The organism is Serratia sp. JSRIV002, from assembly GCF_019968725.1.
Taxonomy (GTDB): domain Bacteria; phylum Pseudomonadota; class Gammaproteobacteria; order Enterobacterales; family Enterobacteriaceae; genus Chania; species Chania fonticola_B.
Genome location: NZ_CP074143.1, coordinates 4770358 through 4828028, shown reverse-complemented (window position 1 = coordinate 4828028; position 57671 = coordinate 4770358). Strand labels below are relative to the sequence as shown.

54 protein-coding genes and 1 tRNA gene (1 of these 55 running past the window's edge) are annotated in these 57671 nt (G+C 54.0%); 39 read left to right on the top strand and 16 right to left on the bottom strand.

What is annotated here, in order from left to right; genetic code table 11:
- Positions 1 to 62: 62 nt before the first annotated feature.
- The 5 genes from sdhE (at position 63) to creD (ending at position 4334) form a co-directional block, all read left to right on the top strand.
- Complete coding sequence (sdhE, locus tag KGP26_RS22680; protein ID WP_021179805.1) at positions 63 to 329, top strand: FAD assembly factor SdhE; 267 nt, start codon at positions 63 to 65, stop codon at positions 327 to 329.
- Positions 310 to 732: a protein YgfX gene (locus tag KGP26_RS22675; RefSeq protein WP_021179806.1), complete on the top strand. Its 423-nt coding sequence runs from the start codon at positions 310 to 312 to the stop codon at positions 730 to 732. Before sdhE ends, KGP26_RS22675 begins: the two co-directional genes overlap by 20 nt.
- Complete coding sequence (gene creB / locus KGP26_RS22670; RefSeq protein ID WP_021806195.1) at positions 732 to 1427, top strand: two-component system response regulator CreB; 696 nt, start codon at positions 732 to 734, stop codon at positions 1425 to 1427. The genes KGP26_RS22675 and creB overlap by 1 nt, the downstream gene beginning before the upstream one ends.
- The gene (creC, locus tag KGP26_RS22665) at positions 1424 to 2842 is read left to right on the top strand and encodes a two-component system sensor histidine kinase CreC (RefSeq protein WP_021806194.1); all 1419 of its coding nucleotides are present in this window, start codon (positions 1424 to 1426) and stop codon (positions 2840 to 2842) included. The genes creB and creC overlap by 4 nt, the downstream gene beginning before the upstream one ends.
- Positions 2843 to 2945: 103 nt before the next feature.
- Entirely contained in the window at positions 2946 to 4334 is a 1389-nt protein-coding gene (creD, locus tag KGP26_RS22660) for a cell envelope integrity protein CreD (RefSeq protein WP_059201689.1), read from the top strand.
- A gap of 35 nt (positions 4335 to 4369) precedes the next feature.
- Here the strand turns inward: creD and fldB are convergent, their stop codons facing one another.
- Entirely contained in the window at positions 4370 to 4888 is a 519-nt protein-coding gene (gene fldB / locus KGP26_RS22655) for a flavodoxin FldB (protein WP_021179810.1), read from the bottom strand.
- A 93-nt stretch (positions 4889 to 4981) separates the two neighbouring features.
- On the opposite strand from fldB, the gene xerD reads away from it, so the two are divergent.
- The 7 genes from xerD (at position 4982) to KGP26_RS22620 (ending at position 13033) form a co-directional block, all read left to right on the top strand.
- Positions 4982 to 5881, top strand: a complete 900-nt coding sequence (gene xerD, locus KGP26_RS22650) for a site-specific tyrosine recombinase XerD (RefSeq protein ID WP_021179811.1) — start codon at positions 4982 to 4984, stop codon at positions 5879 to 5881.
- A 27-nt stretch (positions 5882 to 5908) separates the two neighbouring features.
- Positions 5909 to 6622 carry a bifunctional protein-disulfide isomerase/oxidoreductase DsbC gene (dsbC, locus tag KGP26_RS22645; RefSeq protein WP_021806191.1) on the top strand — a complete coding sequence of 238 codons (714 nt, stop codon included), beginning with the start codon at positions 5909 to 5911 and terminating at the stop codon, positions 6620 to 6622.
- 6 nt (positions 6623 to 6628) lie between these two features.
- Positions 6629 to 8362 (top strand): single-stranded-DNA-specific exonuclease RecJ, encoded by a 1734-nt coding sequence (gene recJ / locus KGP26_RS22640; RefSeq protein WP_115159279.1) that lies wholly within the window; start codon positions 6629 to 6631, stop codon positions 8360 to 8362.
- A 184-nt stretch (positions 8363 to 8546) separates the two neighbouring features.
- A protein-coding gene (gene prfB, locus KGP26_RS22635; RefSeq protein WP_098929871.1) for a peptide chain release factor 2 occupies positions 8547 to 9645 on the top strand; the annotation gives its coding sequence in 2 pieces (ribosomal slippage) (positions 8547 to 8621 and positions 8623 to 9645; 1098 coding nt in all).
- A 9-nt stretch (positions 9646 to 9654) separates the two neighbouring features.
- Positions 9655 to 11172, top strand: a complete 1518-nt coding sequence (gene lysS, locus KGP26_RS22630; protein WP_021806189.1) for a lysine--tRNA ligase — start codon at positions 9655 to 9657, stop codon at positions 11170 to 11172.
- A 157-nt stretch (positions 11173 to 11329) separates the two neighbouring features.
- Positions 11330 to 11403, top strand: a tRNA-Gly gene (locus KGP26_RS22625).
- Between the two features lie 229 nt (positions 11404 to 11632).
- Complete coding sequence (locus KGP26_RS22620; RefSeq protein ID WP_223664644.1) at positions 11633 to 13033, top strand: HdeD family acid-resistance protein; 1401 nt, start codon at positions 11633 to 11635, stop codon at positions 13031 to 13033.
- Between the two features lie 3 nt (positions 13034 to 13036).
- On the opposite strand, the gene KGP26_RS22615 is transcribed toward KGP26_RS22620, so the two are convergent.
- The 5 genes from KGP26_RS22615 to KGP26_RS22595 form a co-directional block, all read right to left on the bottom strand.
- Positions 13037 to 13549 carry a DUF3828 domain-containing protein gene (locus KGP26_RS22615; RefSeq protein ID WP_223498302.1) on the bottom strand — a complete coding sequence of 171 codons (513 nt, stop codon included), beginning with the start codon at positions 13547 to 13549 and terminating at the stop codon, positions 13037 to 13039.
- Between the two features lie 48 nt (positions 13550 to 13597).
- Positions 13598 to 14266 (bottom strand): hypothetical protein, encoded by a 669-nt coding sequence (locus tag KGP26_RS22610; RefSeq protein ID WP_223664643.1) that lies wholly within the window; start codon positions 14264 to 14266, stop codon positions 13598 to 13600.
- A gap of 53 nt (positions 14267 to 14319) precedes the next feature.
- The gene (locus tag KGP26_RS22605) at positions 14320 to 14538 is read right to left on the bottom strand and encodes a hypothetical protein (RefSeq protein ID WP_223664642.1); all 219 of its coding nucleotides are present in this window, start codon (positions 14536 to 14538) and stop codon (positions 14320 to 14322) included.
- Positions 14539 to 14731: 193 nt separating this feature from the next.
- Positions 14732 to 15067 carry a low molecular weight protein tyrosine phosphatase family protein gene (locus KGP26_RS22600; protein WP_021806177.1) on the bottom strand — a complete coding sequence of 112 codons (336 nt, stop codon included), beginning with the start codon at positions 15065 to 15067 and terminating at the stop codon, positions 14732 to 14734.
- 2 nt (positions 15068 to 15069) lie between these two features.
- Positions 15070 to 15288, bottom strand: coding sequence for a hypothetical protein (locus KGP26_RS22595; protein WP_021806176.1), 219 nt, complete (start codon positions 15286 to 15288; stop codon positions 15070 to 15072).
- A gap of 465 nt (positions 15289 to 15753) precedes the next feature.
- Between KGP26_RS22595 and KGP26_RS22585 the strand changes: the two genes are divergently transcribed.
- Positions 15754 to 15975, top strand: a complete 222-nt coding sequence (locus tag KGP26_RS22585; protein WP_021179822.1) for a hypothetical protein — start codon at positions 15754 to 15756, stop codon at positions 15973 to 15975.
- 41 nt (positions 15976 to 16016) lie between these two features.
- On the opposite strand, the gene KGP26_RS22580 is transcribed toward KGP26_RS22585, so the two are convergent.
- The 3 genes from KGP26_RS22580 to KGP26_RS22570 form a co-directional block, all read right to left on the bottom strand.
- Entirely contained in the window at positions 16017 to 16391 is a 375-nt protein-coding gene (locus KGP26_RS22580) for a lysozyme inhibitor LprI family protein (protein ID WP_024484999.1), read from the bottom strand.
- 119 nt (positions 16392 to 16510) lie between these two features.
- Positions 16511 to 19591, bottom strand: coding sequence for an efflux RND transporter permease subunit (locus tag KGP26_RS22575; protein ID WP_021806173.1), 3081 nt, complete (start codon positions 19589 to 19591; stop codon positions 16511 to 16513).
- Positions 19591 to 20676 carry an efflux RND transporter periplasmic adaptor subunit gene (locus KGP26_RS22570; RefSeq protein WP_059201682.1) on the bottom strand — a complete coding sequence of 362 codons (1086 nt, stop codon included), beginning with the start codon at positions 20674 to 20676 and terminating at the stop codon, positions 19591 to 19593. Before KGP26_RS22570 ends, KGP26_RS22575 begins: the two co-directional genes overlap by 1 nt.
- Positions 20677 to 22037: 1361 nt before the next feature.
- Between KGP26_RS22570 and KGP26_RS22560 the strand changes: the two genes are divergently transcribed.
- The 10 genes from KGP26_RS22560 to KGP26_RS22515 are packed head-to-tail and all read left to right on the top strand — an operon-like array spanning position 22038 to position 33403.
- Entirely contained in the window at positions 22038 to 22706 is a 669-nt protein-coding gene (locus KGP26_RS22560; protein ID WP_179248339.1) for a DsbA family protein, read from the top strand.
- Positions 22706 to 23653: an ABC transporter gene (locus KGP26_RS22555; RefSeq protein WP_223664641.1), complete on the top strand. Its 948-nt coding sequence runs from the start codon at positions 22706 to 22708 to the stop codon at positions 23651 to 23653. Before KGP26_RS22560 ends, KGP26_RS22555 begins: the two co-directional genes overlap by 1 nt.
- Positions 23654 to 23677: 24 nt before the next feature.
- A complete protein-coding gene (locus tag KGP26_RS22550) occupies positions 23678 to 25825 on the top strand; it encodes a peptidase domain-containing ABC transporter (RefSeq protein ID WP_223664640.1) in 2148 nt (715 codons plus the stop codon).
- The gene (locus KGP26_RS22545) at positions 25825 to 27000 is read left to right on the top strand and encodes an efflux RND transporter periplasmic adaptor subunit (RefSeq protein ID WP_223664639.1); all 1176 of its coding nucleotides are present in this window, start codon (positions 25825 to 25827) and stop codon (positions 26998 to 27000) included. Before KGP26_RS22550 ends, KGP26_RS22545 begins: the two co-directional genes overlap by 1 nt.
- Entirely contained in the window at positions 26993 to 28948 is a 1956-nt protein-coding gene (locus tag KGP26_RS22540; RefSeq protein ID WP_223664638.1) for an ABC transporter permease, read from the top strand. Before KGP26_RS22545 ends, KGP26_RS22540 begins: the two co-directional genes overlap by 8 nt.
- Positions 28945 to 30339, top strand: coding sequence for an efflux transporter outer membrane subunit (locus tag KGP26_RS22535; RefSeq protein WP_223664637.1), 1395 nt, complete (start codon positions 28945 to 28947; stop codon positions 30337 to 30339). The genes KGP26_RS22540 and KGP26_RS22535 overlap by 4 nt, the downstream gene beginning before the upstream one ends.
- Positions 30340 to 30343: 4 nt before the next feature.
- Positions 30344 to 31594, top strand: a complete 1251-nt coding sequence (locus KGP26_RS22530; protein WP_223664636.1) for a beta-ketoacyl synthase — start codon at positions 30344 to 30346, stop codon at positions 31592 to 31594.
- Positions 31591 to 32400, top strand: coding sequence for a MaoC/PaaZ C-terminal domain-containing protein (locus KGP26_RS22525; RefSeq protein ID WP_037375695.1), 810 nt, complete (start codon positions 31591 to 31593; stop codon positions 32398 to 32400). The genes KGP26_RS22530 and KGP26_RS22525 overlap by 4 nt, the downstream gene beginning before the upstream one ends.
- Before the next feature lie 15 nt (positions 32401 to 32415).
- Positions 32416 to 32664 (top strand): acyl carrier protein, encoded by a 249-nt coding sequence (locus KGP26_RS22520; RefSeq protein ID WP_021806163.1) that lies wholly within the window; start codon positions 32416 to 32418, stop codon positions 32662 to 32664.
- A 4-nt stretch (positions 32665 to 32668) separates the two neighbouring features.
- Positions 32669 to 33403, top strand: coding sequence for an SDR family NAD(P)-dependent oxidoreductase (locus KGP26_RS22515; protein WP_037375693.1), 735 nt, complete (start codon positions 32669 to 32671; stop codon positions 33401 to 33403).
- Positions 33404 to 33440: 37 nt separating this feature from the next.
- Here the strand turns inward: KGP26_RS22515 and KGP26_RS22510 are convergent, their stop codons facing one another.
- Positions 33441 to 33683: a hypothetical protein gene (locus KGP26_RS22510; protein ID WP_223664635.1), complete on the bottom strand. Its 243-nt coding sequence runs from the start codon at positions 33681 to 33683 to the stop codon at positions 33441 to 33443.
- Positions 33684 to 33995: 312 nt separating this feature from the next.
- Here KGP26_RS22510 and KGP26_RS22505 point away from each other — a divergent pair, with 312 nt between their 5' ends.
- From KGP26_RS22505 to KGP26_RS22470, 8 genes are all read left to right on the top strand, one after another.
- The gene (locus tag KGP26_RS22505; protein ID WP_021179836.1) at positions 33996 to 34544 is read left to right on the top strand and encodes a tyrosine-type DNA invertase; all 549 of its coding nucleotides are present in this window, start codon (positions 33996 to 33998) and stop codon (positions 34542 to 34544) included.
- A gap of 499 nt (positions 34545 to 35043) precedes the next feature.
- Complete coding sequence (locus KGP26_RS22500) at positions 35044 to 35568, top strand: fimbrial protein (protein WP_021806160.1); 525 nt, start codon at positions 35044 to 35046, stop codon at positions 35566 to 35568.
- A 99-nt stretch (positions 35569 to 35667) separates the two neighbouring features.
- Positions 35668 to 36342 (top strand): molecular chaperone, encoded by a 675-nt coding sequence (locus KGP26_RS22495; RefSeq protein WP_021806159.1) that lies wholly within the window; start codon positions 35668 to 35670, stop codon positions 36340 to 36342.
- A gap of 104 nt (positions 36343 to 36446) precedes the next feature.
- Positions 36447 to 38999: a fimbria/pilus outer membrane usher protein gene (locus KGP26_RS22490; RefSeq protein WP_209522717.1), complete on the top strand. Its 2553-nt coding sequence runs from the start codon at positions 36447 to 36449 to the stop codon at positions 38997 to 38999.
- Positions 38990 to 40135, top strand: coding sequence for a fimbrial protein (locus tag KGP26_RS22485; RefSeq protein ID WP_037375677.1), 1146 nt, complete (start codon positions 38990 to 38992; stop codon positions 40133 to 40135). The genes KGP26_RS22490 and KGP26_RS22485 overlap by 10 nt, the downstream gene beginning before the upstream one ends.
- A gap of 71 nt (positions 40136 to 40206) precedes the next feature.
- Positions 40207 to 40746 (top strand): fimbrial protein, encoded by a 540-nt coding sequence (locus tag KGP26_RS22480; RefSeq protein WP_021806156.1) that lies wholly within the window; start codon positions 40207 to 40209, stop codon positions 40744 to 40746.
- A gap of 359 nt (positions 40747 to 41105) precedes the next feature.
- Positions 41106 to 41699, top strand: coding sequence for a response regulator transcription factor (locus tag KGP26_RS22475; RefSeq protein WP_021179842.1), 594 nt, complete (start codon positions 41106 to 41108; stop codon positions 41697 to 41699).
- Between the two features lie 66 nt (positions 41700 to 41765).
- Positions 41766 to 42431, top strand: a complete 666-nt coding sequence (locus tag KGP26_RS22470) for a response regulator transcription factor (protein ID WP_021806155.1) — start codon at positions 41766 to 41768, stop codon at positions 42429 to 42431.
- A gap of 165 nt (positions 42432 to 42596) precedes the next feature.
- On the opposite strand, the gene KGP26_RS22465 is transcribed toward KGP26_RS22470, so the two are convergent.
- Complete coding sequence (locus tag KGP26_RS22465) at positions 42597 to 43148, bottom strand: tyrosine-type DNA invertase (RefSeq protein ID WP_024485021.1); 552 nt, start codon at positions 43146 to 43148, stop codon at positions 42597 to 42599.
- Between the two features lie 506 nt (positions 43149 to 43654).
- On the opposite strand from KGP26_RS22465, the gene KGP26_RS22460 reads away from it, so the two are divergent.
- Entirely contained in the window at positions 43655 to 45307 is a 1653-nt protein-coding gene (locus KGP26_RS22460) for a multidrug ABC transporter permease/ATP-binding protein (protein WP_115159702.1), read from the top strand.
- A gap of 366 nt (positions 45308 to 45673) precedes the next feature.
- Here KGP26_RS22460 and KGP26_RS22455 read toward each other — a convergent pair whose 3' ends face one another.
- Positions 45674 to 46888, bottom strand: coding sequence for an MFS transporter (locus tag KGP26_RS22455; protein WP_223664634.1), 1215 nt, complete (start codon positions 46886 to 46888; stop codon positions 45674 to 45676).
- Positions 46889 to 47584: 696 nt separating this feature from the next.
- Here KGP26_RS22455 and agaR point away from each other — a divergent pair.
- Genes agaR through agaF form a run of 6 tightly spaced genes read left to right on the top strand, consistent with a single transcriptional unit; the run spans position 47585 to position 52265 of the window.
- Positions 47585 to 48361, top strand: coding sequence for a transcriptional repressor AgaR (gene agaR / locus KGP26_RS22450; RefSeq protein ID WP_037375671.1), 777 nt, complete (start codon positions 47585 to 47587; stop codon positions 48359 to 48361).
- 20 nt (positions 48362 to 48381) lie between these two features.
- The gene (locus KGP26_RS22445; protein WP_094981496.1) at positions 48382 to 49665 is read left to right on the top strand and encodes a D-tagatose-bisphosphate aldolase, class II, non-catalytic subunit; all 1284 of its coding nucleotides are present in this window, start codon (positions 48382 to 48384) and stop codon (positions 49663 to 49665) included.
- Between the two features lies 1 nt (position 49666).
- Positions 49667 to 50143, top strand: coding sequence for a PTS N-acetylgalactosamine transporter subunit IIB (gene agaV / locus KGP26_RS22440; RefSeq protein ID WP_021806150.1), 477 nt, complete (start codon positions 49667 to 49669; stop codon positions 50141 to 50143).
- Positions 50144 to 50157: 14 nt separating this feature from the next.
- Positions 50158 to 50937, top strand: coding sequence for a PTS N-acetylgalactosamine transporter subunit IIC (gene agaW / locus KGP26_RS22435; protein WP_021179850.1), 780 nt, complete (start codon positions 50158 to 50160; stop codon positions 50935 to 50937).
- Positions 50927 to 51820 (top strand): PTS system mannose/fructose/sorbose family transporter subunit IID, encoded by an 894-nt coding sequence (locus KGP26_RS22430; RefSeq protein ID WP_021179851.1) that lies wholly within the window; start codon positions 50927 to 50929, stop codon positions 51818 to 51820. The genes agaW and KGP26_RS22430 overlap by 11 nt, the downstream gene beginning before the upstream one ends.
- 10 nt (positions 51821 to 51830) lie before the next feature.
- On the top strand, positions 51831 to 52265 hold the full coding sequence (gene agaF, locus KGP26_RS22425; protein WP_094981498.1) for a PTS galactosamine/N-acetylgalactosamine transporter subunit IIA: 435 nt from the start codon (positions 51831 to 51833) through the stop codon (positions 52263 to 52265).
- A 148-nt stretch (positions 52266 to 52413) separates the two neighbouring features.
- Here the strand turns inward: agaF and KGP26_RS22420 are convergent, their stop codons facing one another.
- From KGP26_RS22420 to KGP26_RS22410, 3 genes are all read right to left on the bottom strand, one after another.
- Entirely contained in the window at positions 52414 to 54147 is a 1734-nt protein-coding gene (locus KGP26_RS22420; RefSeq protein ID WP_021806147.1) for an ABC transporter ATP-binding protein/permease, read from the bottom strand.
- Positions 54148 to 54384: 237 nt separating this feature from the next.
- Positions 54385 to 55023 carry a DsbA family protein gene (locus KGP26_RS22415; RefSeq protein ID WP_094981678.1) on the bottom strand — a complete coding sequence of 213 codons (639 nt, stop codon included), beginning with the start codon at positions 55021 to 55023 and terminating at the stop codon, positions 54385 to 54387.
- Positions 55024 to 55041: 18 nt separating this feature from the next.
- A complete protein-coding gene (locus KGP26_RS22410) occupies positions 55042 to 55926 on the bottom strand; it encodes an MBL fold metallo-hydrolase (protein ID WP_094981679.1) in 885 nt (294 codons plus the stop codon).
- Positions 55927 to 56035: 109 nt separating this feature from the next.
- Here KGP26_RS22410 and KGP26_RS22405 point away from each other — a divergent pair, with 109 nt between their 5' ends.
- A complete protein-coding gene (locus tag KGP26_RS22405; RefSeq protein ID WP_021179856.1) occupies positions 56036 to 56944 on the top strand; it encodes a LysR family transcriptional regulator in 909 nt (302 codons plus the stop codon).
- Here the strand turns inward: KGP26_RS22405 and KGP26_RS22400 are convergent.
- Positions 56941 to 57671 carry the 3' portion of a LysR family transcriptional regulator gene (locus tag KGP26_RS22400; RefSeq protein ID WP_223664633.1) on the bottom strand. Its footprint extends 193 nt past the window's final position, so the window shows 731 of its 924 coding nt (coding positions 194–924); its start codon lies off the right edge, out of view; it ends in the stop codon at positions 56941 to 56943. The two genes, KGP26_RS22405 and KGP26_RS22400, sit on opposite strands and share 4 nt — an antisense overlap.

The following is a 57671-nucleotide window of genomic DNA, read 5'->3' as shown; positions in this document are numbered from 1 at the left end:
ACCAAGTGTCGGTTGCCCAAGAGCATGGCAAGCCATGCCGAAAAGAGGTTAGTCATAACAACATGGATATTAATAATAAAGCACGTATTCACTGGGCCTGCCGCCGCGGCATGCGCGAGTTGGATATCTCGATCATGCCGTTTTTCGAACATGAATACGATACGCTGAGTGATGCAGACAAGGCCGTATTCATCCGCTTGCTCGAATGTGACGACCCCGATTTGTTCAACTGGCTGATGAATCATGGCGCTCCGCAGGATCAAGATCTGCAGAGAATGGTGTCCCTGATCCAAATGCGAAATAAAGCCCGTGGCCCTGTGGCGATGTGATGTCCGCGTTTCCTGGCGTACCCAGTTAGTCTCGTTGCTGACTCACGGCCTGCTGATTTTGCTGATCCTGATCGCCCCTTGGCCGGAAGGCTATGGCCCGATCTGGTTGGTGCTGTTGACGTTGGTGGTGTTTGAGTGCATTCGCAGCCAAAAGCGCATTGCATCCAGGCAGGGAGAACTGCGGTTGCTGGCTGAACGCCGGATTGAGTGGCATGGCCGAGAATGGCTGATGGTGAACAAGCCCTGGATGCCTGGGTTCGGTATTTTGCTGTCGCTTCAGCAGATCGACGGCAAGAAACGCCATCGGCTGTGGTTGGCTTCGGATTCCATGAGCAAAGCGGATTGGCGCCAACTGCGTCAACGGTTGTCGTTTGAACCATCCGCTACCGACGAGGACGTATAATGAAACCGCTGCTTTGGCTGGTAGAAGACGAGCCCAGCATTGCGGATACGCTGATTTATACCCTGGAGAGCGAAGGCTTTCAGGTGCGTTGGTTTGAACGTGGCGAGCCTGCTTTGCAGGCTCTGCAACAGGGCTTACCGGCGTTGGTGATCCTCGACGTCGGCCTGCCCGATATCAACGGTTTTGAGCTTTGCCGTCGGCTGCTGGCGCAGGCGGCGGATTTACCGGTCCTGTTTCTTACCGCTCGCAGCGGCGAACTCGATCGCCTGATCGGGCTGGAAATCGGTGCCGATGACTATGTAGCAAAACCCTTTTCCCCGCGTGAGGTCAGCGCCCGCGTGCGCACGATCCTGCGGCGTTTACACAAGCAGCAGCGCTTGCAACAGCCTGCCCTTTATCATTTTGGTGCCTTTAGCCTGGATGAAGAGGGAGCCACGATCTGCTACCACCAACAGCCGCTGCCGCTGACCCGCTATGAATTCTTGTTGCTGAAAACCCTGTTGCAAGCGCCTGGCCGGGTGTTCTCCCGCCAGCAGTTGATGGACATCGTTTGGGCCCAGGCGGAAGAGAGCCTGGATCGTACCGTCGATACCCATATCAAAACGCTGCGTGCCAAACTGCGGGCGATCGATGCCGCAGAACCCCCTATCCATACCCATCGTGGTTTAGGCTATAGCGTGAGCCGCCAGCCATGAGGATTGGCCTGCGCCTGCTGTTGGGCTATTTCCTGATTGTGGCGGTGGCGGGCTATTTCGTGCTGAGCATTTTCGTGCAGGAGGTCAAGCCTGGCGTACGGCGTGCCACCGAAGGCACGCTGGTGGATACCGCCAACCTGCTGGCACAGGTGGCGCGGCTGGATATGAGACATGGGGATGCGGCAAAAGGTCAGTTGGCACAGGCTATCGCCCAGCTAAATCAGCGGCCGATCGGGGCCAATATCGCCGGGATCCGCAAAGATAGGAACGAATATCGTGTCTATCTTACCGATGGGCGCGGCAAGGTGATTTTCGATTCCTCAGGCCAGGCGTTGGGGCAGGATTACTCCCGCTGGAACGATGTTTATCTGACATTACGTGGTCAATACGGTGCGCGCAGCACCCGGACGATTGCCGATGACGAGAGCAGTTCGGTGATGTACGTGGCCGCACCGGTGGTGGAGCAAGGGCAGATTATCGGCGTGTTGAGTGTCGGCAAACCCAACAGCACCATGGCACCGGTGATCCGCCGCAGCGAGCGGCGTATTTTGCTGGCGGGCGCAGTGCTGCTAGGGATTGCGCTAGCGATCGGGCTGGGTTTCGTCTGGTGGATTAACCGTTCGATCAACCGCCTGGTGCGTTATGCCGACGGAGTGGCGCACGGCGAGGCGGTGCCATTACCACGCATGGGCAGCGTTGAGCTGACCCAACTGGCGCAAGCGCTCGAAAGCATGCGCATGAAGTTGGAAGGCAAGGCTTATATTGAACAATATGTGCATACCCTGACACACGAGTTGAAAAGCCCGCTGGCGGCGATCCGTGGCGCGGCGGAACTCTTGCAGGAATCACCGCCTCCCGCGACGGCGAAACGCTTTTTGACCAACATCGAACAGCAGAGTGCCCGCATTCAGCAATTGGTCGATAAGTTGCTGGTGCAGGCGCAGTTAGAAAGCCGGCCCGGTTTGGAACTGGCTGCGGTAGCGATGGTGCCGTTAGTCCGGCAGATTGTCGCGGGTAAAGAAGCACAGGCGGCGCAGCGTGGCGTCACGATTGAATTGGGGGCGTTAGCGGAAGCATCGCTGACTGGAGATGCCTTTTTGCTGGGGCAGGCGCTGAGCAATCTGTTGGATAATGCCCTGGATTTCACCCCTGCCGGTGGCTCGGTCAGTATCAATGGCGAGCGGTTGGAGCATCATTACCAGCTCACCCTTTGCGATACTGGCAGCGGCATACCCGACTATGCGCTGGATAAGGTATTTGAACGCTTCTATTCGCTGGCGCGGGAAGATAAACCCAAGAGCAGCGGCCTGGGCCTGAACTTCGTGCAGGAAGTGGCGCGCCTGCATCGTGGCACCATCCGTTTGCAAAACCTGCAACCCACAGGCGCGAAGGCCATCCTCACTTTACCACTCTGAATACAACTTATTGCCCGCACTTCACCTTCCCTTCACATAACCACATTCTGATTTCACTTGCCGACTTTATCGTAGCGACATTACCTACAAGGAGTCTGCCACGATGTTTAAATCGGTACTGTTTTGGAAAATAACCACTCTGCTGGGATTGATGATCCTGATGATGATCCCGGTGGGTATGCTCATGGATGTGGTACAGGAACGTAGTGGCTATCGCCAGAGCGTAGTGGGGCAAGTGAGTGAAAGCACCAGCCGGGCGCAGCGTATTCTTGGGCCAGTGATCGTGATCCCGTACACCTTCCGGGAAGAGAAGAAGAACGAAAAAGGCGAAATCAAGATAGAGACCACTCGCTATCAACGCTTTGTTTTGCCCGAATCTTTGGTGGTCAATGGCAAGCCCAACGTTGAGATCCGTAAGCTGGGTATCTACCAGACTCAGGTGTATCAGGGGCCACTGGATTTCCAGGTGAAATTCGGCCAACCCGATCTGGAGGATTTGCAGCATAGCAACATTACGATCGGCCAACCCTTCCTGATGCTGTCATTGAGCGATTCTCGTGGTATCAAAAGCATCTCTGCCCTCAACGGCATTCAACAGCAGGCCAAGTTTGAGCCGGGTACTTTGGTCAGTGGGCTTTCTCAGGGGATCCATGCACCGCTGGCCCTGGCCTCGTTGCAGAAAGAAGGGCTGACGGCGGATTTCACCCTCAACCTGGCGGGGACCAGCAGCTTGTCATTGGTCCCGGTGGGGCGTAGTTCCGAGCTGCTATTACAAAGTAACTGGCCGCATCCGAACTTCCTCGGCAACTTCCTGCCGGATGAGCGCAAGGTGACCGATAGAGGCTTCTCTGCCCGCTGGCGCAGCACCTGGTTTGCCAACAATATCAATAGCTCATTCATGTATGATAACGGCATCATGGAAGAGGAAAAGCTGCCGACCTTCACGACGAGCCTGATCGAACCGGTCGATCACTATCAACTGACCGAGCGGGCGGTGAAGTATGCGGTGCTGTTCCTGGGGCTGACGTTTATGGCGTTCTTCCTGTTCGAAACCCTGACCGGGCTGCGGGTGCACCCGATCCAGTATCTGTTGGTGGGGGCGGCGCTGGTGCTGTTCTATCTGATCCTGCTGGCTTTCTCGGAACATCTGGGGTTCGACGTGGCGTACCTGCTGGCAAGCGTGGCCTGTAGTGGACTGATTGCCTTCTACCTCAGCGCCGTGCTGCGCGGGATGCGTCGTGGCATGCTATTCGCCGCCAGTCTGCTCCTGCTGTATGGCATTCTGTATATGCTGTTGCAGTCGGAAGATAACGCACTGGTATTGGGTTCGGTGCTGCTGTTCGGGGTTCTGGCAGGCATTATGCTGCTGACGCGTAAACTGGACTGGTATCAGGTGGCCGACCCGGCTCGCTTGAAGGGTAATGCTGCCGAGCCAGAAGCCGCTGAGACTCCGGCCAGCAATGGCGAGAGCCGCTTCAGGTTGTGGAAATAAAGACGTTGTTGGGCGCGATATCGCGCCCAATTTCGTTACAGCAGCGGTTCCATCTCCAGCAGGATCTGTTCACACCACTGTTGCAGACGCTCTTCGCTCAGGTCGTATTGGTTCACCTCATCCAGCGCCAGGCCAACAAAGTGTTTACCGTCGGCGCTGAGCGGTTTGGGGCTGGTAAATTCAAACCCGTCGATCGGCCAGAAACCGATAAACTGCACGCCCTGTGGGGCAAGCTGGTCGTGCAACATCCCCAGCGCATCCAGGAACCATTCGCCATAACCCAACTGATCGCCCATTCCGTACATGGCGACGATCTTGCCTTTCAGGTCTAGTTCAGTCAGTTGCGGCCAGATCGCTTCCCAATCCTCTTGCAGCTCACCAAAATCCCAGGTTGGAATACCCAGGATCAGGATGGAATAGTCTTCCATCAGCTTGGGGGAAACGTCTTTCAGGTTGTGCAGGTCGACCAGGTCTTCACCCAGAATCTCACGGATTTTTTCTGCTGCCATCTCGGTGTAGCAGGTGCTGGAGCCGTAAAACAGACCAATCTTCATAGTTAAACCGTTTATAATGCCGTGTGTAGAATTGCAACGAGTATACCTTAAGGCATAATGCCTGTGGCAGAAACGTAACCAAGAGAGGACCGCGTGCAACAGCAAGACAGTGCGCTGATTGAGCAATTCCTGGATGCGTTGTGGATCGAACGCAATCTGGCAGAGAATACGCTGGCCTCTTATCGGCTCGATTTACAGGCGCTGGCCGGTTGGCTGGCTCTCAACAACCGCAGCCTGTTACAGGCCGAAGCGTTGGACTTACAGGCCTTCCTCGCCGAACGGGTGGAGGGAGGATACAAAGCGACCAGTTCAGCCCGGTTGTTAAGCGCGATGCGCCGCCTGTTCCAATATCTCAACCGTGAAAAAATGCGGGCAGATGACCCCACCGCGTTGCTGGCCTCGCCCAAATTACCGCAGCGGTTACCCAAGGATCTGAGCGAAGCGCAGGTTGAGGCCTTGCTACAGGCACCTTGCGTCGATCAACCGTTGGAGCTGCGTGACAAGGCTATGCTCGAAGTGTTGTATGCCACCGGGTTGCGTGTGTCGGAACTGGTGGGGTTGACCATCAGCGATGTCAGCCTGCGCCAGGGCGTGGTGCGGGTGATCGGTAAAGGCAACAAAGAGCGCCTGGTGCCGTTGGGTGAAGAAGCGGTGTACTGGATTGAAAATTATCTGGAACACGGCAGGCCCTGGATGCTGAACGGCCAGACGCTGGATGTGCTGTTCCCCAGCAACCGCAGCCAACAAATGACTCGCCAGACGTTCTGGCATCGGATTAAACACTATGCGATCCTAGCGGGTATCGACAGCGAACGGCTGTCTCCGCATGTGCTGCGCCACGCTTTCGCCACCCATTTACTGAACCATGGGGCCGATCTTCGTGTCGTACAGATGTTATTGGGGCATAGCGACCTCTCAACCACACAAATTTATACTCATGTAGCCACTGAAAGATTGAAACAGCTACATCAACAGCATCACCCGCGCGCCTGACGCGCAGGGATCGAAAGGATTGGAAGAATGAAAAAAGGTTTAATGCTGCTCTCCCTGCTGGTGGCTTCGGTTACCGGCGCGGCCCATGCTGACGATGCAGCCATTCAGAAAGCACTAGGTAGCCTGGGCATTAAGCAGGCAGACGTGCAACCCTCGCCGGTCGCCGGTTTGAAAACCGTATTGACCGAAGGCGGCACGCTGTATGTGACGGAAGATGGCAAACACGTGTTGCAAGGGCCGCTGTTTGACGTCAGCGGCGGCGAGCCGGTTAACGTGACTAACCAACTGTTGATGACCCGTCTGGAAGCGCTGAAAGATCAGATGATCGTCTACAAAGCGCCGAAAGAGAAACACGTGATCACCGTGTTCACCGATATCACCTGTGGCTATTGCCACAAGCTGCACGAGCAGATGAAAGAGTACAACGATCTGGGGATCACCGTGCGCTATCTGGCGTTCCCGCGTCAGGGGCTGGAATCTCAGGCAGAGAAAGATATGCGTTCCATCTGGTGTACCGCAGACCGGGCTAAGGCCTTCGATGCTGCCATGAAGGGCGACGCGGTGTCTCCGGCAACCTGCAAAACCGATATCAGCCAGCATTATGCGCTGGGCGTTCAGTTTGGTATCAACGGCACCCCGGCTATCGTGCTGAAAAACGGCATGGTTGTCCCTGGCTACCAAGGGCCGAAAGAGATGGCCGCGATGTTGGATGCGCATGCAGCCTCTGCAGCCACGAAATAAGTCACGGTGAGTATTAAAACCCAATTACGCCGCCGCGAGGCGGCAGATGCCAGCCATTTACCCGCCAGCCTGCCTCCCCTGTTACGTCGCTTATACGCGTTGCGCGGAGTTAAGGGCGAGCAGGAGCTGGAGCGTAGCGTCAAGGGCATGTTGCCTTGGCAACAGTTGAGCGGTATCGATGCTGCGGTAGCGATATTGCAGCAGGCACTGGCCGACGGTCGCCGCATCATGGTGGTGGGCGACTTTGACGCCGACGGCGCCACCAGTACCGCACTGACGGTGCTGGCCTTGCGTAGCATGGGCTGTAGCTCTATCGAATATCTGGTGCCCAACCGTTTTGAAGATGGCTATGGCCTTAGCCCCGAAGTCGTGGAGCAGGCGGCGGCTCGGGGTGCTGAGCTGATCGTCACGGTCGATAACGGTATCTCCTCGCATGCGGGCGTTGACGTTGCGCATGGCTTGGGAATACAGGTGCTGGTCACCGATCACCATCTGCCGGGGGATACTTTGCCTGCGGCAGAGGCGATCGTTAACCCGAACCTGCGTGACTGTGATTTTCCCTCCAAATCTTTGGCTGGTGTAGGCGTTGCCTTCTATCTGATGTTGGCTTTGCGGGCCAAGCTGCGTGACAGCGGCTGGTTCGAACAGCGTGCGCTGGCTATGCCTAATCTGGCCGAATTGCTGGATCTGGTGGCGTTAGGCACCGTGGCGGACGTGGTGCCGCTGGATGCCAACAACCGTATTCTGGTGTATCAGGGGCTGAACCGCATCCGGGCTGGCAAGTGTCGGCCAGGTATTCGCGCTCTGCTGGAAGTGGCCAACCGCGATGCGCGGCAATTGGCGGCCAGCGATCTCGGCTTTGCTCTTGGGCCACGGCTGAACGCGGCAGGGCGGCTGGACGATATGTCGATCGGCGTCGCCATGCTGTTGAGCGACGATATTGCCCAGGCGCGTATGCTGGCCAACGATCTCGACGCGCTCAACCAGACCCGGCGTGAGATAGAGCAGGGGATGCAGGTGGAAGCGCTGGAGCTGTGCGATCAGTTGGAACGCACCACCACCGCATTGCCTTACGGGTTGGCGATGTATCACCCAGAGTGGCATCAGGGCGTGGTGGGCATTCTGGCTTCACGCATCAAAGAGCGTTTCCATCGCCCGGTGATCGCTTTTGCCCCTGCGGGCGACGGCATTCTGAAAGGTTCTGGCCGCTCGGTGGCCGGGTTGCATATGCGTGATGCGCTGGAGCGGCTCGATACCCTGAATCCTGGGCTGATGATGAAGTTCGGCGGCCATGCGATGGCGGCGGGCTTGTCGCTGGAAGAGGCCAAGTTTGACGAGTTCCGCCAGCGTTTTGGCGAGCTGGTCGGCGAATGGCTCGATCCAGCCATGCTGGAAGGCGTGATCTGGTCGGACGGCGAGTTGATGATGCAAGAACTGACCCTGACCACCGCGGAGCTTCTGCGTGAGGGCGGGCCTTGGGGGCAGGCGTTTCCTGAGCCAACCTTTGACGGCAAGTTCCGTATTCTGCAACAGCGGCTGGTGGGCGAGAAACACCTGAAGCTGATGATCGAACCGCTTGGTGGCGGCCCATTGTTGGACGGCATCGCCTTCAATATCGACACCACACAGTGGCCGGACAGCAGCATCAAAGAAGTGGAACTGGCGTACAAACTGGACGTAAACGAGTTCCGTGGCAACCGTAACGTGCAGTTGCTCATTCAACACCTCTGGCCGCGTTAACCGGCTAGCCCCTCACCCAAAGGGAGAGGGGACTTGACGTGCCACATGTTGATTCTTGCATCTGAACGTTGATCCCCCACAAAAACTGACCAACTCGCTATAAACTGGCCGCTGGATCCGCTAGAATTACCGGTTCCAATGGCATTTCGCCATCGACGACATCAACGTAAGAACACAAAAAATCATGTTTGAAATTAATCCGGTAAAAAACCGCATTCAGGATGTGTCCGAGCGGACAGCCGTTCTCAGGGGGTATCTTTGACTATGATGCCAAGAAAGAACGCCTAGAAGAAGTTAACGCCGAGCTGGAACAGCCGGACGTTTGGAACGAACCTGAACGCGCACAGGCATTAGGCAAAGAGCGCTCGTCGCTGGAAGCCATTGTCGAAACCATCGATCAGTTGGAACAGGGCTGTGAAGACGTCACTGGCCTGCTGGAACTGGCGGTTGAGGCGGAAGACGAAGACACCTTCAACGAGACCGTGGTTGAGCTCGATCAACTGAGCGCCAAGCTGGAACAATTAGAATTCCGTCGTATGTTCTCTGGTGAATACGACAGCGCGGACTGCTATCTGGATATCCAGGCAGGCTCCGGCGGCACCGAAGCGCAGGACTGGGCTAGCATGCTGCTGCGCATGTACCTGCGTTGGGCGGAATCCAAAGGCTTTAAAACGGAAGTGATTGAAGAGTCCGACGGCGACGTCGCGGGCCTGAAGTCGGCAACCATCAAGATTATCGGCGACTACGCGTTTGGCTGGTTACGTACTGAAACCGGCGTGCATCGCCTGGTACGCAAGAGCCCATTCGATTCCGGTGGCCGTCGCCATACCTCCTTCAGTTCCGTATTTATCTATCCGGAAGTGGATGACGATATCGATATCGAAATCAACCCGGCCGATCTGCGCATTGACGTTTACCGCGCCTCCGGTGCTGGTGGTCAGCACGTTAACAAAACCGAGTCGGCGGTGCGTATTACCCACTTGCCAACCAATATTGTGGTGCAGTGCCAGAACGATCGCTCTCAGCATAAGAACAAGGATCAGGCATTCAAACAGCTGCGCGCCAAGCTGTATGAATACGAGATGCAAAAGAAAAATGCTGACAAGCAAATGCTGGAAGACAACAAGTCCGATATCGGCTGGGGCAGCCAAATCCGTTCTTACGTGCTGGATGACTCCCGCATCAAGGATTTGCGCACCAACGTCGAAACACGTAATACGCAGGCCGTACTGGATGGCGACCTGGATAAATTCATTGAGGCAAGTTTGAAAGCCGGGTTATGAGGAACAGAAATGTCTGAGCAACAAGCACAAGGCGCCGAACAGGCGTTGGATCTCAACAACGAGCTGCAGTCACGCCGTGAAAAATTGGCCGCGCTGCGCGAGAACGGCATTGCGTTCCCGAACGACTTCCGTCGTGATACCACCTCCGACAAGCTGCATGCCGAATACGGCAGCAAAGAAAACGAAGAGCTGGAATCACTGGGTATCGAAGTGACCGTAGCTGGCCGTATGATGACCCGCCGTATCATGGGTAAAGCCTCCTTCGTGACGCTGCAGGACGTGGGTGGCCGCATTCAGCTCTACGTCGCACGCGACGATCTGCCTGAAGGTGTTTACAACGAGCAGTTCAAGAAATGGGACCTGGGCGATATCCTCGGCGCACGCGGTAAGCTGTTCAAGACCAAAACTGGCGAACTGTCTATCCACTGTACCGAGCTGCGTCTGCTGACCAAAGCACTGCGTCCACTGCCAGACAAGTTCCACGGCCTGGCCGATCAGGAAACCCGTTATCGCCAGCGTTATCTGGATCTGATCGCCAACGAAGAATCCCGCAACACCTTCAAGATCCGTTCGCAGGTGATGGCGGCGATCCGTAACTTCATGGTGGGTCGAGGCTTTATGGAAGTCGAAACCCCGATGATGCAGGTGATCCCTGGCGGCGCGTCTGCTCGTCCGTTCGTCACGCACCACAACGCGTTGGACATCGACATGTACCTGCGTATCGCGCCAGAGCTGTATCTGAAGCGCCTGGTGGTAGGTGGCTTCGAGCGCGTGTTCGAGATCAACCGTAACTTCCGTAACGAAGGCGTTTCCCCGCGTCATAACCCAGAGTTCACCATGATGGAACTCTATATGGCGTATGCGGATTACAAAGACCTGATTGAGCTGACCGAGTCGCTGTTCCGTACGCTGGCGCAGGACGTGTTGGGTGACGTCAAGGTGCCTTATGGTGATGAGGTGTTCGACTTCGGCAAGCCGTTTGAAAAGCTGACCATGCGTGAAGCGATCAAGAAATACCGCCCGGAAACCAACCTCGACGATCTGAACGAGATGGCTAGCGCGGTAGCGATTGCCGAATCCATCGGCATCAAGGTAGAGAAGAGCTGGGGTCTGGGTCGCGTAGTTACCGAGATCTTCGAAGAGACCGCAGAAAGCCATCTGATCCAGCCAACCTTCATCACCGAGTACCCGGCAGAGGTTTCTCCGCTGGCACGCCGTAACGACGAGAACCCGGAAATCACCGATCGTTTCGAATTCTTTATCGGCGGGCGTGAAATCGGTAACGGCTTCTCAGAGCTGAACGACGCAGAAGATCAGGCGCAGCGTTTTGCCGATCAGGTTAGCGCGAAAGATGCTGGTGACGACGAAGCGATGTTCTACGACGAAGACTACGTCACCGCGCTGGAACATGGCCTGCCGCCAACCGCGGGTCTGGGCATCGGTATCGACCGTATGGTGATGCTGTTGACCAACAGCCACACCATCCGCGACGTGATCCTGTTCCCGGCCATGCGCCCGAGCAAGTAACGTTAGCTGAGTGATTAAGCCGGTGCAGGCGACTGTGCCGGTTTTTTTTCGCCTGAAGAGAGCGGGGTGTTGCTAACCGCTTAAAACATCGGCAGTTATGCGTTATCTTCTCTTGCCCGGCGCGCATAACCGGTTATAATGCCAGTCGCACACCTAAGCGGGTGTAGTTCAATGGTAGAACGGCAGCTTCCCAAGCTGCATACGAGGGTTCGATTCCCTTCACCCGCTCCAATCTCAAGTCTCCCTGAACACCACTAAAATCAACTATTCTCTGATTTAATAACGTTTTATCATTTCCCATATCAACTTGGTTCAACCCGTGTTTCCCCAATCAAACCACTATCTTCTATAGAAATGTGTTTAGTTACACCTATGCAGTTTGAAACTATACTCATGCCATCTTGGAAAACCACTTCTGCGTAGATCTGACAAACCGCCTTACAATGAGAGGGGATAAGGCATGGTTCGGTTGGTAATGATTTTACTTGGGGTAGATTATTTACGTAACCGCTGGCGAGGGTTGATGATTGCCGGTTGGTTAGGCGTGTTAGCGGGCTTAATCGTTTTCATCGATGCGTTGGATAACGCGATTTATTTCCCTTTGCATCCCTTTGCTTTCCTGTTGCTGATCGAGGGACTGGCAACGCTGATGGTCGCGCATACCGGCATCGGCGGACAACGTACCTTGCGTTATGTGAAAGGAGGCGCATTTTCCCTGGCCGCGATATTGATCTTGAGTGGACAACACCATGGCCATTTTATTTTATCGATGATTTTTGGCACGTTGTTTTTGGCCGATGGGTTATTGCAAATTGTCTCCGCTGGGGTCGTGCGCTATAAAAACTGGAAGTTGGTAGTGGCTGGCGGTGTATTGGAAGTGATGTTAGCTATTTTCTTCTTTCAGCCCTACCCGACCCATTATGTCGGCACCGTGCCTTATTGTTTAGGTCTTGGGTTGATGTTTGGTGGGTGGAATATGGTTATGCTGGCGATGCGCGTCAAAAAGCTGGAGGTCAACCCCGCGGTTTTGGGTAATAAGGCCGCTGAGGAAGCCAGTAGCGCAGTAACCACGCCTTTGGTGACTGAATGGGAAGGCCCTCCGGCCGATGATGAACCTGCACTGACCATACATGTCTGGACTCCTGTGGGATCCTCGAAGAGTAAAACGGTGCCTCATCCTGTGATTGATCGTTATATTGCTGCGGTGGATAAAAATGGGGTGATTTCCACCGGCCATGCTGCACTTGAATCTCCGGAAGGTATATATATCAGTTTGTATCCAGCGGTCGATATTGACCGGTCGCCAGATCAATTTACCCGCTTGCTGCGGGCAACCGCAGACAATAATGTTGAAGGGAAATTCCAACCGGATTATGTGACAGAGTCAGGGGCATGGTGTCCTTCAACCCAGCGTGTGCGGATCAGGAACTACGATGCTGAACGTCTGAAACGGTTCTGGGAAGTTTATCGTGAAGACAATACGTATAATCTCACGCATCGTAACTGCTCAAGCAGTGTGGCGCGGGGTCTTGAAGCAGCGCTGGAAGGCGTAGTGAGTAAGATATGGGGACAACGTGGCCACTGGTGGGTGTTGAGTAAAATTCTCACGACGCCGGAATTATGGGTGGCGGTACAAATACGTAAACGCGCAAAAACGATGGCCTGGACACCAGGGCTGGTGCTTGACTATGCACGTGCATTAAGCATGTTGGCTGATCCACGGCCAGCCGGCTGGATAGCCACCATACGACGAGCCCTGGAGAAAATGTTATCTTTGCGCAAGCAATGGCGTGATGAAAAAGCGCAGGGCACGATAGCGTCAAATGTTCGCAGTGAGCCCTCAAATGACAAAGGCAAGTAGCGATTATGGTAATGTTTCCCCTTTTATACGCAGGGCTTTATTATTTGCATCAATAGCATTACGAACACTGTGCTGATTGGCATCAAAAATATCGTCAATAAACCACTGCTCATTCTCAGCCACTAAATCAAACGTGGTGGTAGTCGTGAGACTGTTATCACTAAAAGCGCGAAAAGTGACTGCGGCATGCGATTGTTTATTATCGTTCGAGAGAATATTGATATCCGTCACCACCAGGTTCTGATAATCCTGACACTGGCAGATCGGGTCGGCGTCAAGATAGCCTATATCGCCCGGTAAGGTTAGCGCCTGATCCTCTTCCAACACCGCGAGGAATTGCTTTGACGCAATCCGTTTCGGGCCCGTTTCGCCGATGAATGCGTTTGAAACATCATCATGGCCATAGGTGGCATAGATCCGTGCTATAAAGTTACTGGGATTTTCAATGGCCGATGCGGGCTGCGTAAGTGCAGCAAACGAAAGCAGAGAGAAACAGAGCAAAGCAAAAATGCGCATGGTTACAATTCCTTAATCGTTCTCTATCCCTTAAATCAACGGCCCATACTACGGTGTGCTCACCTTGATGGCAACGCTTGGTCGTTCTTGTTCAGCCCTGTACGAAACCAAGGTATACGCTGGAAAACTATTCCTAAAGAAAGGGATGCGCTCAAAGATCACCACGGTGAACGCGATGATTAATATCATAACCAAGAACAAAACCACCAGAGACAACACAAACCAGAAGCCACTCACTTCAATCGTTGTAAGCCCTATAGATGCACTATACAAAGCCCCGAAAATGAGGATAAGTGATATAGTGATCCCAACGAAATTTGCCAGCCTTCTTCGTCGGCTTTTCTTCTGAAACTCAAACGTCGAGGGGTTAATATTGAAGTCATAGAAAACCTCCTCAGAAATCACCAGTTCGGGCCGTTGTAGAGAGGCAATCTGCATCAGTATTGCACGTGTAATCTCCCAGTGATGCTTGAATTTCTTTATTTCATGCACCGGGATTAAATTTTCTTTCGTTTCACCGGATTGGGTTTGGGTGTAGATAATCAGGTTTTTAGTATTATTTTTATAGCCCGTATTACGAAAGCCAATCGTGGCCTTGGTGCCGTCTTCTAACGAACCTGTGACTTCTGGCCATAGTAGCTGATAATGACTTACACCGCCTGAAAGATCGTTGTATCGTGTATAGAAAACACCTTGAGAGGTGACGTTAAAGTACACCTCTCCATGCTTTAATTTTAAGTTGTCGCTAATTCTTTTAAAGAATAAATAATTCAGGGGAGAAGGATCAATAAAAATAAAACACCAAGTAGAAAGGTGTCACCCTCGATAAAAAATAGGGTTGGCGTAGCCAGAGATGCAATGAAAACAAGTGTGAAAACGGGAGAAAGCAATAAGTAGAGCGTCTTTGTCGCTATTCTACGCTCGATGGCAGACACATCATCACATCGCTTGGAGGGGCTGGCGAAAAACGCGGTATGTTCGGTAATCATACTTTTATATCCCTATAATCAATCACATAATCCTGAATTAGTGTCTTACTGTACCCTAGCTAGTTAGCCGGAAGGCTTAAAACCCAAGAACTCAAGCCTGGTAGATTACCAGACTCAGGGACTATTTTCTGCTTAAGATACACGGCTCACTGCGAGGGAAATCTTCGCTTCTGGGGATATATGCCCGACAAGATTATTTCAGGATGAAAGGCGATAGGAACGGCTCGGCAGATTGTTCGAGCAGGGTGATAAGCTCAGGATCCATATATTGATAGTCATCGGGGATATCGAGAACGTGCAGCGGTTTGTGTTCCAACAGGCGCTGATACTCGGCAACCAACCGGCTCTTGTGCTTTTGCTCCATGACAAAAATCATATCTGCCCAGCGCAATAACTCCGGCGTTACTGTTTTTTTGGCATTACGGCTGGTCCCGGCCGACCTGGTGGTCAGGCCGGGAGTCCGTTGCCATATGCGTTCTGCGGTAGGGCTGCGCCATTGGTTACGGCTACAGACAAACAGCACATTCATGGTTAATCAATCTCATCAAGTGAGTTACGCCGGGCTACGGCGCGGGATACTTGTGGGTATTCAATGCCTAGTTGCCTCGCCCGGGTCACTTTATGTGAGCGGGTATAGAGCATTTTCCACTTTTTCTCTTTGGTGAACTTGGGTTGAAAATCCCCCATCTCACGGTGTTTGTTGCGTTTGTTATTTACCAGGCGCCAGGCCCGGCCACGTATGTCAGTCATGTTAATGCCTCATCGGTGTTATCGGGGTTCAGCAGCCGCGATAATACGAGAGGTGGTGCAGCAGCATCTTATGCCGCCCGGTAATGCTAACATTTCGGCTATAAACAATAAATCGTCTTTATTCTGTGGCCACTGCTCTGACGAGGTCGCAACCTCTCTACGGGAAATAAAAGGAATGCATGATGTCAGTAAAGGATAAGTTGTTGGCACTGTTTGTGGTGGTGGCCTGGGGGCTGAACTTTGTGCTCATCAAAGTTGGCTCTTATCATGCAGTGTCCGTCATCCATTGAAGGCAGCGTGATAAACCATGAGCCACTCTGCTATTGCAGGCCCTAATCTAATTGCTTCACTCCCCCACACATTTTGCGACTATTCCGGATCCATCGCGATAGGCATCGGTGGTACAGTGGCGCGATTTTCATTCATTTTGATGTTTTTTGGGCTGTTGAACGCCGAGGTGTGAGTATGAGTAAGTTTATTGCAGCGGGCCTGCTGGCCGTTTTACTGTCCGGGTGTGCTACCGAGTCGCCTTGCGTACCGGTCTATGACGACCAAGGCCGTCTGGTTCATACTAATACCTGTATGAAAGGCACCACCCAGGATAACTGGGAAACCGCCGGGGCGATTGCAGGCGGGGCGGCAGCGGTCGCTGGCCTGACATTGGGTATTATCGCGTTAACCAAATAGTGATTTTTTAGTCGGGGCGCAGCATAGGCGCCCCGACCCTGTTACTGCTGTTGAGCCAGTTTTTTGCTGTCACAGCCGGTACTTTTACATTCCCGCTCTACGCTTTTCAGAAAATCGATACGGCTTTGCATGGTCTTGTTTGAGCAGGCGACATTGATCATGGAATCGTCGCTACATTGACTGTCCCGATTTTTAAGCCATTCGATCTGCGACTGCTTCAGCGTCTGCTTTTGCGGTTGGGTCAGCAACCCCATCACCTTCTTGTATTGCACATTGATCTCTTGATCCAGTTGCACCATCTCCAATGCCGCACAGTAGGTCACGTCATAAGGGGTGCGTGGGCTGTCACAACCACCGGCCAACGCAGTGGCAGAGACCAACAGCAGCGAACATCCCAAGATTGTTTCTTTAATCACTTTGCACTTCTCCGTGTTTGGTTTTGAACTGGCTACACAGTAAACCAATGCCGCATTTTGCAATAGCCCGATTGAAGACAAATATTCAACCGGGCGTATGCGGTGCCCTTACTTAAGTCTCAAGCCTCGGTTTGCGGTGTGACCTTTTGCTTATCGGAGTTCATACAGCTGTAGATCACCGGCAGCACCAACAGCGTCAGCACGGTAGCAAAGCCCAGGCCGAACATGATCACCACCGCCATGCTCTGGAAGAAGGCATCGCTAAGCAGCGGGGCCAGACCGAGTACGGTGGTAAAGGCAGTCAGCAGGATAGGGCGCAAGCGTGAGGTAGAGGCATCGATGATGGCCTCCAGGATTGGTTTTTCCTGCCGCTGTAATCCGATCTCCTCTACCAGCACAATGCCGTTACGTATCAACATCCCGCTTAAACTCAACAGGCCAATCAGCGCCATAAAGCCAAACGGAATACCGGTTAGCAGGAAGCCCACGGTTACCCCAATCAACGCTAGCGGAATGGTCAGCCAGATGGCGACGGCATTTTTTAGTGAGCTGAACATCAGCACGGTGATGATGAACATGATCACAAAGGCTACCGGCAGGCTGGTGAACAACCCTGCCTGAGCTTCCTTGGTACTTTCATAGTCGCCGCCCCAATTCAGTTCATAGCCGCGCGGTAATGGGATGGCATCAATATCCGGTTTGATGCGTTGCAACAGTTCGGCAGAGGTTTCACCGCTCTGGGAGCTCGGATCGGCCTGAACCGTCAGGGTGCGTTTGCGATCCCGGCGCATGATCAGCGGATCTTCCCACTCGGTTGTAAAGCCGTTAACCACGTTGTCGATAGGAATAAACGCCTGCCGTGCCTGGCTCCAGATCATCACGTCGTTCAACCGTTCGGCATTCAACCGCTCCGAGTCCGGCGTTCTTAACACAATCGGCATTAACCGTGTGCCATCACGATATAGGCCAACGGCGATCCCGCCAAAACTCATGCGCAGTGCACTGTCGATTTCGCGTTTATCCACCCCTAATTCACGGCCAAGATAATCCGAGAACTGTGGGCGAATGACCTTGCTGCGTTGTTGCCAGTCGTGCATCACGCCGTCGGCATTGGGGTCGGCGCTGGCGATAGTTTCTGCCTTGGCCGCCAGCGTTCGCAGCACGTTAGGATCCGGGCCGATAAAGCGTGCTTCGATGGAACTGTTATTCGAAGGCCCGAACATGATGCGCTTGGCCTGGGCGTTCACCTGAGGGAAATTGTTGCGTACGTAGCCCTCTATTTGGCCGATCATACCGGGGATCTGGTTGAGCTGTTTGGCTCGTACCATGATCTGTGCATAGTTGGAATATTGCCGCTGTGCGTTGTAGGTGAGCATAAAGCGCATCGCACCCTGGCCGATGGTGACCATGGTATCGCTGACGCCTTCTTGCGCCTGGATATGCTGCTCGATCTCGGCGGCTATCTTTTCGGTGTAGGCGATATCGGTGCCATAGGGCAGCCAGAGATCGACGAAGAAGATCGGCGTATTGGACGGTGGGAAGAAGCTTTGGCGCACGTTACCAAAACCGATCACCGAGACAACCATCAACGCGGCCAGCACCCCCAGCGTAATGGTGCGCTGGCGCAGCAGTTTGCCCAACAGATTGCGATAGACGCGGAACAGCCAACCGTCATAAGGCGACTTGACCGGCTCATCGGGTTTTGGCTCGGCCATTTTCTGTTTTTCAAACGCCCATTTGGTGAATACCGGCGTCAGGGTCAAGGCGGTGAACCAGCTCAGCATCAGGGAGATCAGCAGCACCTGGAACAGTGACTTACAGTATTCCCCGGTGGCATCGTTGGATAAGCCGATCGGTGCAAACGCCAGAATGGCAATCACCGTCGCCCCCAGTAGCGGGAACATGGTACGTTTGACCACGTTATTAATGGCCTGCAGGGTTTTCTCACCCTGTTGCCGCCCAACCAGCACGCCCTCGACGATCACAATGGCGTTATCCACCAACATACTTAAGGCGATCACCAACGCCCCGAGCGAAACGCGCTGCAGCTCAATGTTGAACAGCTTCATGATCAGCAGGGTGCCAAGCACGTTCAGCGCCAGCGAGGCGGCGATCACCAGCCCGCTGCGCACCCCCATAAAGATCAGCAGGGTGCCGACCACGATCAGCAGCGCCAGCAAAAAGTTCATGATAAAGCCGTTCACCGCGCCTTCTACTTCATGGGACTGATCGTAGAAAACGCTGATATCCATCCCGGCGGGGCGTTCGGCTTGCAGTTGGGCCAACCGGGCCTTGACCGCTTCGCCCACCACAATCACGTTCACATTCGGGGCAAAGGATACGCCGATGGAGAGCGCAGGCCGCCCGTTGGCACGGTAGATATTATTGGGGGAGTGGGTTACGCCCTGGCTGATAGTGGCGATATCGCGCAGGTAAACGCTGCGCGGGCTACCCGGCTCGCTAATCAGCAGGTTACCCAACTCTTGCACGCTGGCAAATTCCCCGGTGGGATGCAGCCTTATCGACTCGCTGCCCACCAACAGATCCCCGGCGTTGGACACCACGTTCTGCCGGCTCAGCAGATCGTAAAGCCGCTGTGGGATAATATTGGCGGCGGTCATCTGGGCGCGGGAAATCTCAATCTGCACCTCTTCCGGGATCACCCCGACAATCCCCACCTTGCCCACGCCTGGCACCACCACTAACTCACGGCGTAGCAGCTCGGCAAAGTTGCGCAGCTCCTGATTGCTAAAGCCGTCGCCATACAGCGAGAAGAAGAAGCCGTACACATCGCCAAAATCATCGTTCACTATCGGTGGGCTGGCACCGGGGGGCAACCGTATCGCGGCATCGCCAATGCGCCGGCGCAGCACATCCCAGATTTGCGGCAATTCGGCGGCTCCGTATTCGGCACGGATATTAATGGTGATCTGCGACAGCCCCACGCTGGAGATGGAGGTCACGTTGTCGATATATGGCAACTGCTGAATGGCATTTTCCAGCGGCAGGGTGACTTCTTCCTCCACCTGCTGGGCCGAAGCGCCGTCATAGCGGGTGACCACCACCGCAGTCTTGATGGTAAAGGCCGGATCCTCCAGCCTGCCGATGTTGAGAAACGCCAGCACGCCGCCAATGCCTAGCAGCAGGATAGCCAACCAGATTCGGGTGCCGTTGTTGATAAAATTCTCTGTCAGTTTCATTACAGACCTCGCTCACGGACCCAGGCGCGCACTTCCTGATTGGGGCGCAGTTCGCGAGTACCGGCGGCGACGATCCGTTCACCATCGGCCAGACCGGAGACGATCTGTATTCCGTTCGCGGTCAGTTGTCCGGTTTCAACCTGACGAGATTCCACAAACAGTTTGCCATCACGTTCCTTGATCACCCACACGTGGGGCTGATTGCGTGGGCTGTTATCTGGGTTAAATATTGCTTCTACGGGCACAATGACATTGGTCTTCTGCGAAGCCCCGGCCAGATTACCGAGATTGATTTTCACGCTGCCGCTCATTCCCGAGAGCATTGGCAGATCTTTTGGGCGCGGCATGGTCAGGGTCATTTGATAGGTCAATGAGCCCGCGGTGGTATTGGTGGTGTGTTCTTTATAGCGGGCGGTAAACTCGCGGCCCGGCAAGTTGTTCAACAGAACAATAGGTTGGTACTGTGCATTGTTTTCATCAATCACAATGAACAGATTTTCGGGGATGCTGAAGACCACATCCAGCGAATCCAGCGAGTTCAGGGTCGCTATCGGTTGGCCTGCCGGGATGACTTGATAGTTACGGGCAGTGAGCGTGGCAATCACACCGGTAAAGGGGGCACGGATTTGCATATCGCTCACTTCTTCTCTGGCCAACTTCAAGGCGGCCTGGGCCGAATCACGCGCTGCGCGATGAACATCCAGTTCGGCACGGGGAATAACATTGCGGGCACTCAGGGTGGCGAAACGATTGAATTGCGCCTGCGCCAAATCGAACGTGGCCTGCCGATCACGAAGCCGCAGGCGTGCGTCATTACTGTTTAGCTCGGCAATCACTTGCCCCTGGTTGACTCGTTCCCCTTCGCGTACCAGCAATTGTTGCAGTTGCCCCGGGCGCTTAAAAGCCAGGTCGGTACGGTCACCCGCGATAATCCTGGCTGGGAAGATGCGTACTCCTTGCTGGGCACTGTTGCTAACTTCAAAGATATTCACCGGACGGACGCTTTCGAGTTCTTTAGGCGTCTCTCTGTCACAGGCAGTAAGAAAAAGTGTGCAAAGCACAACGGCAACCAGTTTTATATTCACGATGCAATCTCTTAGGATCGGATTTTAGGGGGAGCGATGAGTTAACTCGTTGACCATATGCATCACGTCTTACCGCTCGTCTAGGCCAGCTCCGGCCTTGGTTCACGCTGCTGCGGGAACTTAATCTTGCTACTGTGACCGTAGGACACAACCCTCTGGGATTTCACGCACTCCTGACGCGATTCCCGGTACCCGCTAGCGGGCGTGCGCAACCCATGTTGTTTCCTTCAGTTTCAACCACTCGTAGACTCTTCAAGCTTAGTATGCCGTTTGCCAACGTGAGTAAATTATCTTCAGTTCATGCCGTTGGCCCGGTTTCGGTTATGGCTAATCAATCAACGCTAATGATTTCCCGGCTAAGATGATCGGTAACAGATAATCAGCATCCGCGGTAGCAGGATGCCGAGGATGGTACGGATTAAGATGATTCTTGGTTATGATCTAAATCATTTTCCGCAATTATGTTGGTGGCTATGATAAAAGTCCCAGTCCCGCACACCTTGTGCTATCAATGATGCAAGTTGTTCTGCTTTCTCCCTCCGATTATCGCCTCGTAATACCGTTTAGATTTTCTTTAATATCTTGCGTTCTTGATGTGGGGTTATTTTCACGTTCAGGGAATTGTCCTTTATTAATTGCTGTTATTTGGTACGGTATATCTAGTGGTGTATTTTTTTATTGTATTTAATCTTGTTCTTTAACGGGAAATATCCTGTATTAGCGGTATTATGATTTGGTTGCAATAGGTCAATTGCCACAAAAATTATTATTGATCTGCTTTAAACGTCGGGCTATCCTTGGGCTAGAGTTCTTTTGATAGAGCGAAATAATTCAGCTTAACGTAATTTCCTGCGCTTTAATAAAGGTATGGTTAATCGTGCCTTTATATCAAGCGTAGGATTGCTCTATCACTGATGATAGGCGTTACTCGGGCTGTTTTTGTTTCACTTTTATAAAAAGGACGATGTTGTGAAAAAAGTTAATACACTTGAAGCAGATACAATTGTTGGCGGTAAATGTAAAAGAGTCTGTGCTGTTGAGTATGTGGGTGGCGCTGGTGGTGCTTGCTATGTAGTCAGAACTTGCCTGGATAAGAATGGCCGAATTGTGAGTCAGACTAGCTCCTCTGTTGATTCTGCCAACTGCCCGGCAGGCCGGCCGTAAGCTCTTCCTGAGTTTCAGGATATAAATTTGGGCTGATGCGATAGGATTTTCGCATCGGCCTGTTTGAAAAGTGGTGCTTATTGATGGACAGGGATGTGATGGCTGCTGGCTCGCCAACGGCGCTACGTGCTAAATAAAAATGGCTATCCCTCCGTTATAAGATCTCATTGGTGTGCCTTTTTTAGGAGGTATGGTTTATGTTCAAAAAACCCCTACTGCTTCTCATTTATACCTTGGCGATCATCGTTATTTCCTCGTTGATCACGACGGCCTATTTCCACTATTTTGTATTGAATCAGGGCATCGAACAGCAAGCTCTGGTTGCTGTCAGCGATGACGAGATCAAGAATAGCCCGATCAAAGAGGGTAATACCCTCGTCGAGATATTCTCTTACGGCTGCCACTACTGTGCCATAAACGAAGAGAATATTGCCAAGCTGGAAGCGCGTATGCCAGCAGGGACAAAACTGATCCGTCTGCATCTCAATAATGCGCAGAGCAATGGCCTGGCAAGTTACGCCCCATTATTTGCTACCCTGACGGTGATGGGTATTGAAGCTCAGCATCGTGAAAGTGCCTATAACGCCGTCATCAAACAGCAAAGCGATCTGAGTCAACCCCAAAATCTTGATAGCTGGTTGATGGAGAATGATATCGATCTCGCGGCTTATCACGCAGCCAGTCAAACTCCGCAGGTCGCAGAGTTGCTGAGCTATATGACCATGGTATCCGATCACTACAAAATCAACGCGACCCCAACCTTTATCGTCAGCAAGAAGTGGCTGGCACTGCAGGATCGCGATTTCCCGGAATTTGCCGATCACCTGCTGTCGTTGCTGCAGCATGATAAACCGCTGGAGCAATAATGCGCTTCTTTGCCGTGTGGGTTTATCTGGCCTGGAGAGATTCCCTCGCAAAAATCGCGCGGGGTTTTTTACCGTTGCGCAGAACACAGCACAAGACCGTTTGCTGGTTGCTGCGGCATGGCGATTATCGTTGGTTTCTTGGGCTGGCGGCGTTTAGCCGCTGGCTGCGGTTGAATAATCGGGGGGAGCGCAGGCGTGCGTTTGTGGCCGCAGCCAATAAGCAATGCCTGATTAAGGATGACCGCAAGGTGGATTTTGCCAAGATCAGCCAGCGTCGTCGTTTGTTGGATCTGGCCGCTGCCTATGCCGGTAACGCTCACCTCCTGGCCCAGTTGGAACACTGTCAGGTACAGCTCAACGCAGTTGTCGAACCCTTGCACCGAGCAGGGCAACCGGTGGTTCTTGCACCGCTGCATATGGTTTCTGACGTGTTGGCTGGCATGGTAGGAGCTGGGGTGTTTCCGGGGCAGGCAACGGTGGTGGTTTCTGCCAGTGCGGAGGCCTATCAGGAAAGAATGCGACAGCAAGCGGGAATTCACCTGTCTTACTGCTCGATCCATGATGATAACCGGGCGATTGCCGGCAATTTGACTAGCGCGATTATGGCGGCGGCCGATCATCAACGCAATATCATGATTTTCCCGGATATCTCGCCGGATTACACCGTCAATACCAATGAGGCGAAAACGGCGAAGCTCAGTTGCCGCCTGTTTGATCGCCCGGCCAACCTGCACAGCGGCGTTATTCGTATCGCCAGAGCCTTGTCTGCACAGGTGGTCTCTTATTACCTGTATTACGATCAGGGAATAAAGATCCACATCTATCCGCCGATACCGGCCTGCAATCTGAAAGCCAAACTGCCGGAACTGATTGAAACGTCGATCGTCAGGCACCCTGAAGATTGGCTGTTATGGCACTCACATTCGTTATTTTTTATCAATGAATAACCTGGAAATTGAAGAAGTCAGATCATGGAAAAGATAATCCCGGCGCTGGTGTTTCAAGGCGAAACGAATGAATGTGGGCTGGCCTGCATCGCGATGATGGCGGAAACGCAGGGCATCAGTGCGCCATTGGAGAGCTTGCGGGAGCGCTATCCCGCCTCGCAGCATGGCACCTCGCTGGCCACACTGTGCGACATTATGGCGGAACTGGCGATGCCCGCCTATCCCGTTGCTTTCGAGCACGGTGAACTGGCGGAAATACCGCTGCCTGCCATTTTACATTATGGGGCGAGCCATTATGTGGTGTTGGCCTACCGTAAAGGTAATCATGTCTGCGTGATGAACCCGGGCATTGGTCAACAACTGTTGCCGATTGATGCGTTAAAAATGGAAATCAGCGGTTATGCGTTGGTGCTGGACAGTGAAGCCCAGCCTGACTCTCAGGCGCTGGCCAATGTTCAGCCCAGTAAACGCTTCAGTGCGTCCGACACCATGAGCCTGAAAGAAACAGCGCGTATCCCCGGTATTTACCGGCTGATGATACTGGCGTTTCTGATCTCTTTAACCCTGTTTATTATGCCGACGATGGTCAGCAGCGCCATCAATCAGGTTTTTTCCAGCGCAGGTGAAACCGACTTCCCTTATTTCTACTTCCTGCTGGCATTTGTCGTGTCGACCACACTGGCCTTCGGCGTGCGTTGGATCACCGAGCGCTTTATCAAACGCTTTGTGGTGATCAACAGCGTGGCGGGATTCTCGCGCCTGCTCAGCAATTCACTGAACTTCTTTGATAAACGCGCGCCGGGCGAAGTCTTCAGCCGTTTTTCCAACTGGCAGATGGCGTCAGGGACTAAAATCGAGCTGGATAACGGCCTGCGTACCGACTGGATCATTGGCGCTATCGCACTGGCGGTGATGTGCTACATGAGCCCGCTGCTGGCTATGGTGTCTGGTGTGGGGGTCACTCTGATGGGATTGGTCAGCGTCTGGGCCATCTATCGTGACCGTTTTTACACCCAGCAGTTGCAGGTAAAAACCGCCGAGCAGAGCGACTTTATCCTGGAGAGTATTCAAGGGTTCTCCACCATCAAGTCCGCCGGATTGGACAGCCAGCGCAAAGGGATGTTCGCCAAGTTTGCACTGTCGTTGTTTACCTGTCGCCAGCAGCAGAAGATGTATGAGCAGGTCAAAAGCAGCCTGTATCAGTTGATCGGCAGCCTGGAGATGGTGTTCTTTATGTTGCTGGCGCTGCCGTTGCTGAAAAACGGCACTATCACGCTGGGTGAGTTCTTTGCCTACAGTTTTGTGCGTGAGATCTTCACCTCTTATATCACCAAGATTTTCTACTCCGTCCTGCAAAAGAACCAACTGCACGTGATCGATACCCGCGCCAGAGACTTGTTCCCGTCGCGGTCTGAACAGGATAGGGCGGAGGATGCGGTACCTACACCGATCCCTAAATTCACTTCGCAGTTACGTTATAAAAATATCGCCTTTGCCTATAACGCCCAGCAACCGGTATTGCAAGACCTTTCTCTGTCGCTAAAACCTGGGAAAAGCATTGCCATTGTGGGTGAGTCGGGGGCGGGGAAAAGTACCTTGCTGAAAGTGATGACCGGCCTGATGACACCCCAGCAGGGGCAGGTGATTGTTGATGGCCAACTGCTCGATTATCAGCAGGTGCACGCGTTGTTCTTCCTGCAAAGCCAGGAGGACATCTTGTTCAATGCCTCGGTGCTGCAAAATATCACCCTGTTTGATGAGGGGTTTGATGAGCGCAAACATCGGCAGATCGAGCGCTCCCTTACAGGTCTGAATCTGAGCTCGGTGATAGAAAAACTTCCGGGGGGCTTGAATGCCCTGATCCGTGAAAGCCATGCTGGGCTTTCGCTGGGGCAGCGCCAACGTCTGCTGCTGGCGCGGGCTATGTACAGCGATCGTCCGGTGCTGGTGCTCGATGAGCCTACGGCCAACCTGGATGAGGACACGGCGCACCAGGTGATGACCACCTTGCTGATGCATTGTCGCGAGCAGCATAAAACGCTGATCACCGTGACGCACAGCGAAAGCGTATTGCCGATGTTTGATCGGGTGTACCGCGTGAGCAACGGCCATGTGGTGAGCGTTGCTACGGAGCTTGAAGCGTCAACAGCGTTAACCACGGCGGTGAGTTAATGAAGTTGAAAATGTTTGGCATGGATAAACGCAGGCTAGTGCCGATTGCCTTGCTGTGTCAGGTGGTGTTGATCGGCACGATCGCCTGGTTCATCGTTGAGCCTGCGCACAATAATACCTATGACATCGAAGAGATCGCCCGTGGCGATATCGAGAAAACCGTGTTGGCCACCGGTATCCTCAAACCGGCGTTGCAGGTCAGCGTCGGTGCGCAGGTTAATGGACAATTGCAAAAGCTGTATGTGAAGCAGGGCGATCGCGTCACCCGAGGACAACTGCTGGCGGAAATCGATCCGACCTTGCAACAGAATGAGTTGCGTAAATCGGAGGCTGCCTTGCAAAGCGCTCAGGCGCAGAAACAGGTCACCCAGGCAACGCTCAAGCAGTATCAGCAGGAATTGAAGCGTCAAATGAGGCTGGATCGTGATGGTTCAGGCGTGAAAAGCGAACTGGAGAAGGCGCAGGCGCAGTTCCAAACCCAGCTTGCCCAGTTGAAGGTAAACGACGCGCAGATCGTTCAGGCGCAGATGGAGCAGCAAACCGCGAAAGCCAATCTGGACTTTACCCGCATCGTCGCGCCGATCGATGGCGAAGTGTTGGGGATCGTCACCAAAGAAGGGCAGACCATCGTGTCGTCACAAACCGTGCCGACCATTCTGGTGCTGGCGGATGTCGACACCATGACGGTACACACCCGTATTTCGGAGATCGATATCCTGAAGGTGCGAGTCGGGCAACCGCTGTGGTTCTACGTTGTTGCCGATCCCAAACAGCGTTACGAAAGCGTGATGGGCTCGATCCAGGAAGCCCCGAACGAAGCCTTGCAGGAAGGTAACTCGTCAGGCTCTGCCAATCAGCAGGCTTCGGCGGTCTATTACAGCGGCGTGTTTGCCATTGCCAACAGCAAACGTCTGTTGCGCACCTCGATGACCGCTCAGGTCTTTATTATCACCGAACAGGTGAAGAATGCCCTGCGCGTGCCGGTGGCCGCCTTCGGTGAACAGCAGGGTAAAGATCGTTATCAGGTACAGGTGATGAATGGCAAACAGCTTGAAACACGCTGGATCCGCATCGGCCTGAACGATCGCCAGTTTGCCGAAGTGAAAGAGGGGCTGAAAGAGGGAGACCGCGTAGTACTGGCGCAGCGTGCCGTCGGGAGTGCTAGCAATGGTTAAGTTATCCACTCCCTTGATCGTACTGAGCGGCATTTCCCGCCATTTTGTCTCCGGGTTGCAGACCGTGGCGGTGCTGAAAAATATCTCTCTCTCCATTCAGCGTGGCGAAATGGTGGCGATCATTGGTGCGTCCGGCTCGGGGAAATCCACGCTGATGAATATCATCGGCTGCCTGGATAAGCCTACGCAGGGGGAGATGCAGATCAAGGGGATCTCCACCCAGCTTGCCAGCAGTGAGCAGTTGGCTCAGCTACGCAGCCAGTACATCGGGTTTATTTTCCAGCGTTATCACCTGATGCCCTACCTGAGCGCCGCCGAAAACGTCGCCATTCCCGCCCTGTATACCGCGATGCCTGCGGCAGAACGCCAGACGCGGGCCGAATACCTGCTCACCCGGCTTGGATTGCAGCACCGAATGGATTACAAACCGGCGCAACTCTCCGGTGGGCAACAGCAGCGAGTCAGTATTGCCCGGGCGTTGATGAACGGGGCGGAAATCATTCTGGCCGATGAACCGACCGGGGCGCTCGACCGTGCCAGTGGTCAGGAACTGATGGGGATCCTGCATTCCCTGCACCGTTCAGGGCATACCATCATTATCGTGACCCACGATCGGGACGTGGCCAATCAGGCGCAGCGCATTATCGAAATCAGCGACGGCGAGATCGTGGCCGACCAGCGTAATGAGGCGGTAGCCCTGCAGGAAACCAAACCTGCGCTGCCGGTTGCCGCGGCTACCGGGCGCAACCCGTTCTGGCCGAGCGTGCAAGAGGCGGTCAAGATGGCCTGGCGTGCGTTGCTGGGGCATCGAGCAAGGGCCTTTTTGTCGATGTTGGGCATCATTATCGGCGTCTCTTCCGTGGTGTCGTCAATGGCGGTGGGTGAGGGCGCACGTCAAAATATACTCAATGAAATTAGCCAATTAGGTAGCAGTACCTTAGATGTCCGCCCCGGACTGGGGTGGGATAAACCGCGCCCGGACCTCGCCCGCTCGCTGACGGTGGCTGATGTTGAGCTGTTGGAGCACCAGCCTTATGTCGACAGCGTATCGCCGGTGGTCAGCAAAACCGTGGCCGCGGTGCGCGGTGGCAAAGAGGCGATGGCTTCGATTTCCGGTATCAGCAACGCCTATTTTCGTGTGCAGGGCCTGAATTTCCTTTCCGGCAACGGCTTTACCCGGCGCGATCTGGATGAGCGTGAGCCGGTGGTGATCATCGATCCGCAATTACGCGACACGCTGTTTGAGCCGGATGAAGTGGCTGAGTGCGGGATCGTCCAGCTTGCAGGTACCCCTTACCGGGTGATCGGCGTTGCTGAACCTAAAGGCGGCAAATACAGCGGCATGATGTTGGGGGCCTGGATGCCTTATACCGCAGTGCTGGAGCGCATGTCCGGCGATATGCCGATCGAGTCGATTATGCTGCGTGTGCACGAAGGGTCCTCGCTTATCGAAGCACAGGGGCGCGTCGAACGGCTGTTGGAACAGGCGCATGGCCGGCGCGACTTTTTCACCCAAACCAATGACCAGATGACCAAGGCCATCCGTAAAGCCTCGGATTCGATGACGCTGCTGATCACCGCCATTGCCGGGATTTCACTGCTGGTGGGCGGGGTTGGCGTGATGAACATCATGCTGGTTTCGGTTACCGAACGTACCCATGAGATCGGCATACGCCTTTCGGTCGGTGCGCGGCCAGTGGACATCATGCGCCAGTTCCTGATTGAGGCGATGGTGATCTGCTCGCTGGGTGGGTTGATTGGCATTATTGGCTCCGGGCTGGCCGGGGTGATTTTCTCCCTGGTGACACAGGAGTTCACCATGATTTTTACCTGGCCGCCGTTGGTGCTGGCCTGTGGGTTCTCGGCGTTGATCGGCTTGGGTTTTGGTTTTTTCCCGGCGCGCAATGCGGCGCGTCTGCATCCAACGGAGGCGTTGGCGCGCGAATGACGAACAACAAACTTTCTCTGGTGATGCTATTGCCACTGCTGTTGAGCGGTTGTGGCTCCTTGACGAAAAGCGATTATCAGCGGCCAATGCTGTCAGTACCTGCCGAGTGGCGGATGCAACAGAGCGGAAGCGATTTTCTGCAACACACCGAGCATTGGTGGGATAACTTCGACGATCCGCAGCTCTCCGTGCTGATTGGGCGGGTGCTGACCAGCAACAACGATCTGGCCATTGCCGGGCTGCAACTCCAGCAGGCGAGGCTGGCGGCCGGGCTGAAGAATACCAACCTGACGCCAACCGCGACGGCAAACGGCGGGGTCAGTAATAGCAAGAACCTGCGTCAGAATACGAACTCCACAGAGTCTTACAACAGTGGTCTGGAGCTAAGTTATGAATTGGATTTGTGGGGCAAACTGGCACGAACCAGAGAGCAGGCGCAGTGGCAGGCTGAGGCCAAGGAACAGGATCGGCAAAACACCGCGCTGACGCTCATCGGCAACACGGCGCAGTATTATTGGCAGATCGCCAACCTTAATCAGCAAATCAAGCAACAGCAAGCGGGGCTGGAAATCGGCCAACAGACGCTGGCGATGGTGCAATCGCGTTATGACGCCGGTGCCGCCGGGCAGATCGACCTGCAACAGGCACAGCAATCGCTGATCAATCGTGAGAATAACTACCGCACGCTGCAACAGCAGCGGGAAGAGAATCGCAACGCGCTGGCGATCCTGTTCAACCGTTCACCCACCGATCGCCAGGCCGAACGCCGCTCCCTTGATATCAATCAGGGAGTGCCGGTAGCGAGCGCTTTGCCGGTAGAAGTGATTGCCCGTCGGCCTGATGTGCAGGCGGCAGAAAAGACTTTGCGTGCTGCGCTGGCAGGGTCGGATGTGGAGCGTTTGAACTTCTACCCTTCGCTTTCGCTGAGTGCTTCACTCAATGCGGGCAGCACGATTTTCCAGCAGTGGTTCAGCAACCCGAGCAGAAGCTTGGGGAGCAGCGTTGCTTTACCCTTCCTGAACTGGAATACCGTGCAACTGACCATCGAAATAGCCGATTTAGACGTCAAGCAGGCGGCGATCGCTTTCCGCAGCCAGGTCTACAACGCGTTGGCGGACGTGGACAACGCCATGTCGCAACGGCTCAGCTATCAACAGCAAAAAATCAATCAGCAACGCAACCTGCGGCTTGGTCATCAGCGTTTGGCGCTGGCCAACAGCCAGTATCAGGCCGGTGCGGTCTCCCTCCAGACTTTGCTGGATGCCGAGGATGCGTTATTGACCATTGAAAGCAATTTGTCAGATCTGCAGTACAACTACCTCAACGCCACCATGAAGCTGTGGCTGGCGTTGGGCGGCGGTGTGGAAAAAGACGGTGATATAACAGGATGAGATCATGAATAGAGATGCTTTGCCACGTCGCGTGGTGGTTACGGGGTTCGGTGCGGTCACGCCATTGGGGATGAATACCGAGCAAAGCTGGGCGGCGATGATGGATTATCAACTAGGCTACCGCTATTACGATAAATCTGCCGTGGGGATCCAGTCACGTTTCTTGGGGGTGATCGACGACGAACCAGACTTGAAAGGGGTGCCTGCCGCGATCCGCCGCCGTTTGCCTCGCTTTGCCCGGTTAGCCTTGGGAGCGGCCCGTGAAGCAATGGAGATGGCTTTCCATGGGGAGAGCCCGGCGGCCTATTACGATTTGCTGGAGTGCGGCACTATCATCGGCAGCGGCTGGGCGGGCCAGGATGAAATTCAAAACAATCATGAGGACTTTTTGCGGGCAGGACTGGGTTCACCCTTTGGCTGCTTCCTGTCCATGCCGAATGTCGCGACGGCCGCCTGTAGCCTGTTTTGGGGTCTGCGTGGTTATCAAAATAGTCCGATTGCGGCCTGTGCGACCGGGACGATTGCCATTGGCGATGCGTTTGAGGTGATCCGCAGTGGCCGTGCCTCGATGATGCTGGCCGGGGCAGGAGAGTCGTTAAGCAGCGACACTGCCGTCTGGAATATCGATGTGCTGCGTGCTTTGACGAGTGAGCAGGATGATATCAGCAAGGCCTGCTGCCCGTTCAGCCTCGATCGCAATGGCTTTGTGCTATCCGAAGGTGCTGCCGTGTTGTGCTTGGAAGAACGCGAAGCCGCACTGGCTCGCGGGGCAACCATCCTGGGGGAAATCAAGGGCTACGGCAATTACTCTGATGCCTTCGACTTTACCGCTCCCGCGGAAGACAAGCTTGCCCGGGTGAAAACCATCCAGCATGCCTTGCACCAGGCCGGGGTGACGGCGGAGGAGATTGACTATATCAATGCACACGGCACCTCTACGCCCCTCAACGATCTGAATGAAACCCAGGCGATCAAGCTGGCCTTTGGCGACGCGGCCTACAGCACGCCGCTTTCCAGCACCAAGTCTTACTCCGGGCATCTGATTGCGGCGGCAGGCAGCTTTGAATCCATCATCTGCCTGCAAGCGTTGCAGCGTCAGCTGATGCCCGCCACCTGTCATCTGAAAAATGCTGACCCGGAGTGCGATCTGGACTACATCAGCGAAGGGCACCGCCCGGCCCGATTACAGAACATCTTGAATCTGAGCTTCGGCTTCGGCGGCGCTAACGCGGCGTTGGTTATCGGGCAGGCATGAGCATGATCTTCAACTACACCCTGCGCGATGCCGAGGAATGGGCTGCTTTTTCCGGCGACTACAACCCGATCCACTTTGATCTGCAACAGGTACGCAAAATGGGGGCCGATCAACTGAGCGTCCACGGAATGCGTGCGATGCTGGATATGAAACGTCATCTGAGTGCGGTGCTGCTTGCGGATCCGCTGGAGCATGCCTTTTATGTGTTCAGCACCCGTATGCGCCGACCGGTGTTGTGCCAGACGCCGTATCACTTGCAGATAGCGGGCAATGGCAAGCAGATCACCGGTGAGTTGCGGGATTGTGCCACGCAGGAAAGTTGCTTCAGCAGCAAGCTGGTTCCGGCTAGGTCACTAGACTTGGTGGCTTCCGATCACGAGCATGCGCTGACCGTTAACGAGGTGATGGCACTCTGCCAGCCTTTCCCAGGGCAGGCATCGGATGCCACTCAGGCATGGAGTTTCTTTGACGCCCTGCTGTTCCAACTGCTGGTGAAATCCCCGGAAACCGTGGCGATGTTGGCGACGACGCTTCCGGAACTGCAGGCCACCACGCTGATTGAGGTGTTTGCCCAGAGCCCAGTGGTACAGACGCATCATGAGACCCACTTCAGCGCCCGATTATTCAACCCGGAAACGCTATTTGCACCCGAAGATCGGCTGTACTACCGTATTCAGCCGATGCTGGTGATCGGGAATAAAAGCAGCGGATTGGTGTTACGCACGGTGATTGAGGCCAGAACGCAGTGGCATCCGCTGCTGGCGACTTCCGTCACCTTAAAAACATGGCCAATGGCCGATCATTAACATAGGGATATAACCATGGAAAACTACCAACAGGTTTACGACACCGTCACGGAAATGATTTGTGATGCCAAAGATCTCGGGATGGCCGATCTGGCGCCAGAGATGCCCCTGCACCAGTTGAAGCTGGACAGCCTGGACTATGTGGAGCTGATGGTGCTGGCGAAGCGCGAGTTCGGAGCCACGCTCACCGCAGAAATGTTCATCAATCAGCCGACTATGACGCTGGGTGAACTCTGTCAACACCTGGCCGATGCACAAAAGTAATCTCATGACTAAACGATGGGTGTTAGTGACCGGTGGGAGCCGGGGAATTGGCCGCGCATTGGTGGAAGAGTTGGCCAAGCAATGGAACGTGGTGTTCACATGCCGTAACGGCAAGGCGGCCAGCGCGGCGGTGATTGAAGCCTGCGCGGGGTTGCCTGGCTGGGTGGAAAGCTGCGTGTGTGACGGCAGTGACGAGCAGGCGGTGAACCTTGTAGCTCCGCAGTTGCTGGCACGCCTCGGTGCACCTTTTGCGGTGATCCATAACGCCGGGATCACGCTGGATGATTTGCATATCCAGCAAACCGGCGAGCGCTGGCGGCAGGTGATCGACACCAACCTCAACGGCATCTTTTATTGGAACCGCCACCTGCTGCCCGCCATGATGGCGCAGGGGGAAGGGGCTATGGTGCTGATGTCCTCGGTGACGGGCATCAAGGGCAACACCGGGCAAACGGCCTACGGGGCCAGTAAGGCGGCGATGATCGGCCTGGGGAAATCTCTGTCGCTGGAAGTGGCGCGCTTTGGTATCCGAGTGAACTGCCTGTTGCCCGGGATTATCGAAAGCGAGATGACACAGGCCATTCCGCCGGAGGCGCTGAAGGCGCTGCGCAAGCAAATTCCTTTACGCCGCCTGGGCAAAGCCAGCGAGGTAGCGCGTACCACCGCGTTTCTCATCGGTGATGATAGCCGTTATATGACGGGGCAAATTTTGGTGCTAGACGGTGGTTTGACCGTCTGAGCGCGTTAATACATCCTGTATCAAGTCGGGGCACTGTCTATCGGTGCCCCTTTTTATTGCCGTACGTTCCTGCGAATTTATTTTTCTCCGTTTGATTTTCAACCCAATCATTATGCGTATTTTCCGATAAAGCTGCCTTTTTATATAGGTAGTAACTATGTTTATCATTTGTTTTATATGCTTTTATTTTGGGATTATTCTCTGGTGAGGCCACTGTCGAACACCACTGTTTTTTACTGCTCATTAGGTTGCCGGGGTTAACTGTTATTGATTTTTTCATCAAGGGTTTTTTATGTTGTATTTATTGCTTTTATCCTGTTGTTATTATGTTGCGCAATTTAATCTTGCTGTTTTATTAACCTATAGCTGAGATGAACTACTGATTTTAATCTAAATGTTAGCTAATTTGCGTTAGATCATGGGTAATTATCATTGTTCAATGACCTGGCTGTTTCGTAATTATTTATCGGCTATACTCCGCTTAGGATCCAGGATGTTATCCGAAGGCAGGGGCCAATGCTCCTGAGCGTTGTTGTGGAAATAAAAGGGAGGAAAAATCCACATAATTTTGGTGAAAAGTCAAAGAGGTACTATGACCAGTCGTAAACATTTAACGCCTTCCGAAGTGGAAAAACTGCTAGAGGCAACGCTGAAAGGCAAGAACCCAGAGAGAGATTACTGTTTGATTTATATGTGTTTTATTCATGGTTGCCGCGTGAGTGAAATCAATAGTTGGCGGCTGTCAGATATCGATCTTGAAGGTGGCAATATTTATATTCATCGATTGAAAAACGGCTTCTCAACGGTTCATCCTTTGTATGTGCGCGAGCGTAAGTGTTTACAGCGTTGGATGGCCAAGAGAAAACATTATCGTGGTGCGGATAGCGAGTGGTTGTTTCTTTCTAACCGGGGATCTCGGTTATCACGCCAACGTATTTATTGGCTCATTCGTAATTACAGTGAGGCGGCCAATCTAGAGGTCAATGCACATCCCCATATGCTGCGCCATGGCTGCGGTTTTGCCTTGGCGGACCGGGGAATTGATACGCGTTTGATTCAGGATTTTCTTGGCCATAGGAATATTCAGAATACGGTGTTATATACGGCAAGCAATGCCAGGCGGTTCAAGGAAGTATGGTGATTTGAGTAAGGAAAATATGTCTAATGAGTCACTTTGAACTAAATTGCAACATACTCTAAGGATACTCAAAAATAATGTCAACACTAACTATTCAATAATTCATCTTGATTAATAAAGTCATTAAATAACAATGAGTTAAATAATTTTCCCCATAATAAACCCTCATCCAGCCTTAAGTGTTTTCTTACTTGACCACCTAAAAAAATCCAAGATCGAAACTTGCCTGTTTTATAACTAGCTCATAATTCTTTTATTCCTCTAATTTTCAGAGCATTAAACTATTCGTTGTTTGTTTTAAGGCCATCCTTGGCACGTTAAACCAAAGGAGTCACTTTAGTTCAAAATGAATCGTTTGGCTGGAAAGGTATTACTGCCCCATTGCTATTTGCGCAGGCGTGTTTCAGTCGATGAACTAAATAAAAAGGAATGACATAGGGTTATGTCAAAAATAAACAAATGCGCGTATTTGAAGTGCATTATTTAAAAGGAAAAGTAGTCTATGAACAAGAATCTGCTCGCCGTGGCTGTACTGGCCGCCTCCGCGTTTTCCACCGCGGCGTTCGCTGCAGACGGCAAAGTAAACTTCGCTGGTGAAATCATCGATCAAGCTTGTACTGTGCATTCTGATTCAGAAAACCAGACCGTTACTCTGGGTAAAGTATTTGTCGGCGCATTCAAGGGTGGCGCTGGCGTCACTGCCGCCTCTAAGGATTTCTCCCTGATCCTGCAAGACTGCCCAGATACGGTTAAAGCGGCGACAGTGCGTTTTGATGGTATCCAGGTTGCGGGTAACGATGCCGTTCTGGCGCTGACCGATGAGCCAGGTGTTGCCACTGGCGTTGGTGTTCAGATTGCTGACAACAACAACAAAGTGATTAACCTGCACACGGACTCAAGCGTTTACCCGCTGAGCAGCACCGAAGATAACGTGCTCGGGTTTGTTGCACGTTACTACGCGACTTCAGCCACCGTCACTGCGGGTAAGGCTAACGCAGTAAGCAACTTTACCATTATCTATCAGTAAGTTTTATCCGCTCGGCTGATACGGGCGGTATAAGGCTGGTCAGGGGGGCGAAAGCCATCCCCTGGCCTTTCTCTCAATGGCCGAAGTGGTGAATAAGCAATGAAAGTCTGGCGGAGCACAATAGTCGCAGCGCTGTTACTAACCTTTGGTGCGCAGGTACAGGCGGGCATTATTGTCGGCGGAACGCGCCTGGTTTATGACGGTGGTAAAAAAGAAGCCTCTCTGGGGATTAATAACCCGGATAAGGTGCCCTATCTCATTCAGTCCTGGGTTGACACGCATGAAGGGGACACGTCCAAGGCGCCATTTATCATTACCCCTCCTTTATTCCGTTTGGATGGTGAGCAGAATAATATTCTACGCGTAGTGCGTGCTGGCGGGAATTTACCGACCGATAAAGAATCTCTCTATTGGCTGAACATCAAATCTATTCCTTCGGCTAAGAAACAGGAAAACAGTTTACAAATTGCGGTCAAGACGCGCATCAAGCTGATTTATCGCCCACAGGGGTTACCCGGTACGTTAGAGGACGCCGCCAAGACATTGACCTGGCAGCGTAGCGGTAACGCGGTTCAGGTGACCAATGCATCACCCTATTTTATCACGCTATTCTCAGTCAAGGTTAATGGTAGTCCGCTGAAAAATGTCAGCATGGTTGCACCGAAGTCCAGTGCGCGCTTTGAACTACCCGACGGTAGTCTTGGTGGGGCATTGAGCTGGGAAGTTATTAACGATTACGGCGGTATTACTAAACCGTTTATCGGGGTTCTATAAGGCATTCACCAGATTAAATACAGCTAATCCCTGCACAGGTAGTACAGGGAAGGGACGCGGCTTGCCGGAATTTACTGGCACGGCTGATAAATGGAGTTAAATGGATGAAAAACCCGAAGCGTATAGGCTCGCGCGGATTTGACCGTACCCCGCTGACCTGGTTGATCTCATGTCAGGTTGCCATGTTAATGGGAATGTCCGGTAGCGCACAGGCCCGCGATTACTTTAACCCGGCACTGCTGGAGCTTGATAATCCGTCTCAGCGAGGGGCTGATCTGACGGTTTTTGAAGATGGCCGTACTCAGGCCCCAGGTACGTACCGGGTTGATATCTATCTGAATGGGGCGATGATCGATACCCAGGATCTTGATTTCTCCCTGCAGCGAAGCCCGGCAGGTGAGGATAGCCTGCAGCCTTGCCTAAGCAGCGATATGCTTGAGGCAATGGGCGTGAAGATCGCTTCCTTCCCCGCTATCCCGGCCTCTGGGCAGTGCGTTAATCTGGCGCAGATCATTCCCCAGGCATCGGCCTCGTTCCGTTTTAATCAACAGCGGTTGGACATCAGTATCCCCCAGGCGGCATTGAACTCGACTGTTCGTGGCTATGTTCCGCCAGACCAGTGGGATCAGGGAATACCGGCGCTGTTGGTCAACTATAACTTTAGCGGTGCCAACAGTTGGGCACGTAGCAGTAAGAGCTCGGACAGCAATAGCTATTATCTCAACCTGCGTTCAGGGATCAACCTCGGCGCCTGGCGTCTGCGTAACTACTCAACCTGGAATCGTGACTCTGAGGGTGAAAGCCACTGGGATTCCATCAATACCTATTTACAGCGCGATATCGTGGCGCTGAAGAGCCAGTTGATACTGGGCGATAGCTCCTCCCAAAGTGAGGTGTTTGACAGCGTGCCTTTCCGTGGCGGTCAGTTAGCTTCGGATGATGACATGCTGCCAGAGAGTTTGAGGGGTTATGCACCGACGGTGCGAGGCATTGCCCGCAGTAACGCTCAGGTCACGGTTCGCCAGAACGGCTATGTCATTTATCAGAGCTATGTGCCACCTGGGGCCTTTGAAATCAGCGATCTCTATCCGACGGCGGGCAGCGGCGATCTGCAAGTGAGCATTAAAGAGAGCGATGGCAGCGAGCAAAGGTTAGTGGTGCCGTTTGCTTCCGTCCCGGTGTTACAGCGGCAAGGGCGTTTCAAATACAGCCTGACCAGCGGCCAATATCGTTCATCCAACAGTAACGTGGATGATACGTTGTTTACTCAAGGCACGGCGATCTACGGCTTGCCGAGGGGGGCCACCCTCTACGGCGGCGTGCAGGCCGCCAGCAAATATCAGGCACTGGCTCTCGGCTGGGGGCAAAACATGGGGGTTATCGGCGCGTTTTCTGCCGATGTTACCCAGGCTTGGTCTAAACCTGAATTTTCTGCCAAAGAGCGCGGCCAGTCGTGGCGTATGCGTTACGGCAAGAACTTTGTCGAAACGGGTACCAGCTTCACCTTGGCCAGCTATCGTTACTCTACGGCGGGGTTCTATACGCTGCAGGAAACGTTAAATACCTATACCGGCGGCAAAACATCACAAAGTCAGAATCACAAGAAGAGCCGTGCTGAACTGTCGATGAGCCAGACGCTATGGGAAGGTGCCGGTTCACTGTCGCTCAGCCTGTACAACGAAGATTATTGGAACGATCGGCGCCGTAACCAGTCGGTGAGCGTCGGGTATAACAATAGCTGGAACAGTATCAGCTATGGCCTGAACTACACCTTCAGCAGAGATGGTTATGACAGCAGCGGCGAACGCGTCAACTACGACGACCATATTCTCGCCTTAAATATCAGCATGCCATTGGGTGGAAGGCTGTCTGACAGCTATGCAAGCTACAACCTGAATACCAGCCGTAAAGGCACCACCAGTAACTCAATCGGCCTGAACGGTACCGCATTACCCAGTAATAACCTGAGCTATAACGTCAGCCAGGGCTACACCAGCCAGGGAGTCGGAGCTTACGGCAATAGCAGCCTTGGCTATCGTGGCGGCTTGGGCAGAGTCAACGTGGGGTATGGCTATAACCGTTCCGATCAACGCCTCAACTACGGTGTGCAGGGTGGGATCCTCTTGCACGAAGACGGTTTGACACTCTCGCAACAGATGAATGAGACAGCGGTGCTGGTGAAAGCACCGGGAGCCAAGGGTGTCAATATAGCCAACCAATCAGGAGTGACGACCGACTGGCGTGGCTATGCCGTGGTGCCTTATGCCACGGTTTATCGCAAAAACAATATTGCGATAAATACCACTACTCTGCCAGATGATGTCGATATGACGATAACCAGTCAGACGGTGATCCCAACCCGTGGTGCCATCGTGCGCGCCGAGTTCAAACCTAATGTCGGTCAGCGGGTATTGATGACCCTGTTGAGGCAGGGGGCGCCAGTACCGTTCGGTGCCACCGTAACCGATAGCAATGGGGGTGACAACGGCAGCATCGTCGGTGACGGTGGTCAGGTATTCCTCTCTGGGATGGCCGGTAGCGGCAAGTTGCAGGTCAAGTGGGGCAACGCCGCGTCACAGCAATGCCAAGTGTCTTACAGTGTGCCGGAGCAACAAGATAGCGCCGGGATCCGTTTGATGAATGGCCAATGTTTATAAAGGCTTTAATGATGAATAAATGGAAATCGTTAGTGCATTATTCAGCCATCGGGGGAGTTATCGCCTTGGGATTGGGGAGCCTGCCATCGGCGCAGGCAGCCATCGGGCAGTGCGAACCTGCAGGCTCCACTATGGGTTATCACTTTACGTTTAATCAGTTGTTCGACCATCCAGATAAGAACACGGCTGGCAAGACGTTTTATGAGGTGAATAAGGCCGAAAATGTGTGGCAGAACGAGGGGGACGGGTATCGGGTCAACTGCGACTGCGGTAGCGAAACTCGGATGAAAGAGTCGTTTATTATGGCTGTCCCAAGGGGGGCGCCTCTGCCGGATGGGGATGGTAGCAGGCAGTTCTATTCGTTGAGCGGTAGCGAGGATTTTTCTGCTGCTATGGATGTGTATATTGCCGGTGCCGTCAATAAATATTTCCCTGTGCCTTTCCCAGGTAACGGATGGCGGGGGAATGGTTTTTTTAACCGGCCTCAGGATTGTAAGGGCGTACTCTATGATAGTGGTGCACAAGGATTAGTTCATCTCTATTTCAGGCAGGCGGTTATTGGCACGTCGACAATAACGCATTCTCCCCTGTTGGATGTCTATATTAATTCGGATCCCAATGTAGGCCGGGGGAGCAGACCAACGGCTTCAGTGAGCATGAGCGGTAAGATCACCGTGCCGCAAAAATGCGAACTTAAAAATCCAATGATTACCGTGCCCTTTGGCAGCATTATGTCCACCGATTTTAAAGTTAAAGGCCAAAAGCCAAGTACCGTCCAGATACATGAAGAAACCCTGTATCTGGAGTGTACCAACCTGTCGACGCGCGCAAAAATCAGCTTGCTGTTTGAGGGCGAGGTGAATCCTCATGATCCTACTGCCCTGAAGACCACTACCACTAATGGTTCGGTGACGTCGAATAATGATGATATTGCGATCAGAATTGAAGAAAAACGTGGCGGGAACACTCAGGTCATTTCGCCTGGGGATCGGCTATCAATGGAAATGAATGGCTTGGGTAATATCAATAGCGATAGTCAGACGACATTGAATTTCTACCCTATTAGCACGACCGGCAAAGCACCGAAAGTTGGAGACTTTGAGGCAACTGCGACTATTACGGTAAAAATGGAATAATCCCGTTTGCATCGGCAATCTCGAACTTTCTGCGAAAGTAAGTTTAACTAAAATGGAGAAGGATAGTTATTATGGATATGAAAGCAATTTTTAAAACGACTGCATTGTGCCTGGCTCTCGGTGGTATGGGGATCAGTTACTCGGCTCTGGCGGTCGATGCACGTATAAAGATCACCGGTACGGTTAAAGCTTCGCCATGTACGGTCGATGCAGTGGGGGGCGATGTAAACGTGAATTTGGGGGAGATCAAGGCACATACTCTGACTGCGGGTGCGGGGAGCGATTGGCAGAGTTTTAGTCTGGATCTGAGTGACTGCCCAGTTTCAACCACTAACGTTACTGCGGCATTCACCGGTACGGCAGCGGAGGAAAGCACGGATTTGTATAAGAACGAGGCGGCCAATCCTGCCGGTGCCGTGCAGATTGAAATGGTTGATGGCAGTTCATCAGCTAATCGCCGGTTGGGCAGCGGCAGTGATATGACCGTGGCTGTTGATCACTCCACCAATAAAGCGAGTTTCCCGCTGAAGGCGCGCGCTTTTAGCACTAACGGTGGTGCAACCCCAGGCAGTATTGAGGGCGTTGTGCAGGTGGCACTCACCTATCAGTAATCACCAGTAATACCCTCTAGCCATAAGAAAACCTGGCCCCACTTTTTTATGGTAGCTTTACCTGTGTCTGTTGGGTTAATTGCCTGGGGCTTATTAGTTGTTGGTAGCTGACTTTATTTTCAATGTGTTGTTTGATCAATAAAAACAAGAAAAGATAGCCCTCATAAATATGAGAGGGAATGACATTTTTGCACACCAATTTATCAAGGAAGTAAAAAAGGGTATTTAGCAGAAATGGGAGGTTTAATATGACAGTGGTTCATACTTATCAGAGAGGGAGTGCGCATTCCCCCAGCCCTTATGGGCTAAAAGGGGACGGTGTGATTGTAATGGAATCTTGCCCCATCACGGCACTCGGAATGCGTAATATTTTGGCCCAGTCCTGTGGACTGACGGACGAGGTACAGCGGGTCAGTAATCTGGAGCAAATCCCAGGATTGATGCGCCACCGTCCGGCCCGGCTGTTGATTATGGAACTGTGTGGTGAAGAAGAGTCGGTTCTGGATGGTTTAAGGCTGATTGCGCAGTGCCTGGAGCATTGGCCAACCACGGCGATGATCGTGTGTACCGCTCTTGACGATCCTCGGGTGCTGCAATTGCTGACCGCATCAGGTATCAAAGGGCTGGTGCTCAAACAGGAGCCTGGCGTTGCGCTGGCGCAATGCGTAAAGCAGGTCTTATCGGGCTGTCGCAGCTATAGCCATAAGGTGCGTCAATTGCTGAGCAGTCAGTCTGCCATTGGCAAAGCCTTGACGTCCCGTGAACTGGATGTGTTGACGCACCTGTTTTCCGGTAAAAGCGTGACCACCGCGGCGTTGATGATGCACCGTGATGTCCGCACCGTCAGCACCCATAAGCGCAATGCGATGCACAAGTTGGGCTTTCAGAATGACGGTGAACTTTATTTGCAAGGCAAGTGGATGGCAAAGACCGGCCCGGTGTTTGCTCGCTAACCCTTGATACCGCTATGCACTTGTTCTCTGGATGGGATCAACGAGATATTTATACAGGAGTCGTCTATGCAACCGTTGTCACAAAAGCCGCTTGGCTTGGCGTTAATGGATCGCAGCCCACTCACACTTACTGGGCTGTCTTGCTTTCTTGGCACGCTTAACGTCGCCAATGAGATTATCGTGCAGGAAACCAGCATGGCTGCGGTTGCCGAAAGGTTGCTGTACCAACCCGTCGATATTCTCATCACCGAACTTAATGGCCTGAATGAAACCATCGCGCAGTGCCGGGAAGTTCTACTTAATTTGTGTGCGCAGCAGCCTGAGTTACGTGTCATTGTTTACACCCGCAGCCAGACAGGGGAGGATCTGTGCAAGTTGCTTGATGTGGCCAATATCAGCGTGGTATCCCGTGGGGATGAATTGCCGCTGGTCGGGGAGTTTTTTCACCGGGTATTTAACGGTGAGCGCGTATTGAGCCCGTTGATTGGCTCTTATCTGGCGCGTAGCGATCCTGAAGATGTTTCAAGCCTGCATCATCTGACCCGCTGCGAAAATGATGTTCTGTCGTTCTTGTTCAACGGGATGAGCCTGCGGGAAATTGCTGAACTGCAACAACGCAGCATCAAGACCATCAGCGCGCACAAATGTAATGCCATGCGCAAACTACAGGTTAAAAACGACAGCGAGCTGTTCTCGCTGAGAAAAAACATTAGCCAGCAGTTTGCCGATTGATGGCTAAAATCGTTGCCCCGCCTTGCTGTCATCAAGTATGGCGGGGCATACCGCCCATCGTGATCGTCTCTGATATATAACGTAAGAATATTGGCTGTTGCACGGCTAACGACATCTGCGAAGTTAAAAATGTGGTGCCAGTTTGAATCGGTGGCCTGCGTTGGGTTAAATATGTATTACCCGGAAGCGTTCAACATTGCTGGCAGTATAAATAACGGTGTTCTGAATGTTGCGATGGCCCAGGTAATCTTGAATGAGCCTGGTGTCGATCCCTCTGTCTGCCAGGGCATAGCCGCAGGAGTGGCGGAGCATATGGGGATGGACCTGGACGTCGATACCGGCTAATTCACCGTAGGACTTTATTAATCGGTAAAGTTGTTGGCGTGAAATTTGCCCACCGTGGCGAGAAAGAAACAGCCAGGGGCTATCAGGTTCCAGGTAGCTTGGGCGTTTTGCCAGCCAACGGCTCAGTGCGATACGCTCACGGATTTGAATAGGATGTTGGACTGAAAAACCGTTCTTTAGGCGCGATACGTGTAAGCGGTTGGTGGCCAGGTCAATATCCTCCAGCCGCAGCCCCCGTAGTTCACTGACGCGTAACCCATGAATAAAGCACATCAACAGCATACAGCGATCGCGGCAACCGTTGGCGCCGTCCGGGACGGCGGAGATCATTCTCTCAATTTCAATATGGCTGAGATATTTGCGTTTTGTCATTCTCTATCCCTAAGTTAAATAAAGCAAATATGACGGGTATTTATTCATTTAAACATTGAATACCCTGATCAGCAAACAAAATAGCAGTGTTACTGCGGCATTAATCCTGCGGCATTATCTTATTACTAGGTTTGCAGCGGGGTTAATGGTTATTCATTAAGAAAAAATCAACTCACTTGATCATCAGGAAACCCGGGTTGATGGGTTTAAAAATCGTGTATTTATAAATGCCCCCCAATCTAACAGGTTAGTTGTTTATCTAAATAGACTTGAACATCTTTGGGTTTATACCTATTTTTGAGATTTTTATTATTGTGTTAATAATGTTTTTAGCTAGACAAACAGCTGCTTGCTCTATATTTGCTTTAGTTATCGCCCCGCGTTTGGCCTGGACGGGCAGGCCAGGGCCAGCATCTGCCCGCCCAACAAAATGAGAATTGTTATTGATATCACGCTTTCGCCCACTACAATGCCCGCCAGTGCATGATTTTTGAATAGGGTTTCTGATGGAGTTGTTACGGGTGGTGTTCCAGCAGTATCGCTGGCCGTTTCTGGCGGTAATGGCGTTAACCATGGCCAGTGCGGCGTTGGGGATTGGCATTATTGCATTTATTAACGTGCAACTGATGGGGGCGGCGGGTAACCCGCTAGTGGTGTTGCCGCAGTTTCTCGGCCTGTTGGCCCTGCTGATGGCTGTTACGCTCGGTTCTCAGTTGGCGTTGACCACTTTGGGGCACTATTTTGTTTATCGGCTGCGTGGCCAACTGGTAAAGCGCATATTGGATACCCATATTGAACGGTTGGAGCAGTTGGGCAGTGCCTCACTGTTGGCTAGCCTGTCGAGCGATATTCGCAATATCACCATTGCTTTTGTCCGCCTACCGGAGTTGGTTCAGGGGGTGATCCTGACCCTGGGATCGGCTGCCTATCTGGGCTGGCTGTCGCCTGCCATGCTGGGTGTGACCGCGATATGGGTGACGATCACCATTTTGGGAAGTTGGTATCTGGTCTCGCGGGTTTATAGCCACCTGAGCAGCGTGCGCGAAGCGGAAGAGCGGCTCTATCTGCATTATCAAGCGGCGATCGACGGGCGCAAAGAATTGGCGCTGAACCGCGATCGGGCAAAAATGTTATTCCAGCAGGCTTACGAGCCCGATGCCGGTGACTACCGTTATCATATTATCCGCGCAGATACCTTCCACCTTAGCGCCGTGAACTGGTCAAATATCATGATGCTGGGCGCCATCGGTCTGGTGTTCTATATGGCGAACAGCTTGGGTTGGGCGAACACCACGATAGCGGCGACCTATTCCCTGACCTTACTGTTCCTGCGTACCCCCTTATTACAGGCGGTTGGGGCATTCCCGACGCTGATTGCGGCCGAAGTGGCCTTCAATAAAGTGAAGGCGCTCAAACTGGCAGACTATGATCCGGCATTTCCGGCTCCACAGGCTCGTACGTGGCAAACGCTGGAACTGCGCGACGTGGCATTCCACTATGCGGCGGGCGAACAGCAATCAGGGTTTGCGGTTGGGCCGATCAATTTGACGTTACGGCGGGGCGAACTGGTATTCCTGATTGGCGGCAACGGCAGCGGTAAATCGACGCTGGCCATGCTGCTCACTGGGCTGTATGTGCCCGTTAGTGGGCAGATCCTGCTGGATGGCCAACCGATTACGGTCGCCGATCGTGAAGATTATCGCCGCCTGTTCTCTGCCATCTTTACGGATTTCTACCAGTTTCACCATCTGTTGGGGCCGCAAGGGGAACAGCCGGACGCCGAACTGGTGGAGACCTGGTTGCAGCGCCTGAAAATGAAAAGCAAATTGGAGTTCGACGGTACGCGTGTCACCAATCCGCAACTGTCACAAGGGCAGCGCAAGCGCCTGGCCCTGTTGCTGGCGGTGGCTGAAAAGCGGGATATTTTACTGCTGGATGAGTGGGCGGCGGATCAGGATCCCCAGTTCCGCCGTACTTTCTACCGCGAGTTACTGCCTCAGCTGCGCGAAATGGGAAAAACCGTGTTTGCCATCAGCCATGACGACCATTACTTTGAACATGCGGATCGCCTGTTGCAAATGCGAGATGGCCATCTGAGCGAACTGATTGGGGATGAGCGCCATCAAGCGAGCCGGGACTCTGTCAGCCAGCTTGATTGAATTGCTTAATTTGTCGGGGCGCTAATATTCGCCCCGACATAGCGAGTCGGTTGAGGAATATCTGTCGCCTCATAGGTTTAGGCTAGTTGAGTGATTGTTTATATCGATAATCAAAATCGCCGCCAATGATTTACTCTGTGTCTTGGGGAAAACGGTACATGACATTGCGCTTGTGGTACCGATTTTAATTGGCAACAGGGTAGTCAGGGGAGCAGGAACGCGCCGATGCATAATCACTCACTCATTCCCACCACAGAGGTCCCACTAGCGGAAACGCTAAAATTTCCGCCATCCTGGCAGCTCAATGAGCGGCAACAGCGCTTTATTGAAGATCTTTGGCTGGAGGAAGATCATGCCGTGCCCGGTTCAGCCGATAATCTTGCGACGCCCGGCCAAGATGCCGAACAGCATCTGCAGCAGCGTTAACCCTAGCAAAATCGTCAACGGCACCGTCCAGCCTTGCGTCAAATCATGCACCAGGCCAAACAAGGTCGGCCCCAGTGCGGCCAGCAGATAGCCGATAGACTGTGCCATCCCTGACAGCACCGTTGCCTGATGATGGTGCTGGCTGCGTAGACCAAAGAAGGACAGCGCCAGCACCAATGAACTCCCCGCCCCCAGCCCGGCAAAGATCAACCAGATAAGCGAGTGGGCAGGCAGCAACAGCAATCCGCCGACGCCAATAAAGATCAACAGCGAACTGACCAGTGCGATCCCCCGCTGGTCGCGCGCGCGTGGCAGTGCAAACACCATCACAAAGTTGGCGGCGATCGCCACGATCTGATAAACAAACAGCTCGAAGCCCGCCTGCTGCGGTGAGGTGCCGTGGCTGGCGGCAAAGGCGCTGAACCAACCGATAATGGTATAGAAGGTGATGGATTGCAGCCCCATGAACAAGGCCACCTGCCAACCCAGGGCGCTGCTCCAGGGGGAGCGAAAGGTTTCTGCGGCCATCGGCGTGCCGGTTCGGGTAACCGGAGTGGGCTTGCGCTTCAGTTGGGGTAGCCAGATCGCCAGCGCGATAAACGCCGGCAGGCTCCAGCACAGCAATGAAAAACGCCAGCCGTTATCGTTGAATGCCGCTAACGGCACCGCCATGCCGGAGGCAATAGCGGCCACCAGTGACATCACGGCCGCATAGGTACTGATCATCACTGCCGCCCGATGAGGAAAATCGCGTTTTACCAGCGTGGGTAATACCACGTTGACAAAGGCGATGGCCGCGCCTATCAGCACCGTCCCCAACCACAGCATGCCATCCCAAGGTTGTGAACGCAGCACGATCCCGGCGACCAGCAGCGCCAGCGCCAGCCCAAGGGTGCGCTCAATTCCGATGCGCTTGGCCAGCGACGGCGTTAATGGCGATAACACCGCAAACAGGATCAGCGGCAGGGAGTTGAGTAACCCGGCAGCGGTGGCAGAAAGCATCAGTTGGCGCTGGATCTGTTCCAGTAACGGGCCTACGCTGGTTAAAGGAGCGCGCAGGTTAGCCGCCACCAGCATGATGCCGGCCAGCAATAAGAAACGCGTCAAACGGCTGCGTTTAACAACACAATTTGCGGATGGTTCGGGTTGTGGCATGAGATCCTCGCATCAGGCATGCAGCCAATCATTACTGCATGACGAGATGCGTTGATTGACGTTAACGCTTACGTACAGGCAGGGCTGCCAGTATCTACGCGCCAGTTTAGGAAAGATATCCCCGCCTGACAAGAGGTTAAGGAAGCGCCGCTTGGCACCCACCAGGTGACTTTGATCAACGCGAGGGAAACTATTGCTGGCAGCATTGCCCGCTATAACGGATAGTAACGGCAGTAAACTTATTGTGAGGAATCGCTATGTCTTCTTTCTACAGCCCCCGCCGTATTGTGCTTTACACCATCGCCGTGATCGTGATTTTGGTGATTGTCGGTCTGGTGACCCACCTGGGTGTCGGTTGGCTAAACTGAGCCAATTAACAGTTTTGTGATGTTGATCACCTAAGGAAAGAAAAGCCTTTTCGCTGCTGCCCGCCAAAGCCGCTTTCACTGTGCTATTTTTCACATACTCTTAACCTGCCGCCCTATCGGCCTGCGGCAGATTTCACTTTTCTCGCGCCCGCCGAGGAAATAGTTTCATTTCATTTCGATTCGAAAGCTTTTTACCCCCATTTACTGCTAAAACTGCCCTGTAACCCCGATCACAATTTCATTGCTTTCGCTTTGTTGTAATACCGCCGCAGTAGAGCGAAAGCCATCATCTCCCGGCCAAAACCGGAAACCTGAGGACCTATTGCTCATGCCAGTGAACACCGCTAAACGACGTGAACACATTATCGATTTGCTCTGCGAGCACGGAAGCGTGCGGGTGGAACAGCTCAGCAAACAGTTTGCCGTTTCCACGGTGACGATCCGCAACGATCTGCGCTTTCTGGAACGTAAAGGCTGTGCGCTGCGTGCCTATGGCGGGGCGATGCTCAACCAGCAGTTTGCCTTCGACCGCCCGCTACATGACAAGGGGCGCTTGAACCGCGATGTGAAATCACAGATTGCCTGCCGAGCAGCAAGCTACGTGCGTGACGGTGATGCGCTGATCCTGGACTCCGGTTCCACCACGGCCCAGATCGTGCCCTGGTTGAAACCGCGCCGCGATCTGGTGGTGATGACCAATGCGCTGAACATTGCCTATGAGCTGTCAGGTTACGACGGGGTGGAAGTGATGGTGTTGGGGGGAAGCGTCCGGCAGAACTCCTATTCGCTCTATGGCCCGGCTGCCGAGCAGCAATTGCGCCAGTACCGCTTCGACAAACTGTTTCTGGGCGTCGACGGTTTCGATCTGGTTGCGGGGATCACTACGCCTCACCCCGGTGAGGCACACCTCAATCGTGTGATGTGCGAGGTGGCGCGCGAAATAATCGCGGTAGCGGATGCCAGCAAGTTTGGTCGCAAGAGCTTTTGCATGATCCGCGAAGTCGGGCAAATTCATCGGCTGATCACAGATAGCCGTCTTCCACAAGATTATCAGCAGGCGCTCAGCGATTTAGGCGTAGATGTGGTGATAGCCGATCGCGAGTAGGGCGCCCTCATGGGGGATTCATGCAGCAGTGGTTACAACTGGTAGCACAGCACAAGGCCGGCCAGCCGGTGGGGATATTTTCCGTTTGCTCCGCGCATCCTTGGGTATTGCAGGCCGCCTTGCGGCAGGCAAAGGCACGTGGCACGCCGGTATTGATCGAAGCGACGTCAAACCAGGTTAACCAGTTTGGCGGCTACACCGGCCAGACCGCCGCACAGTTTCGTGATGCGCTGTGGCAGATGGCGGATGACATCGGGTTACCAAGGAGCGCTATTTGGCTGGGGGGCGATCATCTTGGCCCCAACGCCTGGCAAGACCGCCCGGCACAAGAGGCGATGGCGCTATCCGAAACCCTGATTGACGACTATGTGCGCGCCGGATTTCGTAAGATCCACCTCGACTGCTCCATGTCCTGCGCTGACGATCCCACCCCGTTGGGTGATGAAGTGGTGGCGCAGCGTGCGGCGCGTCTGTGTGCGGTGGCAGAACGAGCCTGGCAGCAAGCGGGTGGTGAAGCTCCGGTATATGTGATCGGAACCGAAGTACCGGTGCCGGGCGGTGCGCAGGAAACGCTGCAAGGCATCCAGGTGACTACGCCACAGGCAGTCTCCGCCACGTTAGAAGCGCACCGTCATGCCTGGCAGCAGGCAGAGCTGAGCAGCGCCTGGTCACGAGTGATCGCCTTGGTGGTGCAACCCGGCGTCGAGTTCGACCATCACAGCGTCGAACATTACCAACCGCAGGCGGCGCAGGAATTGAGTCGCTTTATCGAACGCCAACCGGGTTTGCTGTATGAGGCCCATTCGACCGACTACCAGGCACCGAAGGCTTATTCGCAACTGGTGCGTGACCATTTCGCCATTCTGAAAGTCGGCCCGGCGCTCACCTTTGCGCTGCGTGAGGCGCTGTTTGCCCTCGATCGGATCGAGCGTGAATGGTTGGGGGAGCATTGTTCAGCCCAGCTGTGCGCCACGCTTGAGCAGGTGATGCGTGAACAGCCGCAGCAGTGGAGCCGCTATTATCACGGCAGCCCGCATCAACAGTATCTGGACCGGCACTACAGCCTGAGCGATCGCGTGCGCTATTACTGGCCGCAGCCACAGGTTCAGCAGGCAGTGAATGCGCTGATGGACAATCTACGGAGCAACCCAATCCCGCTGGCCTTGCTCAGCCAGTATTTACCCGATCAGGCACGGGCCTTGAATGCCGGTGAGCTGAGCCAGGATCCGCAAGATTGGGTGATCCACAAAATTACCCAGGTGCTCGACGACTACCACTCAGCCTGTTACCCGGAGGTGCGCTGATATGCCCAATATTCTGATGACCCGTATCGATAACCGCCTGGTGCATGGCCAGGTCGGGGTGACCTGGACCAACACGCTGGGAGCCAATCTGGTGGTAGTAGCCAACGATGACGCCGCTGCCGATCCGGTACAGCAAAACCTGATGGACATGGTGGTGGCGGATGGCGTGCAGACTCGGTACTTCACCCTGCAAAAAACCATCGACGTGATCCATAAGGCGGCGGATCGGCAAAAGATTTTTCTGGTGTGTAAAACGCCGCAGGACGTATTGACGCTGGTGCGAGGCGGGGTACCCATCACCTTCGTCAACGTTGGCAATATGCACTTCGCCGCAGGAAAACGGCAAATCCACAAAACGGTCTCGGTGGATGACGATGACATTGCCGCCTTTCGTGAGCTGGCGGCGTTGGGCGTAGCCTGCGAGGTGCGCCGGGTGCCGGATGAAGCCGGTGAAGCGATAGGCAAACTGCTCGCTTGAGCGCAGGGGGAAGCATGTTAACTGACGCGTTATTGATTGCATTGCTGGCGGGGTTGGCCGGGGTCGACCTGTTCGACGGCCTGACCCACTTCCACCGCCCGGTAGTGATGGGGCCGCTGGTTGGCCTGATCCTCGGGGATGTCACCACCGGCTTGCTGGTGGGCGGGACGCTGGAGCTGGTATGGATGGGCATGGTGCCACTGGCCGGTGCGCAACCGCCTAACGTGGTGATCGGCGGGGTAGTCGGCACGGCGTTTGCCATCCTCACCAAGGCCGATCCCAAGGTGGCCATTGGCGTGGCGGTGCCGTTCGCCATTGCGGTACAGGGCTGCATCACGCTGCTGTTCACCGCGTTTTCACCCATGATGCACCGCTGCGATCGCATGGTGCAGGAACTGAACTGGCGTGGCGTTGAGCGGGTGAACTACCTCGGCATCAGCATCCTGTTTGTTTTCTACTTTGTGGTGGCGTTTTTGCCGATCTACTTCGGTGCCGATGCGGCCAGCGCCATGGTGCAGAAAGCGCCGACCTGGCTGCTGGATGGGCTGGCGGTGGCGGGTGGCATGATGCCGGCGATCGGCTTCTCACTGCTGATGAAAGTGATGATGAAGAAAACCTACGTGGCGTATTTCATCCTCGGCTTTATTTCGGTGACGTTCCTTAAGCTGCCGATCCTGGCGGTGGCGCTGGGGGCATTGGCGATCGCGCTGATCGATTTCTTTAACAGTCAACGGGCAGATGCGGATGTGACCAGAAAGCCTGTTCAACCGGAGGACGCCGAAGATGGCATTTGATGATTCTGACGATCTGCTGGCGCAAAAGGCAGCAAAACGCCTGGAACAGGCATTGGCCACCAGCCAGGTAGAGCAGGATGACTATGTTGATAGCCAGCCAGCGCAAGCGCTGACGCGTAGCGATATTAACCGCATGGCCTGGCGCTCGCTGCTGCTGCAGGCATCGTTCAACTATGAACGTATGCAGGCCGGTGGTTGGCTGTACACCCTGATCCCTGGCTTGCGCAAGATCCACCGCAATCCTCAGGATCTGGCGAATTCGATGAAGATGCATATGGAGTTTATCAACGTGCATCCCTTCGACGTCACCTTCCTTTCGGGACTGGTGCTGGCGATGGAGCAAAACAAGGAGAAAGTCTCCACCATTCGAGCGGTGAAGGTGGCGCTGATGGGGCCGCTTGGAGGCATTGGCGATGCGCTATTCTGGCTGACGCTGTTGCCGATTTGTGCGGGCATCGGGGCATCTCTGGCGCTGGAAGGCAGCCTGTTCGGGCCGATAGTGTTCCTGCTGTTGTTCAACGTGTTCCACTTCGGGCTGCGCTTTGGGCTGGCGCACTATGGCTATCAGGCGGGCACCAGTGCGCTGACGCTGTTGAAAACCCATACCAAACGAATATCCCATGCGGCGTCAATCGTGGGCATGACGGTCATCGGCGCGCTGGTGGCCTCTTATGTACATCTTTCCACGCCGCTGATCATGCATGCCGGTAAGGCCACCGTGGCGTTGCAAACGGACGTGCTCGATAAGTTGATGCCCAACCTGTTACCGCTGTGTTTCACGTTGCTGGTGTTCTTCCTGATGAAGCGCGGTTTCTCACCGGTGAAACTGATCGGTGTGACGGTGGTGATTGGCGTAGTGGGTAAATTTATCGGTTTACTGTGAGGAAGAGAACATGCCAGGAATTGTCATTACCGGCCACGGCGGTTTCGCCAGTGGCCTGCTACAGGCGGTAGAGCAGGTGGTAGGGGAACAGCCTGCCTGTATCGCGGTGGACTTCCCGGTCCATATGGGGACGGCGGAGCTGAAAGTCGCATTGAGTGCGGCGCTGCAAGCGGTAGAACAAGCGGACGGCGTGGTTTTCCTTACTGATATGCTGGGGGGATCGCCTTTCCGTAGTGCCTGCGAGTTGGCCGATGCGCATGGCAACTGTGAGGTGTTGACCGGGGTGAATATGCAGTTGGCTGCCGAAATGATGCTGGAGCGCGAAGGGCTGAGCCTGATCGAGTTTCGTGACATGGCGCTGGCCTGCGGCAAACGCGGTTTGACCAGCCTGTGGCATGAGCGGCGTAAGGTGAAATGCGCCAACGCCGAGGCTGATGGGATTTGACCCTCACCCCAACCCTCTCCCACAGGGAGAGGGAGTTGATAGCCCCTGCTCTTTTGGAAGTATAGAGATCATATCAGCAACCTCGAGCACCCCTGAGCCAAGCTGAGTCGCTACATTCCAAGGGTTGGAGTGAGAGGAGCTATTGAGGCTAACTCGGTATCGGCAACGGGCTAAGCGCCATCTGGGCCGGGCCATGTTCGTCACGGCTGAAACGCCAGCAGGTCTGATGATATTTCGCCACGCTGTTGCGGTGTGCCACGCTGACCAGCGTGACCTCCGGCAGTTCGTCGACCAGCAGGCAATACATCAATTGCTCGGTTTCATCATCCAGCGCGCTGGTGGCCTCATCCAGGAACAGCACATCCGGGCGGGTAAGGATCGCACGGGCAAACGCCAACCGCTGCTGCTCGCCCGGTGAAAGACGATGGCTCCAGTTGGCGCTGGTATCCAGCCAGCGTTGCAGGTGCTTCAGCCGGCAGTTTTCCAGGACTTTCAACAACTGCTCATCGCTGTAGTCTTTATCCTGGTGTGGATAGCTTAGCGCCTCACGCAGCGTACCGATCGGGATATAGCTGCGCTGCGGCAGGAACAGCGTAGTGAGATGTTTATCCAGGCCGATCTCACCAGAACCGTAAGGCCAAATCCCGGCAATCGCACGTAGCAGCGTAGATTTACCACAGCCAGAAGGGCCGACGACCAGCACGCGCTCGCCGCGTTGCAGCGTCATGGTTGCCGCACTTAACAGCGGCTGTCCATCGGGCAACGTCAGGCCAACATCGCGCAGCATTAGCGGTGAGTGGTCTTCCTGTTGCAGGCTGATGCCGCGGGTCAGGTTATGGACTTCGTCCACCGCCGCGTTAAAGCCAGCCAGACGGTTAACGCAGGCTTTCCAGGTGGCCAGATTGGAAAACGCGTCGATAAACCACGACAGCGAGCCTTGCACCTGGCCAAACGCGGAGGAGATCTGCATCAGCCCGCCCATCTGGATCGCACCGGAGAAATAGCGTGGTGCCGCCACCAGCAGCGGAAAGACAATGGCAAACTGGCCGTAGAAGTTGCTGGCGATATTTAGCCGCCGGGTGATACGCATGATCGACCACCAGTTACTGCGGATGGCCTCAAAGCGGTTACTTAGCTGCTGTTTCTCTCGTGGTTCACCGTGATACAGCGCGATGGCATCGTTATTTTCACGAATACGGATCAGCCCGAAACGGAAGTTCGCCTCATAACGTTCCTGATTAAAGCCGAGCATAACCAGCGGCTTGCCGACCCACCAGATCAGCAACGATCCCAGCGCCGCGTACAGCAGGGCAAACCACACCATATAACCGGGCAGGGTAATGGTATGTTGGGCGATCACAAAGGTCATCGGCCCGCTGATATGCCAGAGAATGGTAATAAACGAACAGAGCGTCACCAGGCTGGAGAGCAGGCCGAGCGACAAAGATAAGGTGTACTGGGTCAGGACGTTGAGATCGTCGGAGATACGTTGATCGGGGTTATCGATAATCTGCTGCTGTTCGGTATGGTAATAGGCCTGATGCGCCAGCCACTTGCCCATAAATTTTTCCGTCATCCAGCGCCGCCAGCGCATCTGTAGGCCCTGGGTCAGATAGATCTTGTAGACCGCCAGCACGATGAAAGCCAACGCCAGATAGGTAAAGCGCCACAGTTGGGCTTTGAATACCGGGTAGTTTTTATTCTGCAGGGCATCATAGAACACTTGGTTCCACTGGTTGATCAGCACGCTGATATAGACCAGCCCCAGGGATAGGCCAACGATGGCGATCAGCATCGCCCAGGCGCGCCATTTTTCTTCCGAAACCCAAAAGGGTTTGATCAACTGCCAGACGGCCCGTTTTTGTGTGGTGCTCGTGTTCATGAAAATCCAGAAGGTATCGTTTTCTTCTAGCATGGGCACGAGGCTGGTAACAAACAAACCGCCACATGTAAGCAGTTTTGACGTGGTTCATTATTTGCAATACAGCGGAGATAAAACGAGCGCAAGTAACGTTGAGTAGCGTAAGGCGAGGGCGTCTTTGGCGCGGCGGCAAATCACAACACAAAATGAAATTGTTACAACTATGTTCGGGGCGAACATGTGCTCGCCCCGACAGATTTATTTCACGGCATCTTTCAGCAAGGCTTTCCAGCCTTCAACATTCCCCAAATACTCCTGCACGGGGATCTGGGATAGCCGCCCTTGAGTATCCTCCAGGGCAAAGGTCGGGAAGCCATGCCCTCGGACTTTGGCAAGCAGTGCGCGGCTGTCGGCAATATGCTGTGCCGTTGGCGCGCCGCTGTTCAAACGCATCTCGGCAATAAAGGCAGCAGGATCCAAGCCCAACTCACTCGCCAGCGCTTCCAACACCGGCGTATCGGCAATACGTCGTCCTTCCCGGTAGTGAGCTTCCTGAATGCGGTGCAGCATATCCAGGCCCCGTCCAGCGAGCTGTTCAGCGGCCAGGATCGCAACGATCGGTGGCTCAGAGTCCATCACCGCCGTGGTGTCACGCAGCAGTCCGTTGAAGTAACCGTCGCCGAAGGGCTGGCCGGTTAGCTCGGCAATCCGTTTATCATGGGGCATCACGTAATTGCGCCATTCCTCGTTGATGGTTCGGCGGGCATTGCCGGTCATCATGCCACCGGCGTGCAGGACAACGGTCAGGCCCGGAATAGCCTGGGCAGCCTTGGCCAGCGGTGCTGCACCGTAACACCAGCCGCACAGCGGATCGAAAATGTAATGCAGGGTCGTCATGTTTTTGCTCCTACCGCTTTACTGCGGCCACTTCATTTCGCCTTTCAGCACTTTGGCGCTCAGTTCCAGGCTAGAACCATCTTGCAGCTTTGGATAGTGCTGCTGCATGGCCGCGATCAGTTCCGCGGAATTCTTGGTTTTTGGCAACTCACTTTCCAGCGTGGTCAGGTAATTGTGGGTAAAGGTCACCGACTCCAGCGTTTGCGCCGCTCCCGGCAGGAAGTGCCCCGGAACCACTACCTGCGGTTTCAGCGCCTTGATGCTTTCCAGCGTTTGCTGCCAATGAGCGCGTGACTCGATGGTCTGATTATCCGCAATCCACGGATGAATATTGTCACCGGCTACCGGCACACCACCCACCACGGCTTTCAACGATGGGATCCACACAAAGGTGCGGTCTGGCATTGGGCCATTGAGGCCTTTCACTTCGACCTGCTGGCCATCGATGCTAAAGCTGCTGCCCTGCAACGGCTGCGGCACGATCACGGTTTTCGGTGCATTCTCCTTCAGGATGGGGCCCCAATAGGCGAGTTTACCTGCCTGGGTCGCATTGATCGCTTTGATCGTTTCCGGTGAAGCAATGATAGTTGCTTCTGGGAAGGCGGCTTTGATCACGTCCAGGCCGAAATAGAAATCCGGATCCGAATGGCTGATGTAGACCGTGGTCAGCTTCTTACCGGTGGCCTTGATCTTTTTCACCAGTTCCTGCGCGTCGTTACGCTGGAATTGGGCATCGATCAGCGCCACTTCGTGTGGGCCGCTGACAATCTCGGAGGAGACCGGGAATACGCTCTTTTCGCCAGGGTTATACACTTCCAGGGTCAACGTATTAGCTGCATTGGCGAAGGTGCTGAATGAAACGAAGCCGGTTACGGCCAGGGTCAGTAATGATTTCTTAAACATGTGCAGGTGCCTTTTAGGTATTTGTTGTCGTTGGCCAGATGATAGGTTGCATAGAACGAGAGAAAAACCGGATAATAAGCAATTATTCATTGCGTAAATCGAGCGAATCATGGATCGCATTACCGCTGCAGAGGTTTTTGTCACTATCGTCGAACGCGGCAGCATGATTGCGGCTGCGGATACCCTGGCGATGTCGCGGGCTATGGTGACGCGCTATCTGGCGCAGATGGAACAATGGGCTGGCGCACGGCTGTTGCACCGTACTACGCGTAGGCTCAGCCTGACCGATGCCGGGGAGCGCACCTTGGAACGTTGCCGCCAAATGCTGGCGGTAGCGAAAGATATCGATCTGGTCGAAAACGAGCAGAGTGATGATTTACGCGGCCTGTTACGCATCAGTTGCTCGCAATCGCTCGGCCAAACGGCGCTGGTGGGGGCGGTGGCGCAGTACCTGAAACGTCATCCTCAGGTTGCTGTGGACCTGCAAATGGATAACCGGGCGGTCAATCTGGTGGAAGAACGGATCGATCTGGCGCTACGCATCACCAATGAGTTGGATCCTAATCTGATTGCTCGGCCGCTTTCCAACTGCGCTTCGGTGATCTGCGCGTCTCCAGCCTATCTGGCCGCTCATGGCACCCCGCGTCACCCGCAAGATTTAGCTCTGCACAACTGCCTGACCTACTCCTACTTTGGTAAAAGCCTGTGGCACTTTGATGAGCAGGGTGTGAAGTCGGCGGTGGCAGTCAGCGGTAACCTCAGCGCCAACGAGTCGGTGGTGCTGTTGGCAGGAACGCTGCAAGGGGCGGGGATTTCCATGCAGCCTTACTATTCCGCTGCACCACTGTTGGCAAAGGGGGAGTTGGTGGAACTGTTACCGGGGTATCTGTCGCAGACCATGGGGATCTACGGCATCTATACCTCACGCCGCCAAATGCCCGCCACGTTGCGTACCATGCTGGACTTCCTGGTGGAATGGTTTGCCACCGATCCTGGCTGGCGTGCCACACTACGCTAGCGTTGGATCACCGAAGCCAGGCGGGCGGGTAACAGTTGCGCCTGCTGCTGCAAGTGCTGCACAAAGGCCGTGACCAGCGCGGAAGAGGGGCGGTGCAGCGGGCGGATCAGGCTCACGGTAAATGGCACCTCGACGCTGAAGGGCCGCACATGAACGCCATTATTGGCGTAATCCAACGCGGTCAGTGGGTTGACGATCGAGATGCCGACTCCGGCCTTGACCATCGCACAGACCGAGGCGGCGCTGTGGGTCTCCATCACCATCCTGCGCTCGATGCCTTGCTCATGGAACAATGCATCCAGCAGTTGCCGATAGCTGTCGGTGCTCGACAGGCTGATAAAGTTTTCTGCGTTGAAGTCCTGCGGCGTCAGCGTGCTTTTCGCAAGCATTGGGTGCCCGGCAGGCAGCACACACACTTCATTCATTGTCAGCAGCGTCATGCGCTCGGTGCCAGCGGGCGTCAGGGTATTCTCCGTCAGGCCCAGATCGTGGCGCTGTGCCGAAAGCCATTCTTCCAGCAATGGTGACTCCTGTGGGATCACACTGAAGCTCACTTCCGGGTAACGATCGACAAAAGGTTTGCACACGGCAGGCAGCAGCGATTGGGAAAACACCGGCAGACAGGCAATGGAAAGCTGCGCCTGCTGGAATTGCCGGATACCTGCCGCTGCATTCTTGATGCGATCCAGGCCGTAATAAGAACGCTGCACTTCTTCAAACAGCCGCA

Bases quoted from the DNA above. Each gene is read 5' to 3' on its own strand.
- KGP26_RS22520 (WP_021806163.1), top strand. From the start codon at position 32,416: ATGGAAAACTACCAACAGGTTTACGACACCGTCACGGAAATGATTTGT.
- sdhE (WP_021179805.1), top strand. From the start codon at position 63: ATGGATATTAATAATAAAGCACGTATTCACTGGGCCTGCCGCCGCGGC.
- fldB (WP_021179810.1), bottom strand. From the start codon at position 4,888: ATGAAGATTGGTCTGTTTTACGGCTCCAGCACCTGCTACACCGAGATG.
- KGP26_RS22620 (WP_223664644.1), top strand. From the start codon at position 11,633: ATGGTTCGGTTGGTAATGATTTTACTTGGGGTAGATTATTTACGTAAC.
- KGP26_RS22600 (WP_021806177.1), bottom strand. From the start codon at position 15,067: ATGAATGTGCTGTTTGTCTGTAGCCGTAACCAATGGCGCAGCCCTACC.
- KGP26_RS22460 (WP_115159702.1), top strand. From the start codon at position 43,655: ATGGAGTTGTTACGGGTGGTGTTCCAGCAGTATCGCTGGCCGTTTCTG.
- KGP26_RS22485 (WP_037375677.1), top strand. From the start codon at position 38,990: ATGTTTATAAAGGCTTTAATGATGAATAAATGGAAATCGTTAGTGCAT.
- KGP26_RS22545 (WP_223664639.1), top strand. From the start codon at position 25,825: ATGAAGTTGAAAATGTTTGGCATGGATAAACGCAGGCTAGTGCCGATT.
- KGP26_RS22555 (WP_223664641.1), top strand. From the start codon at position 22,706: ATGCGCTTCTTTGCCGTGTGGGTTTATCTGGCCTGGAGAGATTCCCTC.
- KGP26_RS22525 (WP_037375695.1), top strand. From the start codon at position 31,591: ATGAGCATGATCTTCAACTACACCCTGCGCGATGCCGAGGAATGGGCT.
- KGP26_RS22465 (WP_024485021.1), bottom strand. From the start codon at position 43,148: ATGACAAAACGCAAATATCTCAGCCATATTGAAATTGAGAGAATGATC.
- KGP26_RS22455 (WP_223664634.1), bottom strand. From the start codon at position 46,888: ATGCCACAACCCGAACCATCCGCAAATTGTGTTGTTAAACGCAGCCGT.
- creC (WP_021806194.1), top strand. From the start codon at position 1,424: ATGAGGATTGGCCTGCGCCTGCTGTTGGGCTATTTCCTGATTGTGGCG.
- agaR (WP_037375671.1), top strand. From the start codon at position 47,585: ATGCCAGTGAACACCGCTAAACGACGTGAACACATTATCGATTTGCTC.
- KGP26_RS22470 (WP_021806155.1), top strand. From the start codon at position 41,766: ATGCAACCGTTGTCACAAAAGCCGCTTGGCTTGGCGTTAATGGATCGC.
- KGP26_RS22410 (WP_094981679.1), bottom strand. From the start codon at position 55,926: ATGTTTAAGAAATCATTACTGACCCTGGCCGTAACCGGCTTCGTTTCA.
- lysS (WP_021806189.1), top strand. From the start codon at position 9,655: ATGTCTGAGCAACAAGCACAAGGCGCCGAACAGGCGTTGGATCTCAAC.
- KGP26_RS22575 (WP_021806173.1), bottom strand. From the start codon at position 19,591: ATGAAACTGACAGAGAATTTTATCAACAACGGCACCCGAATCTGGTTG.
- KGP26_RS22405 (WP_021179856.1), top strand. From the start codon at position 56,036: ATGGATCGCATTACCGCTGCAGAGGTTTTTGTCACTATCGTCGAACGC.
- KGP26_RS22615 (WP_223498302.1), bottom strand. From the start codon at position 13,549: ATGCGCATTTTTGCTTTGCTCTGTTTCTCTCTGCTTTCGTTTGCTGCA.
- KGP26_RS22540 (WP_223664638.1), top strand. From the start codon at position 26,993: ATGGTTAAGTTATCCACTCCCTTGATCGTACTGAGCGGCATTTCCCGC.
- KGP26_RS22530 (WP_223664636.1), top strand. From the start codon at position 30,344: ATGAATAGAGATGCTTTGCCACGTCGCGTGGTGGTTACGGGGTTCGGT.
- KGP26_RS22505 (WP_021179836.1), top strand. From the start codon at position 33,996: ATGACCAGTCGTAAACATTTAACGCCTTCCGAAGTGGAAAAACTGCTA.
- KGP26_RS22445 (WP_094981496.1), top strand. From the start codon at position 48,382: ATGCAGCAGTGGTTACAACTGGTAGCACAGCACAAGGCCGGCCAGCCG.
- KGP26_RS22585 (WP_021179822.1), top strand. From the start codon at position 15,754: ATGAGTAAGTTTATTGCAGCGGGCCTGCTGGCCGTTTTACTGTCCGGG.
- agaF (WP_094981498.1), top strand. From the start codon at position 51,831: ATGCCAGGAATTGTCATTACCGGCCACGGCGGTTTCGCCAGTGGCCTG.
- KGP26_RS22415 (WP_094981678.1), bottom strand. From the start codon at position 55,023: ATGACGACCCTGCATTACATTTTCGATCCGCTGTGCGGCTGGTGTTAC.
- KGP26_RS22605 (WP_223664642.1), bottom strand. From the start codon at position 14,538: ATGATTACCGAACATACCGCGTTTTTCGCCAGCCCCTCCAAGCGATGT.
- KGP26_RS22490 (WP_209522717.1), top strand. From the start codon at position 36,447: ATGAAAAACCCGAAGCGTATAGGCTCGCGCGGATTTGACCGTACCCCG.
- KGP26_RS22475 (WP_021179842.1), top strand. From the start codon at position 41,106: ATGCGTAATATTTTGGCCCAGTCCTGTGGACTGACGGACGAGGTACAG.
- KGP26_RS22480 (WP_021806156.1), top strand. From the start codon at position 40,207: ATGGATATGAAAGCAATTTTTAAAACGACTGCATTGTGCCTGGCTCTC.
- KGP26_RS22495 (WP_021806159.1), top strand. From the start codon at position 35,668: ATGAAAGTCTGGCGGAGCACAATAGTCGCAGCGCTGTTACTAACCTTT.
- KGP26_RS22430 (WP_021179851.1), top strand. From the start codon at position 50,927: ATGGCATTTGATGATTCTGACGATCTGCTGGCGCAAAAGGCAGCAAAA.
- creD (WP_059201689.1), top strand. From the start codon at position 2,946: ATGTTTAAATCGGTACTGTTTTGGAAAATAACCACTCTGCTGGGATTG.
- KGP26_RS22500 (WP_021806160.1), top strand. From the start codon at position 35,044: ATGAACAAGAATCTGCTCGCCGTGGCTGTACTGGCCGCCTCCGCGTTT.
- KGP26_RS22510 (WP_223664635.1), bottom strand. From the start codon at position 33,683: ATGAAAAAATCAATAACAGTTAACCCCGGCAACCTAATGAGCAGTAAA.
- agaW (WP_021179850.1), top strand. From the start codon at position 50,158: ATGTTAACTGACGCGTTATTGATTGCATTGCTGGCGGGGTTGGCCGGG.
- KGP26_RS22595 (WP_021806176.1), bottom strand. From the start codon at position 15,288: ATGACTGACATACGTGGCCGGGCCTGGCGCCTGGTAAATAACAAACGC.
- agaV (WP_021806150.1), top strand. From the start codon at position 49,667: ATGCCCAATATTCTGATGACCCGTATCGATAACCGCCTGGTGCATGGC.
- KGP26_RS22535 (WP_223664637.1), top strand. From the start codon at position 28,945: ATGACGAACAACAAACTTTCTCTGGTGATGCTATTGCCACTGCTGTTG.
- creB (WP_021806195.1), top strand. From the start codon at position 732: ATGAAACCGCTGCTTTGGCTGGTAGAAGACGAGCCCAGCATTGCGGAT.
- dsbC (WP_021806191.1), top strand. From the start codon at position 5,909: ATGAAAAAAGGTTTAATGCTGCTCTCCCTGCTGGTGGCTTCGGTTACC.
- KGP26_RS22550 (WP_223664640.1), top strand. From the start codon at position 23,678: ATGGAAAAGATAATCCCGGCGCTGGTGTTTCAAGGCGAAACGAATGAA.
- KGP26_RS22560 (WP_179248339.1), top strand. From the start codon at position 22,038: ATGTTCAAAAAACCCCTACTGCTTCTCATTTATACCTTGGCGATCATC.
- KGP26_RS22420 (WP_021806147.1), bottom strand. From the start codon at position 54,147: ATGAACACGAGCACCACACAAAAACGGGCCGTCTGGCAGTTGATCAAA.
- KGP26_RS22515 (WP_037375693.1), top strand. From the start codon at position 32,669: ATGACTAAACGATGGGTGTTAGTGACCGGTGGGAGCCGGGGAATTGGC.